Raw genomic sequence first — 57,671 nt, 5'->3', positions numbered from 1 at the left:
CATGAAGGCGCCGTAGGAGTCGCGGGAGACGCCGAAGCGGTTCTCGAGGGTCCGCGCCGCGACATCCATGCGGTCAGAGCAGTAGTCGTACTCGCGCTGCTCCTCAGCGCTCAGGTCGACGGCGACGAGAGCGATGTCGAAGGGCGCGATGATGCCCTCGGTCAAGGCGCGGTCGTACCAGAGCGTGAAGACGATCCCGCCGAAGTAGGGGCGGAGGTAGGCCTCGATGCCGTCGTCCTCGCGCTCGAAGGTGGCGGTCAGACCGAGGCGGTTCTCGAAACCCCCCTCCAGTGCCTGGGCGAAGCCAGGAGCGCCGTAGCGGTGGCACTCGTCGGCGATGAGCAGGTCATCCTCGCGCGGATGAAAGGTCCGTCGGGCGGCCGAGTTCACGATCGCGACGAGCACGTCGTGGGTGTCGAGGTCGTCCTGCCGGCCGCCGCCGAGGCGGCCGATGCGCACGCCGGGAAGCCGCTCGACCAGCCCTGCATGCCACTGGTCCTGCAACTCGGTGGTCGGCACCACGACGACGACGCGGCCACCGGCCACCAGCGCGTCCCGGGCGGCTGCGAGGCCCACGAACGTCTTACCGGCGCCGGTCACCGCCTCGACCACGCCGCGATGACCGGCGGCACGCCAAGCGTCGAGGGCCTCGCGCTGCCACGGGCGCAGCAGGTCTCCCAGGTCGGGAAGGTCCGGGTAGGTCCTCCGAGCCCGCGCCGGCCGCCGCAGGACCTCCGGCACGGCGACCGGAGGCGGCATGATCCCCGCCGCCTCGCGGTCCGTGTCGTCGCTGGGTCGAGGGTGCAGGACGGGGCCGGAGTCCTCGACCGTCACATCGGTGGTCGGCTCCGCCAGCAGCTGCAGTTCCAGATCGTCAACCCTCGCGAGCAGCTCGTCCCGCTCCCGCCGCAGCGCTCGGTTCTCCGCCATCAGCCGACGCAGCACCACCCAGGGATCGACGATGGCGTCATCGTGCGTGGACATGCATCCCCCGAGTACGAGCCGATCGCGACGCGCCGACGCTAGGACACCCGCCGGGCTGCCGGTCGAGCCGTCACCCGGGTGTGTGGCCCTCGGGACGTACGAGACGCATTCGTTGCGTTCGAGACCTGGTCAGTGTCGTAGGTCGCACCTAACGTGACCCTGCGAGCGCGATCCGCCTCATCGCGCAGCTCGTACTACGGGGAGAGAGCTTGTCCACGGCGCCTGCTGCCACGCGAGCAACGGATCCTGTCCTCAAGGACAAGGTCAACCGGTTGATCCAGTTCCTCAAGGATCTCGTCACGGCGCGCGCCGTCCCGGTGCGCCTGGTGACCGGCCACCTCGACCACCTCTGGCTCGACGACGTCCGGGAGCTGGCGGCCGTGGATCCAGAGGCCGCTGCGGGAGAGGCTGTGCTCCGGCTGCCCCGGGTCGTCCTCGAGTCCTCGCCAGCACCCCCGGCGGTGCTGCAGGGCTGGGTGCCGGTGTCAGAGCGGGACAACAGCGCCCTGGAGGCGCCGAAGATCAGGTCGGAGGGGCCGGGCCCTGACGGCGACCGCGTCGCCCTGGGTGAGCGGCCGGAGGTCGCCCTTGCGTACGACGCCTGGCTCCCGGAATGGCAACGGTGGGCGGCGCGCGACCGCCCGCAGCGCTTGCTGCACCAGACGTACGACCGGCTGCGCACGATGCGGCAGCAGACGCTCGAGAACCCGGAGAGCGTCGAGGTCGTCGTAGCCGGGGGGCTGCTGAACCTGCCCGCCCACGGTGTCAGCACCCACGTCCTCGCACACCGGGCGACGGTCGACATCGAGATCGAGACCGGCGACGTCATCGTCCGGCTCGACCCGTCCACGGCCACGTCACTGGAGGACTCCCGTGTGCTGTCCGGCCTCGACGTGTTCGACGACGGCGGGACCGCCGCCCTGCGCGCGCGCATCGTGGAGCTCGACGTCCGGCCGGCCAGCGACAACGCGCTGGTCTTCCTCAAGGAGTGGGCAGCGCGAGCGGTCCTCGCCCCGGTCGACATCACGGCAGCCTGGGCTGCGCCGGGGCGGAACACCTCCTCCCTCACGCCGTCACCGGCGATCGTCCTGAGGCGGCGAGGCGCATATGCGCTGCAGGAGTACTACAACGACATCGAGCGCACGCTGGCCGAGGCCGGCGAACCCGTGCCGCTTGGTCTCGCGCAGCTCGTCGAGTCGATCGAGGCCGAGGACCGGGTGACCTGGCTCGAGGCCACGGGCGCGACGGCGGCGGTCGACCTGGCCGACGACCCGCTGTTCCCGCTGCCTGCCAACGAGGAGCAGGGCCAGATCATCCACCGCCTGCGCGGCGACACCGGTGTGGTGGTCGAGGGCCCCCCGGGGACGGGCAAGACGCACACGATCGCCAACCTGATGTCGGCTCTGCTGGCGCGTGGCCAGCGAGTGCTGGTCACGAGTGAGAAAGCCCAGGCCCTCAAGGTCCTCCGCGACAAGTTGCCCACCGAGATGCAGGAGCTGTGCGTCTCGATCACCGACGCCAGCCGCGGCGGGTCGCTGGAACTGAGCAGGAGCGTGAGCCGGCTCGCCGCTGAGCACTCGTCGTACAACCCAGCGCGCAGCGGGCGGGTCATCGCCGACCTCGCCGGCAAGCTGGATCAGGCCCGGACGCGGCGCGCCGGCCTCCTCGAGGACATCCGCTCCCTCCGCGAAGCCGAGACCTATCAGCACCCCGAGGTCGCCCCCGGCTATGCGGGCACGCTGGCCCGTGTGGCCGAGCGGGTGGCCGCGGCGCAGGGCGAGCACGGCTGGATGCCCGTGCCGGCTCTGGGCGCGTTGTCGCTCACGACCGCAGAGTTCGACGAGCTCCGCCGAGAACTGCCCGGCGACACAGATCTCCGGCGCCGTCGACGCGAGCAGTCGATCCCTGCGGCCGACGCGATCCCCGACGTGCAGGTCGTGCGGCGGCTCGCGAAGGATGTCGCGCGCGGCGAGGCAGCGCGGGCCGGCCAGTCCGGCCCGCTGGCGGAGGTCCTCGGACAACTGGATGCGGGCACGCTCACCGAGCTCATCGCGGTGTGCGGTGAGATCCGGGACGGGATCAGCAGCCTGTCCGCCGGGGTCGACGCCTCTTGGGCGATGCCGGTCCTGGACAGCGTGCTGCGCCGGGACAACGAGCTGCTGTGGCAGCAGGTCGGCCAGGCGCGCCAGCTCGTCGACGACGCGATGACGATGAGTGCCGAGATCGGCTTCCGTGACGTCCAGGTCGCCACCGACGCCCAACCAGCACCAGTCGCCCAGGTCTTCGCCAACCTCGCCCGCTACCTGCAGGACGGCGGTGCGCTGAAGAAGCTCTTCAAGAGCGAGCAGCAGAAAGCCGCCGAGCCGTACCTCCCGGATGCGGTGGTCGAAGGGCAGTCGGTAACCACGGCTGAGCAGGCGCACCTGGTGGCGCTCCACCTCTTCACCTTGGCCCGGCTGCAGGCTTTCGCCTCGGCAACCGCCATGGTCCAGATCCCAGGCGGCGTGGCCGGTCCGCGAGCGCTCCAGGTGTCTCACGCGCACCGCGTCGTCCAGACGATCGAGGCCATCGAGTTTCTCCGCAGCGCGCGGGACCGGCTGACTTCCGCGCTCGGCCGCATCCCGGCGATGCCGCGCGCTGATCTGGCGACGACCCAGGGGGTCCGCACCTTCGTCGACGTCGCGACCGTGTTCGCTGACGTGGAGGTCGCTCGGCGTGCGTCCGACGAACTGGGGCGACTGGCTGCTGCGCTGGCGTCGACGATCGACCGCGCTCAGCGTCCTCCGGAGCTCGAGGCCGCGGTGGAGGCGCTCCGCCGAGCCGACGCCGAGACCTTCGAGGCGGCGCTCCACGACCTGGAAGTCGCAAGCAGGGAGCGTCGCGCGCAGCTGCGCTGCGACGAGCTGACGCAACGGCTCGGGACGACGGCTCCTGCTCTGCTGACCCTGCTCCGTGACACGGCGGAAGAGGAGGTCTGGGTCGAGCGGATCGCGCAGCTCGAGGAGGCCTGGAGTTGGGCTCGTGCCGCAACCTTCGTCCGGGAACGGACGGCACCAGGCCGCGAAGCAGTGCTCGACCGGGACCTCGCCGGAGTGGATCGGGACATCGCCAAGCTCACCGCCGAGCTGGCAGCGCAGCAGGCCTGGAAGGCCTGCCTCGAGCGGATGAACGCCACCCAGGTGACCGCGTTGCAGGCCTACCGGGACAGCATGTCCAACGTCGGGAAGGGCACCGGCAAGTACGCCCAGCGCTACCGTCTTGCCGCTCGCGAGGCGATGACCGCGGCCCAGCAAGCGGTACCGGCCTGGGTGATGCCGCTGCAGGAGGTGCTTGCCTCCATCCCGCCGCATCAGAACGCCTTCGACGTCGTGATCGTCGACGAGGCGAGCCAGGTCGGCATCGAGAACCTGTTCCTGCTCTGGCTCGCGCCCCGCGTGATCGTCGTGGGCGATGACAAGCAGTGCACCCCCGTCGGAGGTGAAGCACGGGGCGCTAGACAAGGTGTTCGAACGGCTGGACACCCTGCTTCCGGACATGCCGAACTATCTGCGATCCACCTTCACCCCGCGATCCAGCGTCTTCTCCATCCTCCGCACTCGGTTCGGTCAGGTCATCCGGCTGCGCGAGCACTTCCGGTGCATGCCGGAGATCATCACGTGGTCGTCGCAGATGTTCTACCGAGACGCCCCGCTCGTCCCGGTTCGGCAGCACGGTGCGGATCGCTTGCCCCCGCTCAAGACCTCGTTCGTGCCTGGGGCGTACATCGAGGGTGCGAACGCCCTGCTGCGCAACGAGGTCGAAGCGGAGGCGATCGTCGAAGCGCTGGTCGGCTGTCTGGCGGATCCGGACTACGACGGCAAGACGTTCGGCGTAATCGTCCTTCAAGGGCAGGCGCAGGTGGGACTCATCCGCGATGCCTTGCTCAACCGGGTCGAGCCGGAGGAGTGGGAGCGTCGCGATATCCGCGTCGGCACGCCTCCGGAGTTCCAGGGGGACGAGCGAGATGTCGTCCTGCTGAGCCTGGTCACAGCGCCGGACCACAAGCGGGCATCGCAGACCCGGTTGGACGCCCAGCGCTCGTACAACGTCGCGGCATCGCGTGCGCGTGACCAGTTGTGGCTGTTCCACTCCGTGATGGCCGACCAGCTGCGCCAGGATGATCTGCGGTCCCAACTGCTGTCGTACATGGCGTCGATGCCCGTTGCCGCCGCAGCGCCGATGCCGGGGGACGTGGGAGAGGACGAGCGGCACCCCCACTTCGACAGCCTGTTCGAGCAGCGTGTCTTCCGGCGGCTCCAGCAGCGCGGCTACCACGTGACCCCGCAGGTCGAGGTGAATGGTCGGCGGATCGACCTCGTCGTCACCGGGGCGCAGGGCAAGTTGGCCGTCGAGTGCGACGGGGACGCGTGGCACAGCTCGCCGGAGCAGGTGACCAGTGACTTTGCGCGCGAGCTGGAGTTGCGACGCTGCGGCTGGCAGTTCTGGCGGATTCGCGAGTCGAGGTACTACCTGGATCCGGAGGGCGCGCTCGCCGATCTCTGGGTCACGCTCGACAAGCGCGGCATCGGGCCTGCGTGCATCGCAACGGACGGCCAGCCCCCGGTGGACTGGACGCCGCAGGATCTGCCCGCCACGGAGGGCGAGGCCGACGCGGAGCTCGAGGAGGTCGACGAGGCGCCCCCCGGCGTGCCGCTGATGCGGGCAACCGCGGGGCCGACCACTTCGGTCTTGCCGACCACGAGAGCGCCGATCCAGGTAGAGGTGATCCCCCCTGCGGTACCGGCCCAGCCGCGGCCGGAAGCGATACCGCCGAGCAGCGAGCCGGATGCCCGGCCAGCCCCTGCTGTCGCCCACGCAGCCCGGTCGTACGGAGCAGTGGACGAGGAGACGCGCCTCCTCGTCCTCGAGTTGGCCACGGATGGTGCGCTGACCAACGAGGTCGTGCGCCAGTTCCTGAGCATCGGTTCCGAGGAAGCGCGACGGGTGTTGGGCGCCCTGACCGAGCAAGGGCTGCTGGAGAAGCGAGGCGCCACGAAGGGGACGCACTATGTCCTCACGGGAACCTCGGACCACGTGCCGAGGGTTCCTACCGCAAGCCCGACGCTGACCAGCACGCGACAGCCGGTGAGCCGTTCGAACGACGTGGCCTTCGGCGACAAGGCGCAGCTGGTGTTGGAGCTTGCGGCTCGAGGGCCCCTGACCAATGAGATGGTTCGACACCTGCTCGATGTGGACCGGGTCGATGCCAAACGTCTCCTCGCCCGGTTGGCCGATGAAGGCCTCCTGGAACTGCGCGGGGCCGGGCGCGGTGCGCACTACGTGCTGGCCGGCCAATCGGAGTCGCACGCCACGTCACGTCCTTCCGGCGAGTCCTCAGAGCTGGGCACGGCAATCCGGGATGGACACGAGTCGACATTCACTGCCGGCGTCGCCAAGGGCCCCGACGACCTCGATGAGCTCGAAGCGCTTCTTCAGAAGCAACTCGACGGCAACCTGCTCGAGATCAGTGACTACCTCAACGAGTGGTGGGGCCAGAAGCTGGTCGAATCAGGAGCGCTTCGGCTGGCCCGGTTCCTGCTCGGGCGAGAGAAGCCGCTGAGGTTGCTGCGGACCTTGGCTGCAGATGGACTCCTCAGGCACAGCGTCGAGGCGACTGTCCTCGACCCGCGCTTTGCGCCGTTGTTCACCGAAGCTGAGCTGGGCGTCGCCCGACGGCGACTGGCCGAGCTCGGGTACCGCCCCGATGACGGGCGCCAGTGATCAGGCAGTCTGCCCCACGACGGTCAGCGGTTCGAAGCGGTTAGGCGCAGTAGTCGCAGCGACCGCTGGCGGGAAGCACCATGTTGTGGGTAGAGCAGATCTTGGGAGGAGGGGGCGCAGGCTTCTGGCGGGGTGTCCGCTCGACGGTGTCGAGCGACGTCCGTTTGGCGATGAAGAGCGCCGTCATCTGTGGTGTTGCGTCGTCGGGGACATGGTCGCAGTACGCGCGGTAGCAGGTGAGGCGGTCGACGGCGGCGGCACGCTGCCGCTCGGCGAACGAGGCGAAGCCCCCGGGGTGCTCGTGGTTGACGTACCCGTCGCCCACGCCACCGGTCCCGGCCCTCACGACCAGAGCTGACAGAGGGGGCTTGCCCTCGGTGAGGGTGGCAGCCTGCACCGGTCCGAGCACCTGACCGATCCAGTGGCCCAGCATCATGCGCGTCCGGTAGCGGGTCTTCTCGAACAACTGGTGAGCGAGTTGCTCGTACGTGATCGAGCTGCCGTAGGTGGAGGCGACCCCCTCGAGAATGCCTTCGGTGGCCTGCACCCACGCAGTTACCGCCACATGCCAGTCGACCTTCCTTGTCGGGTCCGAGTCGTGCCAGGTGCCAGGTGACTCAACCATCAGCGCCTCCGAGATCCATCAATGGTCTTCATGTCGTTGTCGACGGCGCAGGGACGACGTGTGCCCTGGCTGGTGTCAGGAATGCGAGCCGCTGGTCCACGAAGGTCGCGCCGCCAGCGGCCATCAGCAAGCGCCCGTACGTCCGGATCTGCGGCGCGTAGTACTGCGCGCGGGCGGCGATGGCCTCGGCGGGGATGGCGTCGGTCTTGTAGTCGACAACCACCAGAGAGCCGTCGTCCTCCCGGTAGACGAGGTCGACGTAGCCCTCGAGCACGGTCCCATCGGCCTGCACCGTTCCGACGTACATCTCCCGCCAGTGCTCGCGGGCAGCCGCCCGCTGCACCACCTCCGACGACAACGCGGATCGAACCAGCGCGGTCACGACATCCGCATGGCTCTCCACGCCCTCGGAGACGCACTGCGCGGCCACCGCGTCGTCCAGGCCCGCGCCGGTGGCCAGGTCGATCGACTGCAGCACCCCGTGCACCGCCCGGCCGATCGCCGTGCCGTACCGGCCCTTCGACCACGCGGGCAGCTCGATGTTGAGCGGCCCCTTGGCACCACCGGGCTCGTCAGCACCGAAGACCGCCGACGGCTCCGTGCCCTCCAGCCCCGAAGCCGACATCGCCGAGACACGAGCGCTGGACTCCCGCACCTGAGTCATCTCGGCAAGCCACTCGTCGTACTCCCGCGGCGTGGTCGGCGCAGTCGGCTCCACGAGAGCCGGCAGATCAGCCGGAAGCTCCGCTGCCGACCACGCTTCCGCCCCCTCTGCTGCGAGCCCGTCGTCCGCCAGCAACCGTGCCGCCGTCTGCGTCGAGGAGGCCGCCGACCGGTGCAGAGAGACCACGAGGTGGTCCCGTGCCCGGGTGGCGGCCACGTACAGCAGCCGCCGGCGCTCGCGGTCGTCCATCTGCTCGTCGATCGGCGCGGCCACGTCGAAGTCGCCGGTCGTCACGCCCTTGCGAAGCGACACCTCGTAGCCGCCGGTCGCCGGCCACAGCACCCGCACTCCGGACTGGTTGCGCGGCCCCGCGGTCATGCCGCTCATGACGACGATGGGGAACTCCAGCCCCTTGGCCGCGTGAATCGTCATCACCCGCACCGCACTGGCGTCGGTCTCCGGCAGCGACGCCTCGACAACCCGCGACGTCTCCTCGCCCTGCTGCGCCGCCCACGCCAGGTAGGCGCGCAGCCCGCCGTGCTCGGACTCTGACCACGCCCGCGCCTGGTCGACGACGAAGCGCAGCCGTCGCCACTGGTCCCGGGCGCACGGGCCGGGCGCGGCCACCTCGAGCATGCGGCGCTCCGCGACGAGCGCCGCGAGCACCTCACTCGGCGCCATCCAGCGCGACCGGTAGTGCAGCCGGCGCAGGTGCTCCAGCGCTTGCGCGACCGGATGCCCGGCGCGGGCCCCGTCCACCGGCGCCAGCAGGTTGAGCACTCCGCCGTCGCGCTTCCAGGCCCACAGATCGTCGTCCCCGCAGCCGTACAGCGGCGACCGGAGCGCGGTGACCAGCGCCAGGCCGTCGCTCGGGTCCGCGATGGCGCGGGCGGCGGCCAGCAGGTCCCGCACCTCCTGCGCCTCGTACACCAGCGAGCTCGCCTCGGCCCGGTACGGGATGCCGGCCGCATCCAGGGCGTCTTCCAGGAAGGGCAGCGACGTGCGCGCCGGCACGAGGACGACGATGTCCGCCAGCCGCGCCGGTCGCCAGGTCTTGTCGTCCTCGTCGAAGATCTGCCAGCCCTCGGCGATCGCCCGCCGGATGACCCCGGCGACGTCCGCCGCCTCGAGCTCGCGGAGTTCCGCGGCCGAGAGCTTGTCCGGATGAGCGTCCGCGCCCAGCGCCACGACAGCCGGCGAGCCGGCGGCCGGCTCACGCCGTGGGACCAGCGGCGTGTAGGCCGGCTGAACATCCGGTTCGGCGACGATCAGCCGGCCGAAGACGTCGTTGACCCACGAGACGATGGGCTTGGTCGTCCGGAAGTTCGTCGTCAGGCGGACGTCGTCGCCGATCACCCGCTGCGAGCGCAGGTACATGCCGATGTCCGCGCGCCGGAACCGGTAGATCGACTGCTTGGGATCCCCGACGACGAACAGCGATCCGGGCGGGACGGCGACGTCCTCCCACCGCTCCTGCACCGCCTCCGCACCACCGGCGATCCGCACCGCGAGCTCGATCTGGATGGGGTCGGTGTCCTGGAACTCATCGAGCAGCAGCCGCGGATACCGCGCCTGTAGAGCGGCGCGGACGTCGGCCCGGCGCCGCAGCAGGTCCCGCGAGAGCACGAGCAGGTCGTGGAACTCCAGCCGGCCGGCCGCGCGGCGCTCCTCTGCCGCCTCGAGGACCCGCGCGGCGATCCACCGGCTGAGCAGCCGCAGCGTCGTCTCGAGGACCTCGTCCACCAGCTCGCCGGCGTCAGCGATGAGCTGCTTGCAGTCCGCCTTGAGCTCGTCGAGCGCCGGCTTGCCGCCCCAGTTCTTGGCCTGCCCGTACCGCGTCTTGAGGCCCGTGGCGTCGCGCAGCACCTCGAGCCGCTGCGCCGCATCCACGGCCGCGTCCAGGCGGAGGCCCCAGGCGCCGATGGACTGCAGGTCAGGGAGCAATTTGTCGCCGGCGTCGGTGCAGTCGTCGGCGCGCGCGGCGAGCTCGGCCGCCGTCCGGACCAACCGGTCGAGATCCCGCAGCTCCGGCACCCCGGGCTCGTCACCGACCAGGACGCGCTCGGCGACCAGGTCCCAGTCGGCGTTGAACAGCTTGCCCAGCGACCGCAGGTTGTCCAGGGTCACGCCGGCTGACATCGCCAGCAGGAGGGCCGGAGCGATCGCGTCGTCGTCCAGCAGCCGCTTGCGCTGCTCGGCCCAGCGCTCCTCGAACGTGACCGCGGAGCTGAGCTCATCGGCCACCTCGAGCAGAGGCGGGAGGCCGGCTTCGATCGGGTGCTCGCCGAGGATGCGCTGCGCGAAGGAGTGCAGGGTGCCGATCGCCGCGCCGTCGAGGTCGTCGAGCGCCTGGTCGGCGCGCTCGCCGCCGGCTCGCTCCAGCTCCGCGCGGAGCCGGTCGCGCAGCTCCGCGCCGGCCTTCTCGGTGAAGGTGACGGCGGCGATGGACCGCATCTCCACGCCGTCGATGAGCACCAGCCGGGTGATCCGGTCGACCAGGCTCTTGGTCTTGCCCGAGCCTGCGCCGGCCTCGACGAACAGCGTCTCACCGGTGTCCTCGCCGATGGTCCGGCGGGCATCGGCGTCTGAGAGTGGAGTGGTCACGCGTCGTCTCCGTCGGTGTCGGCGGCCGGCAGCGGCTCGATGAGGGCCACCAGCTCGGCCAGCCGCGGGTCCCGCTTGGTGCGCAGCCATCGCGACCTGGCCTGGCCGTGGCCGATGCCGTCGGGGTTGCAGTAGGCGCACTGCACGTAGGCGTAGTCGTCCTTCTCCGGCGGTCGCGCGGGGAAGAGGCCGCCGCGGATGCCCGCCACGATCGTCTGCAGCGTCTCCGCGTAGACCTGCTCCACCTCGGGAGTCAGGGGGACGGCGATGCGCCCCTTGTCCTTCCGGACGAACCAGTACGCGGCCTCGACCTCGTCGTCGGGCCGGTCGTAGGCCTGTCGGGCGGCGTGCGCGTAGACCGGCAGCTGCAGCTTCGAGCCGCCCAGGACGGGGTCGTCGGCGCTGAGGCCCTTGAACGACGTGGCGCTCCCGCTCTTGATGTCGGTGACGACCAGCCGGCCGTCCTCGGTCTCGTCGACCTTGTCCGCCGATCCGCGCATGAGCAGCGTGCCGCCGTCCGGCAGGAGAACGGCGACCGGATCGGCCCCGTGCATGCCGAACGCCAGCTCGCTGGCGAGCACGCGCGCGCGGTGCTCCGCCCGCCATTCGTCGTCCGCGACCAGCATGGCCTGCAGGTCGGCCTGGACGCGCACCAGCGTCTGCTGCCACAGCCGGGGGTGGCCGGTACGGCCGTCGTCGGCGAACCGGGCGGCCGTGACGTCGGCGATCTCGGCCAGGCGACGGCGGTGGTCATCCCGCCACGGCTCCCCGAATCCTGGGAGGTCGTCGGCGAACTCCGTGACCAGCGCGTCGAAGGACTCGTGCATCAGCGTGCCGATGTCGGCCGGGCTGATCGTGATCACGTCTTCGGGTTGCTCCACCGGCTGGACGCCGAGGATCCGCTCGATGAAGTACGCGTGCGGACAGCCGGCGTACTTCTCCAGGGCCGTGGGGGAGACGGCACGCTCTCCGGCCGCGTAGTCGGGCAGGCCCTCGGCCACTGCGGACAGGTCGCCGTCGAAGCGGGTGAACCTGCAGCTGTCCCGGCCGTCGGACAGTTCCTGCGCGGCGGCCACGACGGCGTCGTCCAGTCGCACGCCCGCATGCGAGGCCTGGATGCGCCACTCCTGCTCGCACGCCGGGTCCGGCGTCGTGGTGAGTGAGCCGGCAAAGGACGGCGAGGTGGTGAGCCCGTGGATCGGCGCCTTGTCCCACTGGGTAGCCGAGAGGCTCTGGTTGCCGGACAGCTCCCGCAGCGTCGGCAGCAGCCAGCGACTGGGCAGGTGCCGGCTTTTGGTGCGGAGGTCTCCGCGTGGGAAGGAGGCCACCACCTCGGGTGCTGCGGCGAACGCAGCCAGGAGGGCGCGGTGGGCGGTGTCGATCCGCTCGCGGTAGCTGAGCAGCTGGCCGGCGCTCGCGTCACGCGCCCGTTCGGGGAGCAGCGGGTCCTCGCGGAGGCGGCCGGGGTAGAGGGATTCGGCCAGGCCGAGGACGAAGACGATGTCCGCCTCGAGACCGACCGCTGCCGACACCGGCGCCACGAGGACGCCGTCGCCGAACCGGCCGACGCGGGGGAGGGCGCTCTCGAGCTGGCTGGCCAGCGTCTCGCGGAGGGCAGGCAGCGCGGCGGGCGCCCCGAGGCTGTCCAGGGTGCCGAGGGCACGCAGGGACTGCTCGAGCGCGGCCGCGGCGTCCTGCTCCTCCACGGGCAGCCTCGTGAGTTCCTCGGCCTCGCCGATCAGCGAGTGCACGAGGTCCAACGCCCAGTCGCTCAGCTCGCGCCAGCTGGTCAGCTGTGCGCCGCGGTGCAGTTCGCCTCGTAGACCCGTGGCAAAGGCGCGGAGCTGGTCTGCGTTGTGGACGTCCGATTCCAGCCGGGCCACGAGCCCGGTGCTGGCGCCGTCGAGCTTCGCCTGCTCCAGGTGTTCACGGTGGTCATCGGCATAGCGCCGCAGGCGGAGGTCCCAGTCGTCGCCCTGCACCACACCGGCCGTGCGGGACAGCCGCTCCCAGCGAGAGACGGGGATGCGGTCGCCGTCGGTAGTGCGCATGGGGGCGGCAGCCAGGACGCGGAAGAGGTCTGCCCGGGGCACCTCGTTGGTGGCGAGCTCCAGCAGCTCGAGGACGGCGCGGGCGACGGCGCGCTCGTGCACCGGGCGGGTGCCCGGGCCATTCACCGTGATGCCGGCCGCGGCCAGGTGCTCGTGCAGCAATCGCGCATACGGGTTGCGTGCGGCATAGAGGACGGCGACCCGGTGGGCTTTCCTCGTCTTGAGGGCCCTGACGACGTCGCGGACGATGCAGCGGACCTCGTCGTCGGCATCGGATGCGGTGAGCACCCGGCTGGCCATGGGGACCGCCGGCGCCTCGGGCGCTGCGACGTCGATGCGGTCCAGAGAACGGAGGACGGCGGCGTCGGCCTTCGCGTTGCCGGTGAGCCCGGCGACGACGCGCAGCTGGCCGGTGCCGCTCAGCGCCTGCACGAAGCCGGCCTCGGCCTGAGTCAGGGCCTGCGGCAGGTAGAGCACGACCGTGCCGATCTCGGCAACGCGCTGCGGCTCGGAGGTGGCGATGTCCGTCGCGGCTCGGAGGAGGTCGGTCTCGTCGTACCAGCTGGAGGTCAAGCCGTCGCGGACGTCGCGGTACAGGCGGATGAGGTCGGGGGAGAGGCTCGTGGCAGTAGCGACGGCGCTCAGGGCGACGTCGTCGAGATCGCGCAGCTCCCTGCCCGCTCGGACCAGCGCCTCGACGGTGGCCGGATGGTTCGCGACCTCGGCGAAGACGCCCGGCGACTTGCTCAGGGCCGCGCGCCAGGACGCGGCCACGACAGGGGTGGTGGCGGGCCGGCGGGGGTGCAGACGCGGTGCGGCCAGCTGCTCGGCGAGCCGAGCGATCGTCGTCGGGAAGAGCGCGGCCACGCCGGCGTGCCCGTCGCCGAGGCCCTGCACGAGGAAGCGGCGCGCGACGATGCCGGCGATGTTGTTCGGCACCAGGACGGTGACCGGCCGCAGCGGATCCCCGCCCTTGGCCTCCCGGATGGTGTCGCGGAGCTGCTCGAGCGCAGCGCGGCCGTACGCAGTCATGCATCCCCCGTGGTGTCGACCGCGGCGGACCGTAGCAGCGCTATGCCCCGTTGTGGGCGGATCCGGGACTCATCCGTCCCGTTCGTCACTCCTGGTGGGGAAGGACCCAAGCAGGTGCGAACTTCGCAGCGCGAGGCGATCAGCCTGGGGTCCAGACACGTGCACGAGATCGTTGCCCTCGCAGGTTAGGAGCAGCGCCACATGGGCTAGGAGCAGCGGCACATGGCGTGAATGCTCAGGCGCATCCCGCAGGACTGGCAGAGGGGTGTCTCGTGAACGGTCCGGCTCGCCTGCACCGCCGCGGTCACCTTCACCACCAGCGCCGGCCGTCTGGTCTTCTTGGGCGGCTGGCCGCCTGCCCGTTCCGGCTGTGCTCGCCGCAGGACCTCGGCCACCTGAGCCTTGGTGACATCCGTCCCGCGCGCTCGCAGGAGTGCGGCGAGTTTCTTGTAGCCAATCTGCCGATTGGCGTGTGCGGCGCGACGGATCTCCGATGCCGTCCCTCGTGGCATGCGGCTCCCGGCGGTCACGCGATCGATAGATCTGTCACTGGTAGCCGTCTGGCCAGCGGCTCCCCGGGATCGCGACGTCCAGGTTGACTTGCTGCTCGGCCCCGCGTCCTGTCGTCCAGTCCGCGTGGTGGCCAGGCCGGCTGGGTAACGACAGAAGCCGCTGACCAGGACCGCGAACCTGCTGGGCAGGGTCAGTTCCCGCCGTGTTCAAGATCATTATTGACAGGACTTCGCTCGATGAGGGGTGGCGGGAGCGGTGGGGCTATAGCGGTTGTGTCTGCCTCCTCGAACGGGGGTTCGGCCTTGGACATCCAGGAGGGGTGCGGCACAGGCTGTCGACGCCCATGGACGCTCGATGAGCGCTGGCACCACAGCGCGAGTCGCTCGACCTGATCGTCACCGTCGGCCACTACGTTCACCACGCAACGGAAGGAGCGCGGCTGTGGAAGCGCCGTACACCAGTACCGGACCCGGCCAGGCCGTGCGCCTCGTCTACCAGGTCATGGGTACCAACGGGCCAATCTCAAACCCGCGGAAGATCCGCTACATCCCGGTCGGATCCGCTGATGCGGCGGGCCTGGGGCTGCCCACACCGACGGGGCCCCTGCCGTCGGGACCGGACGCCTCCGTCGTGATAGGTGCGGTCCAACTCGCCAACCTCGGCGTCTCTGTCGTCAACCTTGCGATCTCCACGGCGATCCTGTTCGAGGTCAAGAAGCAGACGCGCATGCTGCGCGAGATGCAGGTTGGACTGCAGGAGGTCCGGGCCGGGATCAGTGATCTCCTGACGCGCACAGAACGCATCGACGTCAACGTCGCAGAACTCCATCTCCGCGACACCCTCAACCACGCGCTGAAGTCCGCGAGCAAGCGCGACGAGGTCGATCTGGTTCTGCTCGCGCAGTTGGTCGCCAAGGCTCTCGACCGGTTCTTCGCGTCGATGGACGGTCCCGTTCAGCCCGGCATGAATCGGAGTTACTCGCTGACATCGGACGTGCGCGAGATGGCAGAGGCCGCCCTGCACCTTCTCTGGGGTGCCCGCCTGACCGCCGTCCAGGCGCACAACCTTGCCTGCTCGGGTGACCCGCTCAAGGTGGTCGGCGATGACGGGCTCCGCCGCCACCTGGAACAAGCGGCGGACGCGACCACGCTCATGGCGGCCATGGGCACGATCATGGATGGCGCGAATGCCATGGCGGACAAGGTGGCCGACGGCCTGCGCGACACTCGGCTGTTCTGGGGTGACAGCGACATCAAGCGCAAGTTCATGCACCGTCAATTGGCGGGGCTTCAGAAGAAGAACCTCGACTGCCTGGCGCCAGTTGCGCCAGCCCGCCGCCTGCTGGCCGAATTGCAGGACCAAGAACCGTGGAAGGCCGCCTGCGACGAAGGCGGCGAGTCGATCAACGCCTTTCTGCGGGACTACTTGCTGGCCTGGAGTGCCCACACAGACGCAGGTCTGCTGTGGAGGCTCCGGTACGAAACAGACCTGCAGGCCGACGCGACATACTGGCAGACCCTTGACGGCTGGATGCAGCCGATGGCAACCGACGCGACTGAACCAACTCTGGGCGTCACTCGGCCGCACGAAGCAACCGTCGCCTGACGCGGGCGGCGTTGCACGGGCACTGAGCGTGGCCGTGAATAGCCCCGTGCGCAATCCGGAGCCGTATCCGGCGCGGCAGGCCCTGCCCCCGCCGACCGACACGTTCGCCCAGCGGGTCGGCGACCTGTCCCCCGAGGCGCAGATCCTCGCGCACGGATCCGACTTCCAGTCTGATTGGTGGGAGGCCCGGATCGGCAATCCGGCTGGACCACGTTCTTCCATGGTCTGCCGCCCGCAACGCTCGGGAAGAGATACCGGCGGATCACCCGCCGGGATCTGCTCACCGGGTGCGGTCGGTCCGGCGGCCGGGATGGTCCGGAATGGTTGGGGGCGCTGCCGGCCGGGTGCTACGCCTGGGGCGCCGGCGATCAGTCGGGGCCTGTGGCGCGCCGGCCGCTGGTCTACACACGGCCGGACCGGCCGCCGTACTTGCTCATCGAGGCCAGGCTCGCCGCCGCTTTCGATGCCAATGCGCCGTGGCACGCCGGAGGACGGCTATTGGCTGCTGCTGCGCACCCGCGACAATCTGGGCGAGCAGCGCGGGGCGGTGAGGTCCGAGGACGCCTAGGCGATCGAGGTCGAACGATCCGGAACGGCACTCAGGGCCTCCGATGACCCGCGACGGCCGCCGATCCGCCCACGAAGACGGCTGATCCGGCCCGAACAGCAGCGAAGCTGCCCCCAGTCCCCGACCTTCCGGTCGGATCCTCCGAGGACGGCTTCGCCGTCGATCTTGTCGCTACTTGACGAGACCTCCGTCAGTAGCCTCCGGTGGCCTCCAGGTCCCACGGAGCCTGCGGCTCGACGCACATGTCGTCCGGCGAGCCATCGGGCCCGACCTGTGAATGATTCGCGTACCAACTAGCGATAGACGTGGCCACCCTGACCTCCTCCTCGCGCTCTCGCGAAGACGATCACAGAGGTGTGAAAGGGACAACGTCTCGCAGGTATCGACCCGCCCGCGGTGACCCGGGTGGGAGAGTCTTCCCTGGTACCGGTGAGCCGCTACGGCATCGCCGCCGGCACCTCACCCCGCTCGACGTCGGCGGCGGCGAGAAGCTCGGTGACGGCGCGATGCAGCGCGTCGGCGATGGAGGTGGCGGGCAGCCGCTCTGCCAACGCACGCTCGACGCTCGTGTAGTACCCGAGCAGCTCGTCGCGGGTCGCGTTGAACGTCGACCAGAAGTCCCGCCCGTACCGGCGGACGTCGGCTGCGATGCAGAGCCCGTTGTGCGTCTTGTCGGCCGCCGTGACCAGTAGCGCGTCGAGCGGCTTGTCGGCGAGGCCGGCGACGTAGGGCCGCTTGCGCTCCGCCCACGTCCCGCTCCGGTTGCCGTCGGCGTCCAGGCCGTCCGAACACGCCCGGACGATGTCGGCGACCGCATCGCCGAAGCGTGACCGGATGTCGGCCAGCACGGCGCCGCCCTGGCCCGCCGGCGCGTCCTCCACCGCGTCGTGCAGCAGTGCGGCAATTGCCTGGTCCTCGGTGCCGCCGTGCTCGAGCACGAGGGAGCTGACGCTCATCAGGTGCGACATGTACGGCACCCGCGAGCCCTTCCTCGGCTGCTCCCGGTGGTGCCGGGACGCGAACACCAATGCTTCGTCGAAACGCTCGCTCAGCGGCCCAGCACCCATCTCGGCGCGTGTCTCGAGGGTCGTGGTCATGGGGTCTCCTTGCCCGTTAGGACGGCGGCGACGATCGAGTTGACGTCCGCCGTCACGGTGGTCGTCCGTGAGGCCGCGCGGATGGCAGCGGCATGGGTGTACGGATCGTCGCCCTTGGCGTTCCAGTCGGCGTCCAGCTCCCAATATCGGACCACTCTGGCGGTGTCCGACTCGGCCTTCCGGGTGATCTCCGCCCAGTTGTCGCGGCCCAGGCCCAGGCCCAGACGCAGCGTCTCGGCGTCCGCGGTTCGCCTCAGCTCGCTGTCCATGACGTCGGAGACGGCGCCGAGCACGGACAGCAGCAGCGCGTCGGAGCCGACCCTGTCGCCGCTCGCGCCGATCCAGCGCAGCCGGACGTGCGTGGTCCCGTCGCGCTCCTCCTGCGACAGCACCCGGTACTGCCCGCCGGTGATCAGCTCCTGCTCCTCGTCCTTGATGCCCGAGTGCACCCAGGCCGGGACGGCGGGGAACGCACCGACGAGCTCGAACAGGAACCGCGTCCCGAAGCCGGCCGCCACGTCGGGGGAGAGGGAGACGCCCCAGAGCGGCATCTCGATCCGCCCGGTCGCCAGACGCTTCTCGATCTGCGGGTCCTCGGCGGGCTTCGACGAGATGCCCCGACCGGCGAACCCGCCTGCAGGGAGCCCGACGCGGGCGGGCCAGCCGTCCGCGTCCTGTGGCTGTGCCGCGTTGACCGCCCGCAACAGGGCCACGCCGGCGGCCAGGACCTCAGGCGTCGTCCGGGCCTTCTCTTCATAGGCGGTGATGAAGTCCGCGTGGAAGTAGTGGCGGACCCCGCTGAGCACCCGCGCCGCCGCGCGCACCGGTGAGGACCCGACGTTCTGGCCGCCCTGCCAGAGCGTGCACGCCGCCGCCAGGTCGTCGGCCGTCACCTGCGGCTGGGTGGCAGGTCGGGCCCACTCGAGGTTCCTGGCCTGGAGCTCCCGCAGCACCCGGACGGCATCCGACACCGCCCCCGCGATGAGCGCAGCGGCCTCCTCCGTGCTGGTCGCCGTTCTTGCGCTGCTGCCCGTCGCAGTGACCGAGGTGAAGCCGTCGTCAGGCGCCGGCAGGTGGACGGTGCCGTCGGCGGCCAGGTCCACCCGCTGGGTGAAGTAGGTCGAGGGGTGCTTGCTGCTGATGGTCACGTGCACGGGGTGCCGTGCGGTCTCCTCCACGCGGAGGTGGACGTCCTCGTCGTCCCAGTCGGCGACGCTCTCGGTCACGCGGCGGCGCACCTCGTCGAACAGCATTCAGGCCTCCTGGAGGACGGCGGAGAGGTGGATGGTGCGGTCGTGCCAGCGGACGTCGTCCACGCGGAGATGGGTGCCGCCGGACAGCCGGCGGCCGAGACCGGCCGGGCTGACGGCAGTGTGCCGGGTGCCTTCGACACGTTCGGCGAACGAGCGTGCCGCCGCGCCCGGCGTGCGGAGGGGCGATCTGCCCAGGCCGTCGAGGGCTGCCGCGTGCAGGAGACCCGACCAGTGCTCGGCGAGCGTCCGCCCGCTGTCGAACACCTCCAGCCAAGCGGGGCGGCCGGCGATGCCGACGAGGAGCCCGCGCTGCCCGGCGAGGGGGCGGAGCCCGCGAGTCAGGTCACGGGCCGCGGGGGCGGTGCGGTCCAGCCGGTCGGCCAGTGACCCGGTGTGCGACGGCCCTGCGACGGCGTCGTACCGGCTGACGCGCTCCCAGACCGCCTGCTGGGCGTCGGGGCGGTCGAACCGGGCGCGCACGGCGAAGGGCACGCGCCGCGCCTTCCGCGCGTGGGCGAGGTCGCCGCCCCACCGGCCCTCCTCGACGCACACCACACGCTCGACGGACGGCGTGCCCGGCGCCAGCAGCGTCGTGGCGGTCAGCGCCCGCGTCTGCCAGCCGCCCTCGAGCAGCTCGCCGGCGAGCAGGAGAACCGGGCGCTCGCCACGGTTGGTGAGCACCAGTTGGTCCACGGCGGGCGTGCCGGCGCGCTCCGCGACGTCGACAGGTGCGGACGCCCCCGTCAGGTACCCGCGGGGCGTGGACGGCGCGTCCGTCCAGATCGGGAAGACGGTGAGCGGACCGCGGTGCGTGCCCTGCCCGACGTGCAGCCTGGTGGTGGAGGAGGTCATGGCGTCTCCCTACTTCGAAGCACTTTTGCTTGTAATCAGACTTTGACGCACACATGCCGGTAATGTCAACCGTGTGAGCAACGAGAGCGTGCGGCGTCACCACGACCGGTCGAACCGCGGACTGACCGACTACCCCCGGCCGTCCGTCGCGGTCGACACGGCCGTCCTTGTCGTCGACGTGCGCACGGGTTCCCTCGGTGTCGTGCAGCACCGAAGGCCCGACGGCGGCGCGCACGAGGGGGAGTGGGCGCTCCCCGGCACCTTCCTGCACGAGGGGGAGACGCTCGCCAACGCCGTGCTCCGCTCACTCGCGGAGAAGGCCGGCCTCCAGGGGACGCGTCCCATGCAGCTGCACGTGTTCGACCATCCCGACCGGGACGACCGCGGTTGGGTGCTCTCCGTCGCCCATGCCGTCCTCCTGCTCGCCGAGGACGTCGGTCCGGTGCTCGGTAACCGCCCCGACGTGCGGGTGGTGCCGGTCGAGGACGCCGCCGGGCAGCCCTTCGACCACGACGAGATCGTGCGCCTCGCCGTCGACCGCGTGCGGCAGGACTACGCGCTCCAGCCGGACCCGGCGCACCTGCTCGGTGAGCTGTTCACGCTCAAGGCCCTGCAGGCGCTGCACGACGCCGTCGCGCCGCGGCCGGGTGCGGGGGAGGCCCGCCCGTCGATCGACACGTTCCGGCGCTACATGGTCGGCAGGGGCCTCATCCAGCCCACGGGCCAGTCGGCCCGCAAGGAGCCTGGGGCCGGCGTGATGGGCAAGCCCGCTGAGCTCTACCGACGTTCCGCCGACAGTCGGGACGCGGTCGAGGTGCTCGGCGTCCGGCCGGTTCGCAAGGACCGCACCCGGACGGGTCGGGCCGAGAGCCCGACCGGTCCCGCACGGTCGTTCCAGGCGTTGCCGGGTGTCAAGGTGCATCCGCACATCCAGCGGCTGGTGGATGAGCTCGGCGAGCGGATCCCACTGACGCTGTCGGTCATGCCGCACTACGTGGCCGTGCGGCCGCTGGGGGAGGAGCGGGTCGCCGCCTATGCGCGTCCGCAGACGCTCTCCGTCGGCCTGGACCCCGAGGACGCCGTCGCCGTCAGCGCGGAGTTCCCGGGTTTCCGGCTCGAGCGGACCTCCTCGACCACCCACCATGTGCACGTGCCGCTGCTCGCGCTCACCGAACCGGTGGAGCGGCGGGCGGCGATAGCGGCGCTGGAGCGCGCACTGGCCCGCATCGTCGAGCCGCACTGACGCCAGCAGAGGGGTCCGCCGGCCCACTCGTGTGGGCGGTGGGGTGACTGTGGCGGATGCGGGGCCCGTCCGGATCGAAACTCGGGGAATTGTCGGTCGGGCTGTGGCAGCGTCCGGACGGCGCCACGGGGGCGCGAGAGTGCGCTCAGGAGGTTCGCCGTGACGGTGGCCGTGATCGACGTGGAGACCACGGGCCTGTCCCCGCGGACCGACCGGGTGCTGGAGGTCGGGATCGTCCTCCTCGACTCCCGCGGCGAGGTGGAGGCCGAGTTCGAGACGCTGCTGAACCCGGGCCGGGACGTCGGCCCGACGGCGATCCACGGCATCCGGGCAGCCGACGTCGTCGACGCCCCGCTCTTCGGCGACGTCGCGCCGCACCTCCGCTCGCTGCTCGCCGGTCGGGTCGTCGTCGCGCACAACGCGCTCTTCGACCTGCGCTTCCTGGCGCGTGAGTTCGGTCGCGCCGGGGTGTCGTTCACCCTCTCGCCGTCGCTGTGCACGATGCGGCTGGCCCCGTTGTTCTTCGGCGCCGGTACCCGGTCGCTGCAGGCGCTCTGCGGCTTCCTCGACATCCCGCTCGCCCAGGCCCACGCCGCGCTCCACGACGCCCGCGCCACGGCCGAGCTGATGCTGTCGATGCTGGCGTCCGACCTCGGTCAGGGCTCGCTCGCCGGTGCCGGCTTCCGCGTCGACTTCTCCGAGGACGGCAGCTACCTCGGCTTCGAGCCCATGGGCGGTGGCTGGGCGGACCTCGTGACGGCGGCTGCCGTGCACGCCGGCGACCCCTGCCCGCCGTGCCCGACGCTGCCCCGGACCGCCGCGACCGCGGCGGTCCGGCAGCGCGACGGTTATCTCGGCGGCCTGGTGGCGGCGTTGCCCGCGCTCGACGACGCGCCGCCGAGCATGGCGCCGTACCTCGCCGTCCTCGACCAGGTGCTGGAGGACCGGCTGGTCAGCGTCACGGAGGCAGATCAGCTCCTGGCTCTCGCCGGCGAGCTCGGCTGCGGTGCCGACCACGTCGTCGCGGCGCACCGGATCTACCTGGAGGCGCTCGCCACGACGGCGTACGCCGACGGCGTCGTCACCACGGAGGAGCGGGCCGATCTCGAGCGGGTCGCGGTCCTGCTCGGGCTGACCGGCCGGGACGTCGACCTGGCCCTGGCCGTCGTCCGCAGCGGCGCGCAGGTCTCCCTGCCGCGACGGCCGGGGGTCTTCGCGACCGGGGACAAGGTCGTGTTCACCGGTGCCATGAGCCGCGCCCGCGCGGACCTGGAGCAGTCGGCGCGGGACGCCGGACTGGTGCCCGCGACCTCGGTCTCGAAGCAGACCGCCGTGCTCGTCTGCGCAGACCCGCACTCGCAGTCGGGAAAGGCGGCCAAGGCGCGGGCGCTCGGCGTCCGGGTCATCAGCGAGGCGGTCTACTGGGAGTCCCTCTCGGCGGTCGGAGCCCCCGCGTGACGGCGCGCATCCTCCCGGCGGACGCGGACTTCGGCTCGCCCGCCGAGCGGCTGTTCGCCGAGGCGCTGAGCGAGCAGCTGCCCGATGACGCCGTCCTCGTCTGCGGGCAGCGGTTCACCGACCGCAAGGAGGACCGCGAGGCCGACGTCATCGTCGCCTGGCCCGGGTTCGGCATCGCCGTCATCGAGGTGAAGGGCGGCAGCGTCTCTCTCCGGGACGGGGAGTGGCGCCAGCACGGCGGCGGCATCGACAAGCGGATCCGCCCGGTCGACCAGGCCAAGGTGTGCAAGTACCTGCTGCGCGACTACCTCCGCAAGGACCGGCGCTGGAGCGCCGGCGACCCGCGGATGGTCCACCTCGTCGCGCTGCCCACGACGACACTGCCGGAGGACTTCGCGGCCCCTGACGCTCCGCGCTGGCTGGTGCTCGACCGGACCGACCTGCCGGGGGCCGCCGGCCGCATCGCGTCGGCCCTCCGGCAGCTCGAGCAGGACGTGCCGGCACCGACGGCCGAGGAGGTCGATCGGCTCGTCGAGTGCCTGCAGGGCGTCGGCATCCCGCAGCAGGACCTGGTCGCCGGCCTGCACGAGCGCGAGGCCGAGTGCGATCTGCTCACCCGCGACCAGGCGCGCGTCCTCGACATGCTCGAGGGCAACTCCCGCGTCGAGATCCGCGGTGGCGCGGGTTCGGGCAAGACGTGGCTCGCGCTCGAGAAGGCGCGGCGGCTCACCGCGGAGGGTCAGCGGGTCGCCGTCATGTGCTACTCGCGCGGCCTCGCCGAGTTCCTCAAGCGCCGGGTCGCCACGTGGCCGGCCAAGCAGCAGCCCGCCTACGTCGGCACCTTCCACTACCTCGGAATCGCGTGGGGCGTGCCCGCCGGATCGGACGACGACAGCCCGTACTGGGAGGAGCTCCTGCCCCAGGAGATGGTGGCCCTGGCCGGGCAGCTGCCCGAAGCGGAGCGCTTCGACGCCATCGTGATCGACGAGGCGCAGGACTTCGCCGAGAGCTGGTGGCCTGCGGTGGTTGCCGCGCTCCGATCCCCGGACGACGGCTGCCTGTACGTCTTCGCCGACGAGGGGCAGCGGGTCTTCGCCCGGCAGGGGCGTCCGACGGTGGCCCTGACGCCGATCAACCTCACCGAGAACCTGCGCAACACCAAGCAGATCGCCGGCACCTTCGGCAGCCTGACGACGTCGCAGATGAAGAACCGCGGCGGTAACGGCGTGCCGGTGCGCTTCGTCCAGTGCGCGACCGACGACGCCCTCGATGCTGCCGACGACGCCATCGAGGGGCTGCTCGACGACGGCTACCCGTACGACGCCGTCGCGCTGCTGACGACCTACCGGCGGCACCCCGAGCAGGCGGCCCGTCAGCAGGCCGGCCAGGACTCGTACTGGTCGTCCTTCTGGGACGGCGAGGACGTGTTCTACGGGCACGTCCTCGGGTTCAAGGGGCTCGAGCGGCCGGCCGTCGTCCTGGCGGTGAACGGTTTCCGGGACGAGTCCCGCGCCCGGGAGATGCTCTACGTCGGACTGTCCCGCGCCCGCGACCTGCTGGTCGTCTGCGGCGACCTGGAGCTCATCCGCCGCGTCGGCGGCGAGGCCGTCGTCCGGCGACTCACCCACTCGTCGCCGGGCTGAGTCGGCTGATCGGAGCCACCGTCCGACGGCGGCCGGCCCGAACTGTCACACCGTTGATCGACACTGCTCGCGACCAACAGGACGGAGTCACTGCGTGAGCGCGTCGGACGTGCCCCTCTTCCGCACCGGAACTGGCGGGCGGCGACACATTCGAGGCTGTTCGCACCTCGTCGGCAAGCCGGTCATCCAGGCCGCCGACACCGACGGCGAGATCTGCACGCTGTGCGAGCGTGAACTGCGCGGTGAGGGACGGCGGTACTTCGCGTCGCTGGCCGAGGCGTTGCCGGAGTTCGGTGCCGCCCGGAGCAACTGGCCGCTGATCGAGAGCCACCTCTCCGGCGTCGAGCACGACCAGGTCTGGATCGTCCACAGCGGCTCGTACATCGCCCTCGGCCGGGGTGGGCGGGCCGTGGCATGGGCGGGGAAGACGTACGTCAACCCGTCTGCCGAGACGTTGATCGAGTTGCCCGACTACCGCCCCGGCGGGGGAGGCGGCACCCGCCGGTGTCGAGGTCGTGCGAGGCGACATCTGCGAGAAGCACAACATGGAGAAGTCCCGGAACGGCACGTGCGGGATGTGCGACTTCTGACTCGCCCAGGCCACATCCGGTGGGCGACGCGTGGGGATGTCGACCCGTCGACTTCTCGGTCGCCCCAGACGCCGCGCCGGTCCCGCCCGCCCCGGAGATGCCGTGTCAGTTCCGGATGTGACGTCAGGCGTTCCGTAGCTTGGTGCGACGACCACGAAAGGGACCAGCTGTGGCCAAGCACCTCCTCGACCAGACCGCCGAGTTCGCTCTTCCGCGAGCCGGCCGGCATGCCGCCCCCGACACCGGCGAGATCGCCGTCACCCAGCGCTTCGACGCGGGCTTCCGCGAGCAGCCGCCGGTGCCGTCGCCTGCGCAGCTCCGGGACAACGTGGCTCGCTGACCCCACCGCGGGGCAGCGGTCCGCGCCGCCGAGCACCGTCGCTCGACCGAACCGCTGCACCGAAGGGAACCGCGTGACCCCGCCGCCCTACCTCCCGGCTCCTCCGCCGCGGGGGCCGTCCACGTCCGGCGAGCGGTTCCGGGCCGGCGGCTGGTACCTCGTGCTGGCCATCGCATCGGCCGGGATCTTCGCCGCCGTGCCGTTCTGGCACGCGGCGACCCGGCTCGGCCGACGCGATGTCCGCACCTTGGCGCTGACCTACACCGCCGCCGGCATCTACCTCGTCGTCCTGTTCTCGCTGATGCCCCCGCAGCAGCCGGACGGGACGTCGGGCAACCCGACGCTCAGCACCATCGGCGGGCTCAGCGCGCTGTTCGTGATCGTCATGGCCTGCATCCAGCTGCGCCCCCTCCGCCGCGCCGTCTACGGCGGGGGCGGCGTCGTGCCCGTGCACGCCGACCCGCTCGTCGCCCGTGCGCTCGCCGCGCGGGCCCGCCGCGAGGAGACGCGACGGCTCATCGAGGCCAACCCGGGCCTGCAGCGTGAGCTCGGGATCGGCCGTCCCGACCTCGGTCGCGGCTACGACGACGGCGGCCTGATCGACGTCAACACCGCCCCGGCCGAGGTGATCGCGCGCGTCACCGGCATCGACGCCGTTGCGGCGGAAGCCATCGTCCAGCGACGGGCGATCGGCCCCTGGTACGACATGGCCGAGCTGGTGGTGAGGGTGCCGCTGACGGCGTCGGCCCTCGAGAGCCTGCAGGAACGCGCGGTCTTCTGATGGCGCACCCGACGGGAGCCGGCCCGCAGTCCTCCGCGCTGCCGTGGTGGGTCGTCGTCGGCGGCCTGGCCGTGATCGGCATCGGCGGTGCGGTGGTGGGCGGCCTCAGCGGCGAGGCCGGCACGTCCGCAGCCGCGACCACGTCGTCGTCCTCGGCGTCCGCCTCGGCCGCGCCGCGCGCCGCAGCGACGACCACCCCGACGACGACCGCGCCGTCCTCGACCGTCCCACCGGCACCGACTCCGCAGGCGACGAGCAGCGCCCCGAGCGCGAGCACCGTCGACTTCGTCATGCCCGACCTCGTCGGCTCGGACCTGCAGTCGGCGCAGGACGCGGTGCAGGAGCTCGGCGTCTTCTACAGCGTCTCCCACGACCTGCTGGGCAGCCGGAACCAGGTCCTCGACTCGAACTGGATCGTCTGCGATCAGAACGTGCCGCCCGGGCAGCGGGTCACCGGCGACGTCGAGGGGCAGCTCGACTTCGGTGTGGTGAAGCGCGAGGAGACCTGTCCCTGACGAGTGAGTCGGGCCGGTTCCGGATCACGGCGTAGGAGCGCTGCTACCGCCTGCGACGCCGCGCGCACCGGGGCAGAAGTCGGGACCAAAGTCGCGTCCGCGACGCCGCATGTCCCTGGCAGGTTCCTGCGCGTCCTCGGGGAACCCCTGCTCAAGGGAGACAGATCCATGCGGCACTACAGGACGGCCGCGGGCGCGGCCACCGCCGTGGCACTCGTGCTCGCGGCACCGGCGACGGCCAGCGCCCACAGCGACCAGCACGGCATCCCACCGATCACCACCTTCGCCACCGGCCTCGACGGCCCCCGCCAGCTGAGCACGCTCAGCCACGGGGTGCTCCTCGTCGCCGAGTCCGACAGCGGCGAGGTCTCCTCGGTGGACCTCTACACCGGGAAGGTGCGCACGCTGCTCAGCGGCCTCGGCAATCCGCAGGGCGTCGACGCGGCGAACGGGCTGATCTACGTCGCCGTCGGCGAGGCCGGCCCGCCGCCGGAGGAGGGCGCCCCGCCACCCCCGCCCCGGCCGGCCGGTGAACCGCAGAACGTCGTCCTCGAGGCGACGCCGGACGGGAAGGTCCTGCGCTCGTTCGACCTTCTCGCCTACGAGAAGGCCAACAACCCCGACGGCCAGGTGCAGCTCGTCAACGGCCAGCCCGTCGACGCGCTGTCCAACCCGTTCTCGGTGCTCGCCCAGAAGGACCGGCTGCTGGTGGCCGACGCCGGTGCGAACGACGTCCTCTCCATCGACCTGGCCACCGGGGCGATCAGCACCTTCTTCGTCCCACCCGTGATCACCGGCACCCCGGAGTGCGCGACGGCGGAGAACAACCCCGGCACCGTCGGCTGCGACCCCGTCCCGACCGAGATCACCCAGGGACCGGACGGGCTCATCTACGTCGGCACCCTCGGCGCGGAGGCCCCGGGAGCGGCCCGGGTCTACGTCCTCGACCAGCACGGCAAGGTGCTGCGCCACATCGACGGCCTGACGTCGGTCACCGGGGTCGCCGTCGGCGACGACCGCACCGTCTACGTCTCGAACGTCATCGCGGGCGCTCCCGAGGGTGACGGCCCGCCACCGGCCGGCTTCGACCCCGCGACGGTCGGCAACCTGACGCGCATCTCGCCCGACGGCTCCCGGGCCGTCGCCGAGGTCACCATGCCCGCCGGGTTGGAGATGGCCAGCGGCACGCTGTACTCCACCGCGTGGGCCGTGGCCAGCTTCGCCAACCTGCCGAACGGGCTGGGTGAGGTCCAGCGGATCGGTGAGGGGGCGTTCGCCCGGACACCCTGATCCCACGATGCCCTGACCCGACGCCCCTCCCGGGGCGGGCGCTCCGCCCGCCCGGGGACGGGACGGCGGCGGGCCGTGCCACGCTCGGAGCCGTGGTGGACGGGGCCGGGTCGAGCAGGGCAACGCTGCACCCGGTCCTGGCCGGCTACCTGGCGGACCGCGCGTGGTCGGCCGGGCGGGCGCGGCGCGTGGTCGACGGGCTCCGCCTGCTGCAGGAGCTCGCGCGGACCGGCGACCGACCCGTGACCTACAGGGAGTTCGCCGAGCAGGTCCAGCCGGGCCTGGCCGCGCTCGCCGCGTCCCGGGTGCTCGCCGACATCGGCGAGTTCTGCGCCGCCACCGGGTGGCCGAACGTCACCTGCTTCGTCGTCTCCGCGAGCACCGGCGAGGTCTCCCCGGGGTGTCGCTGGATCGGCGCCGGGGGGCCGGTGGTGGCCCGCGAACGCGCCCGGCTGAGCTACGGCGTCCGGAACGACGGCCCACTGGTGGACGCCACCGGCGTCAGCGGGCGAGCCGGTCCAGGGCCTGGGTGAAGCTGGCGTTCCACAACCCGAGGTGCGGCCAGCGCGCGGCGACGTGCGCCGTCGCCTCCTCCGCCGTCATCCCCTCGGTACGCATCAGCCAGGCGCGCAGCACCAGCCCGGTCCGCGAGGCGCCGCCGTGGCAGTGCACCAGCAACCGGTGTCCCTCGGCGCGCAGCGCCGCCATGTCCTCCAGCACGTCGGCGAGCACGACGTCCAGGTCGCTGTTGTGCTCGTTGTCGGCGACGTACGCCATCCGCTGCAGCTCGTGCTCGAACGGCTCGCCCAGCCGGCACAGCGAGATGACGGCGAAGTCCTGCTCGCTGTACCGCGCGCCGTCGAGGTTCGCCGCCCAGATGCCCGGCAGCACCTCCTCGGGGCCGATCCGCGGGATCACGCCCGGGTCGTAGCTCTGCTGCACCCCGCCGTCCAGCGCGGCCGCCAGCTGCTGCAGGTCCGCCAGCCGCCACAGCTTCTCCGCGAACCCGGGCACCCGGCCGTGCACCACCGACGCCCACCGGCTCGGGATCCCACCCATCCCGTGCACGGCCCCGGCGAGCCCGCCGGCCACGCACGCGACCGTGTCGGTGTCCCCGCCCAGGTCGATCACCAGGCGCAGCACCTCGGCGAAGTCCGACCCGTGCCGCAGCGCCCACACCGCCTGACCGAGCGTCGGCCACACCGCGCCGTTCGACTCGGTCGCCTGATCGGGCGTCCAGTCGGGGGCGAGCACCGTCGCCCACCGCTCGCGGTGCTCGGGTGCCACCAGCTCCAGCGCCGCGGGGATCGCGGCCAGCGGGTCGCCGCCGTCCAGGGCCACCCGCATCAGCTCGGCGTGCACCGCGCAGCCCTCGCCGGCGGACGGGTCGCCGTGGGTCAGCGCCGAGAGCTGCCGGGCGGCGTCCGTGGTGGCCGCGGTCCCGAACCGGGCGAACCAGATCGCCGACGGCGTCGCGCGCATCAGCGAGCCGTTGCCCGCCGCGTGGCCCGACCGCGCGAAGTGCTCGGACGCGGCCGACGACCACGGCCGGCCCGAGCCCAGCACCGCCCGCGTCTGGTTGCCGATGTCCGGCGGGTCGGCCGCCGCCCACTGCGCGAACCGGTCGAAGACGTCGGCCGGGTCCAGCCGGCCGGCGTCGACCAGGGACGACGCGACGAGCAGCGCCATCTGCGTGTCGTCGGTGAACTCGCCCGGCGCCCAGCCCAGCGACCCGCCGCCGCACATCTCGGTCTTCGCGCCGCGGGCCGGCGCCGGGAAGCGGGCGGAGAAGGCCCCGGCCGGGCCGAACTCGAAGGGCGCGCCGAGCGCGTCACCCACGGCGGAGCCGACGAGTGCTCCGGCCACCCGGTGCGAGCGGTGCATGGACGAGCTCATCGAACCTCCGGGGACGGCGCGGACCTCCCGGCACGGTAGCCGGGTGCTGCGCGGTCGCCGACGGCTGGCCCGCCACGGCGGCGACGAGTTCTCCCTGCTCCTACCCGGCCGGACGGGGGAGGAGGCGCTCGCCCTCGTCCGCCGGGTCTGCGCGCTGCACGACGGGGTGTCGCTGTCCTGCGGCGTCGCCCAGTACCGCCCGGGCGACAGCGCCTCCGCCCGGCCCTGGAGCTGCCGACACCCAGGAGGTGAGCCGGTCCGTAACGCCCGAGGTGGCGACGACGCGCATCATGGCGCGCACGCTCGCCACCTTCTACGGGTTCGGTGGCGCGGCGGGCCTGCTCGTGACCCTCGCCGACGATCTGGATGACGCCGTCCATCGCCACGGTCTGCCGGGCGATCTCCAGCGTCGGGGCGGCGCCGACGAAGTCGAACACCGCCTGCGCGCCCACCCCGCCGGTCAGCTCGCGGATCGCCGCGACCGCCGACTCGTCGGAGTGCAGCGCGCGGTGCGCGCCGACCTCGCGGGCGAGCTTGAGCTTGTCGTCGCTGAGGTCCAGGGCGACGACGGTCGCCCCGGTGATCGCCCGCAGGATCTGGATGCCCACGTGCCCGAGCCCGCCGACGCCGATCACCACGGCGGTGCTCCCGGCCGGCAGCGCGCCGAGCGAGGAGACGATCGCGTGGTACGGCGTCAGCCCGGCATCGGTGAGCGAGACCGCGGACACCGGGTCGAGGTCGCCGAGCGGGACCAGGTGCCGGGCGTCGTCCACAATCAGGTACTCGGCCAGAGCGCCGGGCGCGCCCAGCCCGGGCGGGTAGATGCCGAGCCCGCCCGCATGCGGGCAGTAGTTCTCCGCACCCCGGGCGCAGGCGTGGCACCGCCCGCAGCCCCACGCGCCGTAGACGGCGACCGGCTGGCCCAGCTCGACGCCGCTCACGCCGTCGCCGAGCGCGTCGACGACGCCGGCGCCCTCGTGGCCCAGCGTCAGCGGCAGCTGATAGACGCCCTCGGGCAGGCTCATCACGAACGCATCCGAGTGGCACAGCCCGGCCGCGGTCACCTTCAACCGCACCTGGCCCGGCCCCGGTTCGGGCGTCGGGATCTCCACGACCTCGGGTTCGCTGCCGACGGTCCGGTACTGCACTGCGCGCATGTCAGCTCCTCGCGGGACGACGATGCCCCGACCCTAGGGCCCCGCGCCGACGAGCAGACCGTCGCAACCCGCCGCTAGGGTCGCGCCGTCCCCGCCGCTCTGACCAGGAGATCCCGTGCGCCGGCCCGATCCTCCCTCGCCCCGGCCGCTCCCGCGCCCGGCCCGCCTCGCTGCCGCCGCGCTGGGCCGCCGGTGGAAGCTGCCCGCCCCACTCGCGCCGGTCCAGGTGCTGGGCGACGTCGACGTCCCGATGCGCGACGGCGCCGCGCTGCGGGCCGACGTCTACCTGCCCGCCACCGCCGGCCCGCACCCCGTGGTGCTGCTGCGCTCCCCGTACGGGCGTGGAGCCGGGTTCGCCGTGTCCACGGCGGTGCCGTACGCCGAGCGCGGTTACGCCGTGGTCCTGCAGAGCGTGCGCGGCACCTTCGGCTCCGGTGGCGACTTCACGCCCGTGGTCAACGAGGAGCACGACGGCCAGGACACCGGCGCGTGGCTGCGCGAGCAGCCCTGGTTCGACGGCCGGCTGGCCACCCTCGGGCCCAGCTACCTCGGCTACACGCAGTGGGCGCTGGCGCTCGACCCGCCGCCCGAGCTCACGGCCATGGTCCTGCACATCGGCCCGCACGACCTCGCCCAGGCCGGGCTGATCGACGGCGCCTTCCAGCTCACCAACCTGGCGATCTGGACCGACCTGGTCGCCCACCAGGAGCAGGTCGGCTTCCTGCGCGGCCTGGTCCGGCTGGCGACGGCGGAGCGGCGGCTGGCCCCCTTCCTCGGCGAGCTGCCGCTGCAGGGCCTGGCCGAGCGGTTCGGCGGCACCCCGGCGCCCTGGTTCGACGAGTGGATGGACCACCCCGACCTCGCCGACCCCTACTGGGACCGGTACCGCGCGACGCCGGCCGTGCACTCCTCGACCGTGCCCACGATGCTCATCGGCGGCTGGCAGGACTGGTTCCTCGAGCAGACGCTGTACCAGTACGGCGTCCTGCGGCAGCGCGGCGTCGACGTCGCCCTGACCCTCGGCCCCTGGGCGCACCTGGGCATCGACCCCGCGGTCACGACGCCGGAGAGCCTGGCCTGGCTCGCCATCCACCTGCCCGTGGACGGCGCTCCGCCGGCACCCGAGCGGCCCGAGCCGGTGCGGGTGCACGTCAGCGGCGCCCGCACCTGGCGGACGCTGCCCGACTGGCCCCCGGTGGCCACCGAGCGCACCTTCCACCTCGCCGGCGGCGGCCGACTGGTCGACGACGCCCCCGTCGAGGCCGCGGTCACCCGGTTCACCTACGACCCGACCGATCCGACGCCCTCGATCGGCGGGCGGGTGCTCGCGAACAGCGCCGGGCAGCGGGACAACCGGGCGCTCGAGGCCCGCGCCGACGTCCGCACCTTCACCACCGAGCCGTTGCGCCGACCGGTGGAGGTCCAGGGCGGGGTGCGGGTGCGGCTGGTCGTCGAGTCGGACAACCCGTACGCCGACGTGTTCGTGCGGCTCTGCGACGTCCAGCCGAACGGCGCCTCGATCAACGTGACCGACCGGCTGGTCCGGCTCGATCCGGCGCCGGGGGAGGTGCCGCGCGCGGGGCTGCGGACGATCGAGACCACCCTGACCGACACCGCGCACCGCTTCCGCGCCGGCCACCGGATCCGCCTGCAGGTCTCCGGTGGGGCGCACCCGCGCTACGCCCGCAACCTCGGCACCGGCGAGCCGCTCGGGAAGGCCACGCGCAGCCGACCGGTCACCCACCGGATCCGCTCCGGCGGGCCGACGCCGTCGTCGATCACCCTCCCGACGGTCTGATCGGTGCGTGGCCGTTCGGGGACGCGGGCGGGAGCAGCAGCCCGAGAAGCGGAGCGGCGCCCTCCGCGCTGAAGTCGGTGACCGGGACGACCGCGCCACCCTCCGGGCGCGCCCAGCAGGGCAGGTCCTCGGCCCGCCCGCCGGGGAGGACCACCGGGACCAGGGCGGGGCAGTGGCCGGGCGGGACGTCGACCTCCCGACTCGGCAGGGCCGTCGACGCGACGACCAGCACCCAGGAGACGGTGGTGTCCTCCAGCAGCCGCTGCAGGTCCGGGGGCTCGTTGGACGTCAGCGACTCCAGCCACGCCTCGACGCCGGCGGTGGCGAGGAACGCGCAGAAGGCGCGCGTTTGGTCGGCCTCCGCGGGGCCGGCCGGCGCGGCCAGCACCAGCACACGGCCTCCCGTCGGCCGGGTTCGGTTCGCTTCGGTTCCGGTATCCACGGTTACCCCCTGCGGTCCACCGCGCAGAGTGGCACCGCGACGGGCGGGCGGACAGGTCTTGCGGCGCGGCCGGGCGGCGGGCGTCAGCCGCCGTCGGCCAGCCAGCGCTCGACCCGGTCCAGCTCGGCGTGCGTGAGCCCGGTGGAGTAGGCGGGCGCCACCACCAGCACCTGGCCGTGGCCGCTGATCCACGCGCTCGCGTCGTCGGCCTGGTCGGCGAGGTCGTCGTCGATCCAGACGATGCGGCGGCCCGGCTCCGCCGCTGCGACGGCCTGCGCGGCGGTCAGCTTCCACCAGCCGGCGACGCCGCCGAGCGTGCCGCCGAAGCCGGTGGGCAGCGCGTCGCGGCCGTGCGTGCGCAGCCCGCGGGGCAGCCCCAGCGGCCCGGCCAGCAGCTCGTCGGCGAGCTCGGTCCACGTGGTCAGCCACTGCAGCTCCACCCGGCCGGACTCGTGCAACGCCCGCAGCCGGGCCACGACCGACGGATCCCAGGACAGGACGTAGCCGTTGAAGCGGCCGCGCCGCCAACCCACGGGCAGGTCGTGCCGGACGGCGTTGAGCACGCCGTCGACGTCGAGCAGCAGCACCGGGGGAGGAGGCGTCACCTCGTCGTCCCTACCCGGCGCGGGCTCCTGCCGCTCAGGCGGTGATGGCGTCGCGACGGGCCACGCGCAGCCGCCGGCGCTCGCGCTCGGAGAGCCCGCCCCAGATGCCGAAGCGCTCGTCGTTGCGCAGCGCGAACTCCAGGCACTCGGCCCGCACGTCGCAGCCGGTGCAGACGCGCTTGGCGTCGCGGGTCGAGCCGCCCTTCTCCGGGAAGAACGCCTCCGGGTCGGTCTCACCGCACAGCGCCGACAGCCGCCACGACTCGTCGTCGGGGGCGACGGGCTCGGTCCACGGGGTGCTCCACGACGGCTGGTCGTGGGTGTCGACCGTCTCGTCGGGGACCAGGGACAGGAAGGGGCGGTAGGACGAAGGCACAGCGCTGCTCCAGGGGAAGTGGGGCGGGGGGTGACGGACCGGTACGGGCCGTCGGCTGGCACTGACGTTATCTGCGCGTGATCTGACGCGCTCCGGCGGATCAACCCGAAACCGGACCGTCCGGTTGGCGCATTGTGTGGACACGTCGACGGGTCGCCATGTCGCCGTGTCGACACCGGGCCGGTGATGGCCCGGCCCGGTGCCGACAGCTGCGGAGATCAGGCGACGCGGCGGGTGCTGTGGTAGCCGGGCACCGAGTCGACCCGCACGATCGAGACCGGCTTCCCGTAGGTCGACGAGTGCACCATCATCCCGTTGCCGATGGCCATCCCCACGTGCCCGACCGGGTCGTAGAACGTGATCAGGTCACCCGGCTGCATGGCGTACCAGGGGACCTCGACGCCGGCGGTCGCCTGTGCGCGCGACGTGCGCGGCAGCTGCACGCCGGCCGCCTTGTAGGCCGCGAAGGTCAGACCCGAGCAGTCGAAGCCGCCGGGGCCCGTGCCGCCGTACACGTACGGCTTGCCCTGCTGCGCCAGGGCGTGGTTGACGGCCGCCTGCGTGGTCGGCGTCGGTGCCGGGGCTGCGGAGAACATCACGGGCGCAGCGGCGGCGGGCGGGGCGACGGCGACCGAGGCGGCCAGGGGGGTGAGGGCGAGACCGGCGCCGGTGAGGAGGGCGAGGGTCGCCCCGCGGACGCGGCTGGACGAGGACGTGCGGGTAGTCGTCATGGACGACGCGTTCTCCTGTTCTCCATCAACCGCCTACCGAGTTAGCTGACGGGTTCGGGCGGGGAGATCGCCCGGCGGGACCGGTCGAGCCGGTCGCGCTTCACCCCAGGGACTGCGCGTGGGTCCCCGGCCCGGCGCCGAGACGTTCGGCGCCGGTTCGGCGGTGTCCGGCCGGGTGTCGCCGGAGGCGACGTCGAAGGCCTCGGCCGGACCGCGACGACGCTAGGTGGATCGACCGGCCCCTGCCGGACCGCGCCGCGGCGTCGTCCGGGTGATGGGCCGGCCGCCACGCCCGGGTGCCCGTTGGGCGACTCGCGGCCCCAGCACGCCGGTCGCCGTCCGGCCCCGCCGGCACCTCTCGCCCACATAGCGGAACGTGATCGGGCGCTTACTTCTCTGTGCGAGGCGTGGCGTCACCGACGGCAGCGGCCCACTCACGCGGCTCGGCGCCGATCGCGTCCTCCGGCCGGTGGACCGGGATCCCGACGGGGGTTGGCGGCCGCCGTCACGGGGCAGGGACGGGGTCAGTCCACAGCTGAGGAGGCGAACATGGCCGGAATGCTCCGGAAGCTCATCGCGTCCGGGGTCGCCGCACGGGTGATCCAGGAAGCGCGCAAGCCGCAGAACCAGGCGAAGCTCAAGAAGATGCTCGCCGACTTCCAGAACAAGAACGCCGGCGGCAAGCGCCCCCGCTGACCCACCGGCGCCCGACGACGGCCCCCGACCGCATCCGCCGGTCGGGGGCCGTCGCACGTCCGGCGCCGGGCCCCTGGCGACGGCGGTGTAGTAGACCGGGGGCGTGATCCGCATCGCCGTCCTCGACGACTACCAGTCCGTCGCCGCCGACTTCTGCGACTGGTCCCGCGTGCCGGGGCCGGTCCAGGTGGTCGGGTTCCACGACTCGGTCTCCGACGTCGAGGCGCTCGCCGCGCGGCTGGAGCCCTTCGACGTCGTCGTCGCCATGCGGGAGCGCACCGAGTTCCAGCGGGACCTGCTCGAGCGGCTGCCGAACCTGCGGCTGCTGGTGACCACGGGCATGCGCAACCGCGCGATCGACGTCGCCGCGGCCGCCGAGCGGGGCATCACCGTCTGCGGGACCGGTGCGGGGGCGGCAGCCACCGCCGAGCTCACCTGGGGGCTGGTCCTGGCCACGCTGCGGCACATCCCGCGCGAGGACGCCTCCGTCCGGGCCGGGGGCTGGCAGCAGACCCTCGGCGGCGACCTGGACGGCGCCCGGCTCGGCGTCGTCGGGCTGGGGCGGCTCGGCAGCCGGGTCGCCCGCGTCGGCCAGGCGTTCGGCATGGACGTCGTGGCGTGGAGCCAGAACCTCACCGACGAGCGGGCCGCGGAGGTCGGCGTCCGCCGGGTGGAGCGCGACGAGCTCTTCGCCACCGCCGACGTCGTCACGGTCCACCTGCTGCTGTCCCGGCGGACCCGCGGCCTCATCGGCGCCGACGACCTCGGCCGGATGAAGCCGACCGCCGTCCTGGTCAACACCAGCCGCGGGCCGATCGTCGACCAGCAGGCGCTCCTCGACGCGCTGCACGGCGGCCGGATCGCCGGCGCCGGGCTCGACGTCTTCGACACCGAGCCGCTGCCCCGGGACCACCCGCTGCGCTCGGCCCCGCGCACCGTGCTCACCCCGCACCTGGGCTACGTCACCCGTGGCACCTACGAGGTGTTCTACGGCGAAGCGGTGGAGGACGTCGCCGCGTGGGTGGCCGGCGAGCCCGTGCGGGTGCTCGAGCCGTAGGACCGCGGACGCCGCCCACCCGGGCCAGGGGGTCCGCCCGGGGGGCGGTCCGTCGGTCCTAGTGCTCTGAGTCGCCACAGACTCAGAGCACTAGATCCGGCAGGACGACCTGCCGGGGAGCGGGTCAGACCAGGAAGCGGTAGGCCGTCGACCCGGGCAGCAGGTGCTCGATGCGCAGCGGGCTGGCCTCGACCCGCTCGAGCAGCTCGGCCAGGCCCTCGACCCGGCCCAGCTCGATGCCGGTCAGCGCGGCGCCGGTCTCCCGGTTGTCGCGCTTGACGTACTCGAACCGCACGATGTCGTCGTCCGGGCCGAGCACCTCGTCGAGGAAGCGGCGCAGCGCGCCGGGTTCCTGCGGGAACTCGACGAGGAAGTAGTGCTTGAGCCCGCGGTGCACCAGCGAGCGCTCGACCACCTCGGCGTACCGGCTGACGTCGTTGTTGCCGCCGGAGAGCACGCAGACCACCGTGGAGCCCGGCGCCAGGTCGATCAGCCCGCCGCTGAGCGCCGCCGTCGCCAGTGCGCCCGCGGGCTCGGCGATGATCCCGTCGGTCTGGTACAGGTCGAGCATCTCGGTGCAGATCTGCCCCTCGGGGACGGCCAGGAGCTCCGCGCCCGCGTCGCGCACCATCGGGAAGGTGACCGCGCCGGCCCGGCGGACCGCGGCGCCGTCGACGAAGGTGTCCATCTCCGGCAGGTCGACCGGCTGACCGGCGGCCAGCGCCCGCGGCCATGTTCGCCGCCCCCGCCGGCTCCACGCCGATGAGCCGGGTGGTGGGGGAGTGGGCGCGCAGCCAGGTGCCGGCACCCGCGAGCAGCCCGCCACCGCCGACCGGCAGGACGACGACGTCCGGCGGTTCGGGCAGCTGCTCGAGCACCTCCACGGCGACGGTCGCCTGCCCGGCCACCGTCGCCGGCGAGTCGAAGGCCGGCACCAGCGTGGCCCCCGACGTCGCCGCGAACACCGCCGCGGCGGCCGCCGCCTCGTCGTACGAGTCGCCGGTCACGACCAGCTCGACCATGTCGCCACCGAGGGCGGCGATCCGCTCGCGCTTCTGCCGCGGCGTCGTCCCGGGCACGAACACCCGGCCGCGCACCTGCAGCGCGCGGCAGGCGTAGGCCAGGCCCTGCCCGTGGTTGCCCGCGCTGGCGCAGACGACGCCGGCGGAGCGCTGCTCGGGACCGAGCGCCGAGATCATCGTGTACGCGCCGCGGATCTTGTACGAGCGCCCGACCTGCAGGTCCTCGCGCTTCAGCCAGACGTCGGCGCCGGTCAGCGCGGAGAGCCGGGCGTTGCGCTGCAGCGGCGTCCGCTCGGCCACGCCGTCGAGCCGGCGGACGGCGTCGCGCACCTGCGCCTCGAACCCCTCGGGGGACTGGTGGACAGCGTTCACGCCGTCATCGTCGTCCACCGGTGCGCAGGGGTCGGGATCAGGGCTGGAGCAGTCGCAGGGTGGGCTCGGTGCGCAGCCGCTTGATCAGCTCCACGCGGTGCCGACCGTCGTCGGACCGGACGAACTCGAGCTTGTCGACCAGCGCCTGCATGAGGACCAGACCGCGGCCGGTGTCCAGCGGCGACCCCTCGGCCGCCGTCGCCTGCTCGAAGTCGAAGCCCTGGCCGTCGTCGAGCACGCTGACCCGGCACGTGTCGTCGGTGATGGCGACGTCGACCTGGTACTCCTCGTGCTCCCCGGCGTGCTGCACGACGTTCGCGCACGCCTCGGTGAGGGCGAGCACGACCTCCTCGATCGTCGACCTCGCGACGTCCAGGTGCTCGAGCGCCTGGCGCAGCAGCCCGCGCATCAGGGGCAGGCTGCGCGCATCGCGCGGCAGCCGGACGCTGAACGAGATGTCCATGGCAGGTCTGTCCCCTCGGCACCGATGTCCTACGCTCGACGGAACGACGAGATGAGAGGGGGCGGTGCAGTGCTGTTCGACGTGGAACCGGCGACCGTGGCCGGCCGTCCCGCCCTCACCGTACGTGGTGAGCTCGACCTGTCGACCGCCCCGCGCCTGGAGGCCGCCGCGGACGAGTCGATGGTCCGCTCGCCCGAGTTCGTCATCGACCTCACCCACACCACGTTCCTGGACTCCTCCGGTGCCCGCACGCTGCTCGGCATCGCCCGCAAGGCCGGCACGGCCGGCGTCCGGCTGCACGTGGTGGCCCCCCGGTCGAACGGGCCCGTGCGGCTCACCATCGACCTGCTCGACCTCGGCGCCTACGTGCCGCTGGTCAGCTCGCCCGGCGAGATCCGCGCGACCATCGCCGACCGCGACGCCGGAGCGTGACCGCCGGTCGGGTCGACGACGAGGCGCTCGCGCGCTGTGCAGACGAGCCGATCGCCGTCCCCGGCGCGGTCCAGCCGCACGGGGTGCTGCTCGGCGTCCGTGAGCCCGACCTCGGCGTCGTCGTCGCCTCGGCGAACGCCGCGGAGCTGTTCGGTCGGACGCCGGCCGGCCTCGCCGACGTGCTGGACGACGAGGCGCTCGCGACCCTGCGGACGGGGCTGGCCGGTGACCTCGCCGAGGTGAACCCGCTGCGCATGACCGTCGCCGGTACGGAGGTCGACCTCGTCCTGCACCGGGCGGACGGGCTGCTGATCACCGAGTGGGAGCCCGTGGCCGGCGCAGAGCAGGCCGGTGCCGCCTGGCACCGGCGGCTGCCCGGTGTGCTCCAGCGGCTGGCGGCGTCGACCACGCTCGAGCAGCTCAGCGCGACGCTGGCGCGCGACGTCCGCACGGTCACCGGGTTCGACCGGGTGATGGTCTACCGCTTCGACCCGGAGTGGAACGGCGAGGTGATCGCCGAGGCCCGCCGGGACGACCTCGAGCCGTTCCTCGGGCTGCGCTTCCCGGCCAGCGACATCCCTGCCCAGGCCCGGGAGCTCTACACGACCAACTGGATGCGGCTGATCCCCGACGCCGGCTACGCGCGGGTGCCGCTGGAGCCGGCCGTCGTCCCCGGCACCGGGCGCCCGCTGGACCTGTCGGGCGCCATGCTGCGCAGCGTCTCGCCGGTGCACCTGGAGTACCTGGCCAACATGGGCGTGGTCTCGTCGATGTCGGTCTCGCTCATCGACCGCGGCCGGCTGTGGGGGCTCATCTCCTGCCACCACTACGCCGGCCCGCACCGCCCGTCCTACGCCGACCGCACCGCCGCGGAGTTCCTCGGCCGCACCGCCTCGCTGCTGCTGCGCACCGTGGTCGCCGAGAGCGAGCTGGACGGCATCGTCGACGTCGCCGAGCGCGCCGCCGAGCTCTCCGCCGCCGTCGGCCGGACGCCGCGCGCGCTCGGGGCTGCGCTCACCGAGCAGGACGTGACCGTCCTGGACCTGCTGCCCGCCGCCGGTGCCGCGGTGCGACTGGGCGGTCAGCTCCGGCTCCTGGGGACGACGCCGCCCGCCGAGCGGGTGCCCGGGATCGTGGCGGCGCTGCTGGCCGCCGGCGCGACCGCCACCGACGCGGCCTCGTCACTGGTGCCGGACGCCGCCGACCTCGTCGACACCGCCAGCGGGGTGCTCGCCGTCCCGGTCGGGCCGGGCGACTTCCTGGCCTGGTTCCGGCCGGAGACGCTGCGCGAGGTGACCTGGGGCGGCAACCCCTACGAGTCCAAGGTCGCGCAGACCGACGACGGCCCGCGGCTGAGCCCGCGCCGCTCGTTCGACGCGTGGAGCGAGATCGTCCGCGGCACGTCGCGGCCGTGGCGCGAGCACGAGGTGGCCGCCGCCCGAGCCCTGGCCGGGCACCTCGCCGCCGCCACGCTGAACCGGTCCGAGGAGGACAACCGGCTGGCCGGGGCGCTGCAGCGCACGCTCCTGCTCGAGGAGCTGCCGAAGGTGCCCGGGGTGGCGATGGCCGCCCGGTACGTGCCCAGCGCGGAGGACGTCGTCGGCGGCGACTGGTACGACCTGGTGCCGCTGCCCGGCGGGACGCTCGCCGTCGTCCTCGGGGACGTCGCGGGGCACGGCCTGGCCGCCGCGTCGGTGACCGCGCAGCTGCGGCACGCGCTGCGGGCGCACCTGCTGCGCGCGGCCGGTCCGGCAGCGGCCCTGGCGATGATCAACGAGGTGACGAGCGCGCTGCTGCCCGGCGAGATGGCGACCGTGGTGGTCGCCCAGCTCGATCCGGGGACCGGCGAGGTCGTGGTCGCCAGCGCCGGGCACCTGCCGGTGCTGCACGCGCACGAGGGCGGCGCCGAGTACGTGATGGGCGGTCGCGGGCCGGCGCTCGGGGTGCTGGACGCGCCGACCTACGCCGAGGCCCGGCTGAGGCTGGTCGGCGACGACCGGCTGGTGCTGTTCAGCGACGGCCTGGTCGAGCGGGGCCGCGGTGGGCTGCAGAGCGGGCTCGATGCGCTGCGCCAGGCGGTGGCCGGCGGTCCGGCGGCGCCGGAGCAGCTGCTCGAGTCGGTGCTCGGCGCGCTGGCCCCGCCGGGGACCGACGACGTCACGGTGCTGGCCCTCTCCCGCACCTGAGCCTCAGCCGTCACATGCGGTGTGGCGTCACGCTCGGTCATGGTCTCTGCGCCCTATCGTGACGCGGAGCCCGTTCGGCGGGCGGTCCGCACCGCACGCAGGAGCTCGCCCTCATGTCCCACCGGACGCCTTCCCGCCGCTCCCTCGGCCGCACGGCCGGAGCCCTCGCGCTGATCGGTGCGCTCGCACTGCCGCTGGCCGGCTGCGGCTCCGACGGGCTGTCGCCGGTCGGCTCGACCAGCTCCGCGGTCCCCGACGCGCCACCCGCACCCGTTCTGGTGCCGTGGCCGCTGACCGGGGTGATGGCCGAGGCGCCGCCGCAGCGCCCGGCGCTCGCGGTGAAGATCGAGAACTCGCCCGCCGCGCGGCCGCAGACCGGTCTGGGCAGCGCCGACGTGGTGTGGGAGGAGGTCGTCGAGGGCGGCATCACCCGCTTCGTCGCCGTCTACCACTCGCACGTGCCGCCGGAGATCGGGCCGATCCGCTCGGTGCGCCCGATGGACGCCGCGATCGCCGGCCCGCTGCGCGGCCTGTTCGCCTTCTCCGGTGGTGGCCCGGACTTCGTGCGGGCGATCGGCGACACCGGGTCGCAGTTGCTCAGCCAGGACGCCGGCGCCGACGGCTTCTTCCGGGTGACCACCCGGTCCGCGCCGCACAACGTGCACGCCGACCCGGCGCGGTTCCTGGCCCAGGCCGACGCCGCCCACCTGGCGCCGCCGTCGCCCGAGTTCTCCTTCGCGCCGGACGGCCAGCCGTCCACCGCGGCCGCGCTGGGGACGCCGACCACGCGGGTGCAGCTCAAGCTCGGCAGCGGACGCCCGAGCTGGGCGTGGAGCGTGCCGGACGAGGGCTGGATGCGGGCCGAGGGCGACACACCCGCGACCGGGTCGGACGGCGCGCAGCTCGCCGCCAAGAACGTCGTGGTGCTGCGCGTCGACGTCGTCAACACCGCGTTCCGCGACCCGGCCGGCAACCCGGTCCCCGAGACCCGCATGGTCGGCGGCGGCGAGGCGCTCATCGCCAGCGGCGGCAGCACCATCGCCGCGAGCTGGTCGAAGGCGTCGGAGACCGCGCCGGTCGTCCTGACCGGCCCCGGCGGCGCGCCCGTGCTGCTCGCGCCCGGGAACACCTGGGTCGAGCTCGTGCCTGCCGGGACGGGCAGGGTCACCCTGGGTTGAGCCGCGGTCTGCGCATCACCCGCATACGTCAGAGGGTGGTCATCCCCGCGGGGATGACCACCCTCGTGCGTCCGAGCGCGGTCTGCGCATGGTGCCGGCCCGGTGCTCAGTCGCCCTTCACGTTCACGATCTGGCGCAGCGTGTGCCGCACCTCCACCAGGTCGGCGGCGTCGGCCATGACCTGGTCGATCGGCTTGTACGCGTCCGGGTGCTCGTCGAGGAACGCGTCCGAGCGCCCCCAGGCGATGCCCGCCATCCGTGCGTCCAGGTCCGCCCGCGTGAACCGCTTCCGCGCCGCCGAGCGGGAGAAGTTCCGGCCCGCGCCGTGCGGTGAGGACATCAGCGACGGGACGTTCCCCTTGCCCACGACCACGTAGGACGCCGCGCCCATCGACCCGGGGATCAGGCCGAGCTGACCCTCCCGCGCCGAGATCGCGCCCTTCCGCGACAGCCACACCTCGCGCCCGTAGTGCGTCTCGCGCTCGGTGTAGTTGTGGTGGCAGTTGACCGTCTCGTACCGCTCGACCTCGGTGCCCAGGAACCGGCCCAGCTGGTCGACGCAGCGGTCCATCATCTCCTCGCGGTTGAGGTAGGCGAACCGCTGCGCCCAGCGCAGCGCCTCGATGTACCGGTCGAACTCCGGCTCGCCCTCCACCAGGTACGCGAGGTCGCGGTCGGGCAGCTGGATGTGCCGCTTCGCGCACTGCTCCCGGGCGACCTTGATGTGCTTCTGCGCCAGCCGGTTGCCGACACCCCGCGAGCCCGAGTGCAGGAACAGCCACACCCGGTCCTGCTCGTCGAGGGACAGTTCGATGAAGTGGTTGCCGCTGCCCAGCGTGCCGAGCTGCTGCGGCCACTGCCGCGCCTCGGCGTCGGCCTGCCCGGCACCGGGGGTGTCCCGCAGCTCGGCGATCCGCGGCTCGGCGCTGGCCCGGATCTTCGCGTTCCGGCCACCCGCCGACAGCGGGACCGAGCGCGAGATCTGCTGGTGCAGCACGTCCAGCGGTCGGCCGGCGACGTCGTCCGCGGTGAACTGGGTGCGGACGGCGATCATCCCGCAGCCGATGTCCACGCCGACCGCCGCCGGGATGATCGCGCCGTCGGTCGGGATGACCGAGCCGACGGTCGCGCCCATGCCCAGGTGGGCGTCGGGCATGAGGGCCAGGTGCGGGTGGATGAACGGCATCTGCGCGGTGCGCTCCGCCTGCTCGCGGGTGGTGTCCTCCAGGATCGACGCCCAGTTGAGCAGGCGTGCGTTGATCTTCTCCATCGTCCTTTCGATTCGCTCCGTGTGCGGTCAGGGGTGCTGCGCAGCCGGTGCAGTCAACACGTGCACGCGGAGCGGCGCAGCCCTATTACCCGGGAGCGACCGGACCCTGCGCTTCCGCCGAGAAGCAGCCTGCTCGTCCGCTGAAGAGCGGAAAAGAGTCAGTGGGTGAGCAGGCCGTTGGGCTGCTCGGTGATCCGGCCGCGGTCGAGGGCGGTGGCGAGCGCCCCCTCGAGCACCGCGGTGACCGCGGCCGAGCGGCGCTTGTGCCCGAAGACGGCGGCGGTCTGGGTGAACAGCTCGTCCCGCCGCATGCCGGCGGCGGCGCGGCAGAGCGCGCGCATCGCGTTGGCGATCTCCTCCGACGCCACCTGGTCGATGGGCCGGTCGGTGCTGGAGACCTGGCGGCGGAAGCCCTCGTAGCTCTCCGGCGTGACGCCCTCGGGCCACAGGTGCTCGCCCTGCACCGCCGACGGGGGCAGCAGCGAGAGCAGCGCCGACTTGCGCGACTCGGTCGCCCGGGTGAGCCCGAACGCCCCGACGGTGAGCTTCGCCAGCCGGTCGACGTGGATCGGGCCCTCGGCCTTGATACCGGCGGTCAGCACCCGGCGCACCGCCCGCGCCGCCTTGGACGCGGGTAGCTCGTCGAGCACGGTCTTCTCGCCGGCGACCTTCGGGATCCACGGCACGAACGGGGTCTCGCCGTCCATCGGCACCGGCCCGGCGGGCTTGCGGACCGCGGCCGGCTTGGCGGCGGGCTTCGCCGGCGCGGTCGTCGCGGGCAGCGCCACCGACGCGGTCACCGACGAGCGCAGCGCGGCCACGCCCTTGAACGACTCGAGCGCCGCCGTCGGCAGGGGGATGGGGGCGGGCAGCACCGGGGCCGACGGCACGGCGTCGACGGCCTCGACCAGCCGGTCGACCACCACGGAGGGGTCGCGCAGCCAGGACGGCAGCCACACCCGCTCCACCACGGGCCAGCGCAGCAGCTCGCCGAGCACCTCGATCGGCAGCCCGTCGCGGTCACCGACCGTGCCGCGGCGCGCCCACGACGGGCCGTCCAGCAGCACCGCGGCCACCGGGGTCTCCGGGTCGACAGGTCGGGAGATCGACAGGTCGACACGGAACTCCGAGAGCCCGACGTCGGTGCGCACCACCAGCCCGCGCCCGCGCAGCGCGTCGGCGATCTCCTCCCGGTGCCGGTCGATTACGGCGACCGACCGGGGCGAGCGTGGCAGCACGTCGGTGCCCCGCTCGGCCATGTCCAGGTACGCGCGCAGGTGCTTGATGCCGACCGAGCTGGTCTCCTCGGCCCGCAGCTGCTCCGGGTCGAAGGACAAGAAGACGACGACCTGCCGGCGGGCGCGGGTGATGGCCACGTTGAGCCGCCGCTCGCCGCCGCTGCGGTTGAGCGGGCCGAAGTTCAGCGGCAGCGTGCCGTCGGCGGTGGGGGAGAAGCCGGTGGAGAAGAAGACGACGTCGCGCTCGTCGCCCTGCACGTTCTCCAGGTTCTTGACGAACAGGCCCTCGCCGTCGGTGCGGTCCAGCGCCGCGGCCAGCCGCTCGTCGTCGGCGTCGCGCAGCAGCGACTCGATGTAGGAGCGCTGCTGGGCGTTGAAGGTGACGACGCCGATCGAGGGCACCGCGTCGACGCCCTCCCACTTGGGCACCGCGTCGAACCGGCGGCGGATCTCGGCGACGATCGCCTTGGCCTCGATCGGGTTGGTGCGCAGCAGCCGGCCGGCGCCCGAGCGGTGGAAGGTGCCCGGCACCCGCACCAGCGAGACGCCGCGGCCGTCCGGCTCGGCCGACGCCCGGCCGTGGGTGGGCGCCGGGAACGACGACAGCCGGTTCTCGTAGTACTGCGCGTTGGAGAACGCGATCAGCGACTCGTCCTGGCTGCGGTAGTGCCACGACAGCCAGTGCCGCGGCACCCGCGCCTGCACGCACTCGCTGAGGATCGACTCCTCGTCCTCGACCGCGGTCTCCACCTCGACGACGTCGTCGGCGACCGAGGCGGTCGGCTCGAGGAAGAACGTCGGCGGCATCTGCTTGGAGTCACCGACGACGACGGCGGCCTTCGCCCGCCCCAGGGCCCCGACGGCGTCGGCCACCCGGATCTGCGAGGCCTCGTCGAAGACCACCAGGTCGAACTGCGCCGCGGCGGCCGGGAAGAAACGGGCCACCGAGTCCGGCGAGACCAGCACGCACGGCATGACCGCGGTGATCAGGTCGCCGTACTGGGCGAGCAGCTGCCGCACGCCCAGCCCGCGGCGCTGCTTGGCCAGCTCGCGCTGGAGCGCACCGACCTGGCCGGCGCCCGCCGCGGCGTCGAAGGGGCGGGTGGCCAGCACCGAGGCCGGCAGCGCGGAGGTGAGGTGCTCGCGCACAGCCCGCGAGGCGGCGGTGAAGCGGTCGATCGCCTTCTCGTGCACGCCCTCGTCGAACAGGTCCAGCCCGGTCGCGTCCAGCCGCTCGGTCACCGAGGCCGCGGCCAGCCCCCGGTCCAGCGCGCGGACGGCGTCGTCGGCCGTGATCGCGCCCGTGACCAGCAGCCGCCGCGCGTCGAACAGGCCGGCGTAGCGCAGCGGCTCGAGGGTGTCGAGGAAGGTGACCCATCGGCGCAGCGACATGAGCACCGAGCCGGCGCCGCCGGGCCCCGACGGAGCGGCGGAGCCGCGCTCGGGCCGGGTCATCGACCAGCGCAGCGTGAACCCGTCGTCGCCGGCCCAGGCGGCGAGTTGGTCGGCGCTCGCACCGCCGACGTGCAGCAGCGCGGTCACCGCGTCGTGCAGGCGGTGCACCGCCGACGCCGTCTCGGCGCCGACCGGGGTGCCGGCCACGATCAGCTTGCGCAGCTGCACGTGGAAGGTGGACGAGCCGTCGACGGCCTGCCCGGCGCGGCGCAGCCAGGCCACCTGGCGCTCGACCAGCTGCGGGTCGACGAACGGGTTCCAGCCCTCGGGCAGCGTCATCCCCGGCAGCGCGGCGACCCGGCCGGCGATCTGCTGCACGGCGGTCTGCACCCGCCACAGGTTCTCGACCAGCGCCGGGACGTCCTTCGGCTTGACCTTGGCGTCGGGCCGCAGGTGCGGGGCGAGCCGGTCGCGCACCGCGATCAGCCGCCGCCGGCGTCCCCACCAGGACGACGCCGCCGCCGTCTGCGCGGCCACGTAGATGTCGGCCAGCGGCAGGCCGAGCACCTCGGGCTCGACCAGCTCCATGCCCGGGTGCCGGAAGGCGAGGAACGCCGCGACCTCGCCCAGCACCGCGCCGGTCGCCGTCGTCCAGCGGTGGGAGAAGGTCTCGTCGAGGACGTCCAGGCCGACGGCCGGGCCGCCGAGCAGGTGGGCGAGCGCGGCGAAGTCCTCCGGCGTGCGGGCGTGCCGCAGCACCTGGGTCAGCGCGGGCAGCCCGGCGACGCCGCGCACCGCCTCGTCGACCTCGGCGGCCGCGGCCTGGGCGGCCGGGAGGTCGATGGACGGCGAGTCGACGAACGCCCACGGGTGGCGCGGCGAGGGCCGGGTGAGGTCGGCGATCTCGGGCAGCAGAGCCAGCGCGCGCCGCACCTGGGTGAGCACCTCGGCCGGCGCGTTCGCGACGAACGGCAGCGGGATCGGCAGCGGCTGCACGTCGGTGCCGGCGGTGAGCTCCGCGGTGCGTGCCGTGTACAGCGACAGCCCGGCGGCGTTCTCGGTGTGCAGCCGGTCGGCGTAGCGGGCCAGCAGCCGGCGGGCCGAGCGCAGGTTCTCCGAGTCGGCGGCCAGCCCCTGCTCGTCGACGGAGACTGCGTGCTCCAGGGCCAGCCGGATCTGCGCCCGCACCATCGAGGCGCGGCTGCCCTTGTCGTGCAGGTCGAGGGCGAACATGCCCATGCCGACGGCGTCCAGCCGGCGGGCGACCACGTCGAGCGCGGCCCGCTTCTCGGCGACGAACAGCACCCGCTTGCCCTGGGCGACGGCGCGGGTCAGCAGGTTGGTGATGGTCTGCGACTTCCCGGTGCCGGGCGGGCCCTCGAGCACGAAGGTGCGGCCGGCGTCGGCCTCCGCGATGGCGCGCAGCTGCGAGGAGTCGGCGGCGACCGGCAGCCCTGCGGCGAGGTCGTCCAGGTCGGTGTACGCGCCGCTCTCCAGCGCCGGGTCGGTGAACGGCTCGGTCGGCTCGTGCACGAGGTGGGCGACCAGTGGGTTCTCCGCGAAGTCGGCCCAGTGCTCGTCGAGGTCCTTCCAGAGCCGGTACTTCGCGAACTGGAGGACGGCGAGGTCCGCCGTCGCCTCCACCCGGTAGGGCAGCCCGTGACCGACCAGCGCGACCCGCAAGGCCTCGAGCGCGGCCTCGACGTCCATGGTGCCGTCGGCGGTCTCGGTCAGCGTCGGGACGGTGAGCCCGTGCAGCTGGCGCAGCTTCTCCAGCAGGCAGTAGTTGGGGGCGGTGCTGCCGGTCTCGTCGAGCGCCAGCCGGTAGGAGCCGGTGCGGCTGAGCGGCGTGAGCGTCACCGGGATGAGGACCAGCGGGGAACGCAGCGGCCGGCCGTCGAGCTCCCAGGCCAGCGAGCCCAGCGCCAGGTACAGGTTGTTGGCGCCGGTCTCCTCCTGCACCGTCTTCGCGCGGTAGGCCAGGTTGCGCAGCCGCGGCAGGTAGCCGCCGGTGGTGACGTCGGCGTGCACCTCGCGGCGCTCGACCAGGAGGTCGGCCAGCTGCGCGGTCGGCAGGTCGCCGGCGTCGGCCAGGCCGCGCTCGGTCTGCACGGCGGCCAGCTTGTCGCCGGGGAGCAGGGTGATCGGGGTGCCGTCGTGGACGAACCGCTCGAGCACCGGCAGCGCGGACGGGGGGACGGTGAGCGCCAGCCCGGTCCGCTCGGTGTAGTTGATCAGCCGGTTGCGCAGGCTGAGGTCGAGCAGGGCGTTCTTCCACTGCTGCACGCGCGCGGGCGCGTCCGGCTTCGGTGCGGACGCCGTCGCCGTCGTCCCCTCGGGCGGCGCGGGAGCGCTGTGCACCGCGGCCCGGTACTCGACGATCTGCAGCACGCCGGCCTCGTCACGGGCGCGGGCCGGCAGCGGGACGATGCCGTCGCGGCGGGCGCGGTGCACGTCGGTCACGCCGACGATGCGGTCGAGCTCGCCGGTCAGCCAGCCGTCGTAGGCCGGGTGGTGCAGGTCGGTGCCGACCTCGCCCATGCTCGTGAGCAGCGTGGTCTCGACCAGGCCGATCAGCCCGAGGTCGACCAGGTTGACCAGGCCCGCGGGGTCGGTGGTGGCGGCGGACTCCGCACTCCGCTCCTCGCGCCAGTAGCCGAGGAAGGCGTGTGCTCCCCCCTCCCTCCCGCCGATCCCCTCGGCCAGCCAGAGCAGCGGCCGGATGCCGGCCTGCTCCAGGGCGGCGGCGAGGAGGACGACGGTGTCGAGCGGGGTGCCGACCTTCCAGGTCAGGACGTCGCCCGGGGTGCGGACCTGCTGACCGACGTCGGACCAGGTGGCCGGCGGCTCGCTGTAGCGCAGGCCGCGGGCCCGGAGCGTCTCGGCGATGGCGGTGACCACCTCGTCGACCCGCTCGGCGGTGGCGGCGTAGCCGACGAGAGCCCCGCTGCCGGTGGTGCTCTCCAGCCGGTCGACGGCCTCGGCGACGAGCGCGGTCACCGCCGGGTGGTTGGGCGTGACGTGCGCGGCGAGCATCTCCAGCGCGAGCGGCAGGGGAGAGGCCAGCCACTGGTTGGCGGCGAGCACTTGGACGGAGCGGGACGCCTCGCCGGCGAGGACCGGCCCGCCCTCGGCGACGTCGTCGACCCACACCTCGACGTCGATGACGCCCGGGCGCTGCTCCTCGACCTGCAGCATCGCGGCCGGGTCCATGACGAGGCCGACGTCGGTGAGGACGGTGGAGCGCCCCGCGTCGAGGTCGGCCAGCAACTCGACCGGGCGGGCGATCGGGCCTTCGGCGTCGCGGACCGACAGCCGGACGGTCGCGCCGCGGACGGTGCTCTCCGACGTGAGCGCGAGCCGGGGGACGACCGGGATGCCGTTGTGCGCGAGCGCGTAGCTCAGCACCGGCGTGGAGGTGATCTCGATGGAGACGGCCGTCGTCCGCGGCGCCACGGCGTCGCGGAGGTCGGACTCGGCAGTGCTCTCCATGTCACCTGTCTACCGGGTAGGACGGAATGGTCCCTTCATGCTCCCCGACGGGTGGGGCAGGTGTGACACCTGCGTCGAGAAGCCGGTGGGGATCACAGGACGGGCGGGTCCGGCGGGCCGCGTCGTTCCGCCGGGGAGGGCCCCGGTGCGACGATGCTCGGACGTTCCGCAACCGGAGGTGCCATGACCCACGCACCCGATGTGCGGGCGGGGGACGCCGACCGGCAGGCGGCGGCCGACCGCCTGCGCGCCGCCCACGACGAGGGCCGGTTGGACCTGGACGAGTACGACCGCCGGCTCGCCGCGGCCTACGCAGCGGTGACCTACGGGGACCTCGCCCGGCTGTTCACCGACCTCCCGGCGCGGACCGCGTCGCCCGCGCCGGTGACCTCGGTGGCGGCCGCGGCCGGGATGGCACGGGCCGCCGGGGCCTCGGTGGTGCGCCGCCCGGCCGGGTTCCCGCTGGCGCTGAAGATCCTCTGGACCATCTGGGCGTCGGTGGTGGCCCTGAACGTGACCGTCTGGCTGCTGGTCAGCCTCGGCACCGGGCTGACGTACTTCTGGCCGATGTGGCTGGCGGTGCCGGGTGTGGCGCTCGGCGTCGGCACGGTGCTCACGATGCGGGTGCGCGGCTCGCGCTGAGGACCGTGGTCACCGCCGGGGGAGCGCCCGGCCGTCAGGGAGCGTGCGGCCGCTGAGCAGCGCGACGAGTGCGCCGCTCTCCGCCCGGACCGGCTCGCCGTCGCCCCAGCTGCGGCCGGTGTCGGTCGCCTCGAGGCGGACACCGGCGAGGTCGATGCCGAAGACCGCGCCCTCGGCGGCGGCGAGGTGGTCCAGCACGGCGGAGACGGCCTCGGCCGGTGCCACGGGCGGCCGCCCGCGCGGGATCGTCACGTCGAGCGAGTGGATGACGGCGTGGCTCAGGGCGCCGATCGCGCCACCGCCCGGCGGCTCCCAGGTGTGCAGCGCCGGGGAGCGGAGGGCGTCCTCCAGCTCGCCCGGTGGCAGCGAGGCGTCGCGGGCGGCGACGGTGTCGGAGAGCCGGTCGAAGCTCCCGCCGGCGGCCGTCATCTCGGCGCCGAACTGCTCGGCCGTGAGCCGTGCCGGCATCGTCACGTGGGCGACGACGTGCCGGGCCTGCCAGCCCGCGCAGAGGGTGGCCGCGTCCCACGCGTCATCGGGACCGGCGGCGAGCAGGTCCGCGAGGCCGGTGCAGGTCGCTGCCGTCCAGCGCTGCAGCTGCTGCTCGTCCACGTCGTTCCGGATGTCGGTCATGCACATGCCTCTCGTCCCGGGCCGATGTCGTCGGCCTCGTCCACACCCAGACGTCCGCGGCCAGGCGAAGTCATCGCCTCGTACCGGGTGCTTGCTGTCGGCGGGCGGTGAACACGTCTTCGACGTAGACGTTCATCACCACCTCGCAGTCGCAGAATCCGCCGTACTCCTCGAGCCCCTCGCGCAGGCGTTCGACGTCGATCCGGTGTGCGTGCGCCCAGGCCTCGGTGGCCCGCAGCCCGTGGTCGCAGCCCGCCGCCAGCACGGCGGCGTCGACGTGCTCGAGCAGCTGCTGGAGCTGCTCGGCGTCGAGCGGCATGCGGGAGGCGCTGGCCGCCTGCTGAGCCCGGAGGTACTCGTCCTTCAGCTGCTTCTGGTGGGCCTTCTGGTCCTTGCTCGCCATGGGGTTCTCCTGTTCGGTTGCATCGATCCGACCCGTCCGCGGGGTGCGCGTCAACCGGTGGACGATGGGCTGTGGACAACGAGCTGACCTGGGGATTCACCTGGGCTCGTGCGCCTGGCGTCGGTACTATTCGTACATGTGTTCGACCGCGTGCGGAACGCCGATGGAGTGCCTGACCGGTGCTCTCGCGGCGCTGGCCGGTGAGGAACTGAAGTCGTCGTTCGGGCCGGCGGTGCTGGAGCGCGCCACCGTGCTGGTGGGTGCGCGGAACGTGATCGATGCGGAGCTGGCCCGGACGGTGCGGGAGGGTGAGCTGACCCGGGCCTCGGAGCACGACGGCAAGGCGACGATGGCCTCCTGGCTGCGGGGGCACCACCGGTTGCCGCAGGGCGCGGCGAGCCAGCTGGTGCGCAACGGGCGGGCGTCGGAGCGGCTGCCGGTGCTCGCCGCGGCGGCCGCGGCGGGTCTCGTGCCGGCGGAGGCGGTGTCGGTGATGTCGCGCCGGTGGTGGCCGACGTGAACCTGGCCCGCGCCGAGGCCCAAGGCGTGGACGTGGCCGAGATCGACCGGCTGCTCACCGATGTGGCCACCAGCGCTTCGCATGCCGACCTGCGGCAGGCCGTGGGGCACTACCTGGCGCGGCTGGACCCCGACGGCACTGAGCCGGATCCGACCGAGCAGCGGTCGCTGTCGTTCGCCAAGCACACCGACGGCACGCTGTCGTTCTCCGGCACGCTCGATGCGGTGGGTGGGGAGAAGTTCCAGGCCGCGGTCGAGGCGATCCTGCAGGCCTCCCGCCCCGCCGGGGACACCCGCACCCGCGCCCAGCAGGCCGGTGATGCGCTGGTGCAGCTGTGCGACAACGCGCTGGCCTCCGGAGCGCTGCCGGTGCTGCGCGGCCACAAGCCGCACATCGGGGTGCTGATCGACCACGAGGACCTGATGGACACCAGCTCCGCCGCGGGGACCGGTGCCGGCGCGGGCCGGACCGGGTTCGGCAGCATCATTTCCGCGGCGAAGGCCCGATGGCTGGCCTGCGACGGCACCGTCACCCGCATCGTCATCGGCCCCGAAGGCCAACCGCTGGATCTGGGCCGCAGTCAACGGCTGGTTCCGCCGCACCTGCGCAGGGCGGTGGAGGTGCGCGACCAGCACTGCGTCTTCGCCGGCTGCGATGCGCCCACTTACTGGTGCGACGTGCACCATGTCGTGCACTGGGTCGACGGAGGGGACACCTCGCTGCACAACTCAGGGCTGCTCTGCGAGAGGCACCACACCAAGGTCCACCACGGGTTCCGCATCGAGCGACAACCGGACGGGCGATGGCGCACCTACCGTCCCGACGGCACCGAGATCCTCATCGGCGAACCGTTCCTCATCTCCGCCTGACCCGTCGTCCCTGCCCGACCCGGGCGCTCGGCTGCTGCCGAACGCCCGTGGTGGAACCTGCTGCGCTGGCGGTCGGGCTTACGAGCCCAGGCGTCGATCCGCGGGGTGCGGGGAGACCCGGGCTGCTCGCGCGCCCTGCCGGGGAGGGCCCGGTGCGCTGCGCAGGACGCCGACCGGTACGAATGGCGCGTGAGCGAATCGAAGCGGTACGAGTCGGGCCTGGTCGTCGAGAACCGCGGGCACGTCCGCGTGCTCACCCTCGACCGGCCGGAGCGGCGCAACGCGCTCTCCACCGACGTGCAGGCCGACCTCGTCGAGGAGCTCCTCGACGCCGCGGAGGGCGGCACGGTGCGCGCTCTCGTGCTCACGGGCAACGGCCCCGCCTTCTGCGCGGGCTTCGACCTCAAGGAGATCCGCGCCCAGGACGAGCGCGGTGAGCGGTTCCGGCCGCCGATGGGCCGGCCCGGGCGGTCGATCTTCGAGGTCGTCACCGAGACGCCCATCCCCGTCGTCGCCGCGCTGCAGGGCCACGCCGTCGCCGGCGGCTTCGAGCTCGCCCTCGCCTGCGACCTCCGCGTGGCCGCGCCCGGCATCAAGCTCGGCCTCCCCGAAGCCACCATCGGCATGGGCGCCAACTTCGGCTCCGTCGTCCTGCCCAAGCGCATCCCGATGGGCATCGCGCTGGAGATGCTGCTGGTCGGCGAGTACGTCAGCAGCGAGGACGCCGAGCGCTGGGGCCTGGTCAACCGGATCGTCGACACCGACGACGTCCTGCCGACCGCCCTCGCCCTCGCCGAGAAGATCGCCGGGAACGCCCCGATCAGCGTCCGCCGCATGAAGGAGACCGCCGTCAAGGGCGTCGAGCTCCCGCTGTGGCAGGCCCTGCGCCTCGACGTCGGCCCCAACCCCTACCTCAGCGAGGACCGCCGCGAGGGCATCGCCGCCTACCTGGAGAAGCGCCGCCCGGAGTGGCGCGGCCGCTAGGACGGCGCGCACCGGTGCGCCCCACACCGCTCCGGGTGGGTCCACACTGCGGACCTGCCCGTCGGTGAGGAGGTGCCGGATGTCCACGCCCGAGCACGAGCCGTCGTCGTCGCCCGGCCAGCCGGGCCCCGATCAGCAGGGCTACGGCCAGCAGCCCTACGGCCAGCAGCCCTACGGCCAGCAGCCCTACGGCCAGCAGCCCTACGAGCAGCAGCCCCACGGCCAGCAGCCCTACGAGCAGCAGCCCTACGGGCAGGGAGACGGGACGTACCCGGCGCAGCCGATGCCCGGCCCGCCGCCGTGGGGGCAGTACAGCCAGCCCACGGGCGCGCTGGGCACCATGCGCCCGACCGGGATGATCATCCTGCTCTTCTTCGTCACCCTGGGGGTCTGGGGCTTCGTCTACTACTTCCAGACCCACGAGGAGATGAAGCGGCACACCGGCGAGGGGCTCGGCGGCATCATCGCCCTGATCATCGCGGTGATCTTCGGGATCGTCTCGCCGTTCCTGCTCAGCAACGAGGTCGGCCGGCTCTACGAGCGCCGCGGGCAGGCCCCTCCGGTCACCGCCCTCACCGCGCTGTGGTTCTTCCCCGGCATCTTCATCCTGGTCGGCCCGTTCATCTGGTTCGTGCGCACCAACAACGCGCTCAACGAGTACTGGCGCAGCCAGGGCGTCACCCGGACCAGCCTGGTCTGACGCGGACCGGCAGGATCGCACCGTGCCGAAGACCAGCGCCGGGATCCTGCTGCACCGGCTCGGCCCCACCGGCCGGGAGGTGCTGCTCGGTCACATGGGCGGCCCGTTCTGGGCGCGCAAGGACGACGGTGCCTGGTCCCTCCCCAAGGGCGAGCACGGCCCCGACGAGGACCCGCTGGCGGTCGCGCACCGCGAGTTCGCCGAAGAACTCGGCTCGCCGGTCCCGGCCACCGACCTCGTGCCGCTGGGGCAGCACCGCGCCTCCGGGAAGGTCCTCACGATCTGGGCGGCCGAGGGCGACCTCGACGCCGCTGCCTGCACCAGCAACACCTTCGAGCTGGAGTGGCCGCCACGGTCGGGCCGGGTCCAGGAGTTCCCAGAGATCGACCGGGCCGCCTGGTTCGGCCTCGACGAGGCGCGCGCGAAGCTGGTGAAGGGTCAGTTGCCCTTCCTCGACCGCCTCCACGCGCTCCTGGAGCAGGCCCATCCCACTGGCTGAGCGGCCGTCCCGCTCCGTGGATGACGGTTGGATGACGTGTCGTCCCACCCCGCCCCGGCCGACCCAGATCGACGCCCGGGCCTGCGAGGGTTCTGCTGTTCCGTTTCCAGGACCACCGGTCCACGCCCTCGGGGAGGCATCCATGACGTGCACTCAGTGCGACGCCGTCGCGCAGCGCGGGCGGTTCTGCGTCGGCTGCGGCAAGCGCCTGCCGCCGTCCCCGCTGCCCGTGCGCCGGCCGCGCCTGGCCCCGCAGCACCTGAACGACGACGACACCCAGCCGGTGCTGCGCTTCGGCGTCACGCCGCGGACCCCGGTCGAGCTCCAGCGGGACGCGCTCGTCTGAGCCCGCGGGGTTGCGGACGCCGGGGGTGGGATGCCACTCGCGGCGTCCGCACCCGCGGAGCGGCGGCAGTGAGCGGCCTCACTGCTAGCAATCCGCTTGCTGGAGTTAGCACTCCGCGGATCCGGGGCATGGACCAGACCGTCAGGTCATCCCCGATCTACGGAGTTGTTTCTCGTCATGACCGACGCCACCAGGATCCAGAACCAGCTGCGCGCCCTCGTCCTGCTCACGCAGACCGAGGAGCAGATCGCCCGGACCCGGATCTCGCAGGCCCGGACCGACGCCGTCCGCCGCGAACTCGTCCAGAACGCCGACAACGCCGCGGCCCGCACCGTCGAGATCACCGAGGCGCTGCGCGCGGCCGGCGGCGTCCCGGACGTCGTCACCCCCGCGATCGGCCGGCTCTCCGCCGTCCTCAAGGCCACCGTCGAGCAGGCCGCCCCGCTCGAGGAGGCGCTGCTCACCGACCTGCAGCTCGAGCACCAGCTGGTCGACCGCGCCACCTACCTCAAGGTGCTGGCCGAGAAGGCCGGCGCGACCGAGGTCCGGCGGCTGGCCGAGAAGCTGGTCGACGCGCACACGGCCACCGTCGAGTGGCTGACCGTCGTCCTCGCGGAGGAGGCGCTGGGCGGCCCCGCCGCGCTGGTCGCCACCCCGCTGCAGAAGGTCGCGGGCACCGTCGCCCGGGCCGCCGGTGCGCCGGTCCGGTTCGTGCACAACACGGTCAACACCGCGCTGGACTCGGTGCAGCAGGCAGGCGAGGAGACCACCGAGCGCCTCGGCGCCGTGGCCGACCGCGCCGCCGCGCTCACCGGCGCCGTCGGCGAGACCCTCACCGTCAGCCGCGCCGCCGGCCTGCGCCGGGCCGAGCGCATCGCCCGGCGCGAGGGCGAGCCGGAGGCGGCCGCCGCGGCCCGGGCCGCCCGCGAGGAGCTCGGCGACCTGACCGCCGACGAGCTGCCGATCCCCGGCTACGACTCGATGGCGGTCGCTGACGCCGTGAAGGCGATCAAGAAGCTCACGACGCCGCACGACGTGAACGTGGTGATCCGCTACGAGGAGACCCACAAGAAGCGGTCGAACGTGGCGAGTGCCGCGCAGACCCGCCTGGCCGACCTGGCCAAGGAGGCCGTCGGCGTCTCCAGCTGATCCGCGCCGGCCGAGGGCCCGCATCCCGTCCGGGGTGCGGGCCCTCCCGCATGCCGGTACGGAGGCGCGCGGCGGGTGCCGTGCGGGTGACATGCGTCCCCAGCCGTTTGCCACACCGCGGGGACGGGGGACACCTCCCGGTATGAGCATCACCCCCGAGGCCCTGGCAGCGGAGTTCTCGCTGACCACGGCCGCGACCCGACTCGATTTCCTCAGCCGCCGCGACAACGGCGACACCACGCTCAACACCGTCCGGGACGACGACGATTCCTGGGCGTCGCTCAAGGACACCGACACCCAGCTCGACGTGCACGAGTCCCTGGAGCTGCTCGCCCTCGGCGAGGTCGTGGCGCGCAAGGCGCACGACAGCCGGCTGGTCGGCATCCGCGCGGCCCTGCGCGGCGGCGCCTCGTGGGAGCAGATCGCCACCGCGCTGGGCGTCACCCCGGAGCAGGCGTGGGACACCTTCCTGGCATCGGTCGAGCAGCTCGAGGACGACGCCGCGGCAGCCGCCCGCGAGCTGGCCGGGGCCCGCCCCGGCCGCTGAGGCCCAGCGGGCCCCGCCTCACCAGCGCAGCGGCTGGATGGAGCGCGAGTCGGCGGTGTGGCAGGGGCGGCAGTGGCCCCAGGTCACGATCTGGAGGGGCGTGGCCGGGCCGCCGCACTCGGGGCACTCGACCTGCTCGCCCGCCTTGGATCGCGCCTCGGCGATCTCCGCGGCGCGGTCCTGGTGGATCCGCGCGTCCCCCCGGCAGGGGCAACCGAGGTGGGCGTCGGCGCATCGTCCGTGCTGAGCGGGAACGGGGTGCCTCCTGGACGGGGCCGCAGCGGTGGCAACCGTGCGGGTTCTCCCAGGTTAGCGGTCCGCGGCGTTCTCGGGATCCCTCCGCCGGGGGCTTTTGCAGGCAGGGCCCCGGTGGGTGCCCCGGGGCCGGGTCAGCGGCTCTCCAGCGCCGGGGCGCCCGGTGGGGCGCGGGGCCGCTGGGGCGCGCGGTTCATCCGGAACGCTTCGTTATCGGACCGAGTCCGGCGTGACGACGGGGAAGCCCCAGGTCAGCGCGCCGTCGTGCAGTCTCTCCGCGACCTGCACCACCGTCCGGAGCACCCAGGAGCACCCATGACCGTCCCCGGCCCCGACGCCCCCACCCCCGGCGGGCCCGCCGGCCAGGACCCGGCGCCGCAGCAGCCCGCCGGCCAGAACCCGGCTCCGCAGCACCCGGCGCCGCAGCAGCCCGTCGGCCAGTACCCGGCTCCCCAGTACCCGGCAGCGCAGCAGCCGGCCGCGCAGGGGCCGTCCTCGAAGAAGAAGTGGCTCGGCATCGCCGGTGGCGTCGCCGTCGCCGGTGTGGTCGGCGCCGGCGTGCTGGGCGTCTTCGGTGCCGGCACCTCGGACGTCGGTGACTGCATCAGGACGACCAGCGACACCGTACTACGAGACGGTCGACTGCGACTCGAAGGAGGCCGAGTTCAAGATCATCGGCATCGACGAGCAGGAGATGACCTACAAGGACTTCGAGGAGGCTCCCGTCGAGGACCTCTGCGTCGACTTCGTCGACACGACCGAGTACGTGCTCTGGGAGGGCGACATGCTCACCGAGCCCGGCACCATCTACTGCGCCGGCCCGGTCTGATCGGTCCGGGTCGCCCGCCGG

General features: G+C 73.0%; 45 protein-coding genes, 2 pseudogenes and 1 riboswitch (1 of these 48 running past the window's edge). Of the genes and pseudogenes, 27 read left to right on the top strand and 20 right to left on the bottom strand.

Translation table 11 applies throughout. The features are described from left to right. A protein-coding gene (locus tag JKP75_RS12630; RefSeq protein WP_200493131.1) for a DUF3427 domain-containing protein crosses the window boundary here: on the bottom strand, positions 1-984 show its start. 2,880 nt of this gene lie to the left of the window's left edge; 984 of the gene's 3,864 nt are visible here — the first part of the coding sequence; the start codon lies at positions 982-984; its stop codon lies off the left edge, out of view. Between the two features lie 683 nt (positions 985-1,667). Here JKP75_RS12630 and JKP75_RS21395 point away from each other — a divergent pair. Then, positions 1,668-2,474 (top strand): annotated as a pseudogene (locus tag JKP75_RS21395) (AAA family ATPase); the annotation flags it as partial. Positions 2,475-4,434: 1,960 nt separating this feature from the next. Continuing rightward, a complete protein-coding gene (locus tag JKP75_RS12625; RefSeq protein WP_309229799.1) occupies positions 4,435-6,744 on the top strand; it encodes an AAA domain-containing protein in 2,310 nt (769 codons plus the stop codon). Positions 6,745-6,784: 40 nt separating this feature from the next. Here JKP75_RS12625 and JKP75_RS12620 read toward each other — a convergent pair whose 3' ends face one another. The 3 genes from JKP75_RS12620 to JKP75_RS12610 form a co-directional block, all read right to left on the bottom strand. After that, entirely contained in the window at positions 6,785-7,291 is a 507-nt protein-coding gene (locus JKP75_RS12620) for a hypothetical protein (protein ID WP_200490900.1), read from the bottom strand. A gap of 106 nt (positions 7,292-7,397) precedes the next feature. Then, on the bottom strand, positions 7,398-10,637 hold the full coding sequence (locus tag JKP75_RS12615) for a UvrD-helicase domain-containing protein (RefSeq protein WP_200490901.1): 3,240 nt from the start codon (positions 10,635-10,637) through the stop codon (positions 7,398-7,400). Beyond that, complete coding sequence (locus JKP75_RS12610) at positions 10,634-13,720, bottom strand: PD-(D/E)XK nuclease family protein (protein ID WP_200490902.1); 3,087 nt, start codon at positions 13,718-13,720, stop codon at positions 10,634-10,636. The genes JKP75_RS12615 and JKP75_RS12610 overlap by 4 nt, the downstream gene beginning before the upstream one ends. A gap of 954 nt (positions 13,721-14,674) precedes the next feature. Between JKP75_RS12610 and JKP75_RS12605 the strand changes: the two genes are divergently transcribed. Continuing rightward, positions 14,675-15,838 carry a hypothetical protein gene (locus JKP75_RS12605; protein ID WP_200490903.1) on the top strand — a complete coding sequence of 388 codons (1,164 nt, stop codon included), beginning with the start codon at positions 14,675-14,677 and terminating at the stop codon, positions 15,836-15,838. Positions 15,839-16,843: 1,005 nt separating this feature from the next. On the opposite strand, the gene JKP75_RS12600 is transcribed toward JKP75_RS12605, so the two are convergent. Genes JKP75_RS12600 through JKP75_RS12590 form a run of 3 tightly spaced genes read right to left on the bottom strand, consistent with a single transcriptional unit; the run spans position 16,844 to position 19,608 of the window. Beyond that, positions 16,844-17,503, bottom strand: coding sequence for an HD domain-containing protein (locus JKP75_RS12600; RefSeq protein ID WP_200490904.1), 660 nt, complete (start codon positions 17,501-17,503; stop codon positions 16,844-16,846). Next, positions 17,500-18,756 carry a hypothetical protein gene (locus JKP75_RS12595; RefSeq protein ID WP_200490905.1) on the bottom strand — a complete coding sequence of 419 codons (1,257 nt, stop codon included), beginning with the start codon at positions 18,754-18,756 and terminating at the stop codon, positions 17,500-17,502. Before JKP75_RS12595 ends, JKP75_RS12600 begins: the two co-directional genes overlap by 4 nt. Further along, on the bottom strand, positions 18,757-19,608 hold the full coding sequence (locus tag JKP75_RS12590; RefSeq protein WP_200490906.1) for an ARPP-1 family domain-containing protein: 852 nt from the start codon (positions 19,606-19,608) through the stop codon (positions 18,757-18,759). A gap of 73 nt (positions 19,609-19,681) precedes the next feature. Here JKP75_RS12590 and JKP75_RS12585 point away from each other — a divergent pair, with 73 nt between their 5' ends. The 8 genes from JKP75_RS12585 (at position 19,682) to JKP75_RS12550 (ending at position 28,001) form a co-directional block, all read left to right on the top strand. Then, entirely contained in the window at positions 19,682-20,851 is a 1,170-nt protein-coding gene (locus JKP75_RS12585; protein ID WP_309229798.1) for an NUDIX domain-containing protein, read from the top strand. A 159-nt stretch (positions 20,852-21,010) separates the two neighbouring features. Beyond that, positions 21,011-22,309 carry a 3'-5' exonuclease gene (locus tag JKP75_RS12580; protein ID WP_200490907.1) on the top strand — a complete coding sequence of 433 codons (1,299 nt, stop codon included), beginning with the start codon at positions 21,011-21,013 and terminating at the stop codon, positions 22,307-22,309. After that, positions 22,306-23,952: an NERD domain-containing protein gene (locus tag JKP75_RS12575; RefSeq protein ID WP_200490908.1), complete on the top strand. Its 1,647-nt coding sequence runs from the start codon at positions 22,306-22,308 to the stop codon at positions 23,950-23,952. The genes JKP75_RS12580 and JKP75_RS12575 overlap by 4 nt, the downstream gene beginning before the upstream one ends. A 759-nt stretch (positions 23,953-24,711) precedes the next feature. Beyond that, positions 24,712-24,882, top strand: coding sequence for a hypothetical protein (locus tag JKP75_RS12570; protein ID WP_200490910.1), 171 nt, complete (start codon positions 24,712-24,714; stop codon positions 24,880-24,882). A 73-nt stretch (positions 24,883-24,955) separates the two neighbouring features. Beyond that, on the top strand, positions 24,956-25,663 hold the full coding sequence (locus JKP75_RS12565; RefSeq protein WP_200490911.1) for a helix-hairpin-helix domain-containing protein: 708 nt from the start codon (positions 24,956-24,958) through the stop codon (positions 25,661-25,663). Then, entirely contained in the window at positions 25,663-26,178 is a 516-nt protein-coding gene (locus tag JKP75_RS12560) for a PASTA domain-containing protein (protein WP_200490912.1), read from the top strand. The genes JKP75_RS12565 and JKP75_RS12560 overlap by 1 nt, the downstream gene beginning before the upstream one ends. Positions 26,179-26,346: 168 nt before the next feature. Further along, complete coding sequence (locus tag JKP75_RS12555; protein ID WP_200490913.1) at positions 26,347-27,468, top strand: ScyD/ScyE family protein; 1,122 nt, start codon at positions 26,347-26,349, stop codon at positions 27,466-27,468. Positions 27,469-27,560: 92 nt separating this feature from the next. After that, positions 27,561-28,001 carry a hypothetical protein gene (locus JKP75_RS12550; protein ID WP_200490914.1) on the top strand — a complete coding sequence of 147 codons (441 nt, stop codon included), beginning with the start codon at positions 27,561-27,563 and terminating at the stop codon, positions 27,999-28,001. Here JKP75_RS12550 and JKP75_RS12545 read toward each other — a convergent pair. Then, positions 27,970-29,364 carry an ADP-ribosylglycohydrolase family protein gene (locus JKP75_RS12545; RefSeq protein WP_200490915.1) on the bottom strand — a complete coding sequence of 465 codons (1,395 nt, stop codon included), beginning with the start codon at positions 29,362-29,364 and terminating at the stop codon, positions 27,970-27,972. The genes JKP75_RS12550 and JKP75_RS12545 overlap by 32 nt on opposite strands. Then, positions 29,361-30,521, bottom strand: a complete 1,161-nt coding sequence (locus JKP75_RS12540; protein ID WP_242473313.1) for an alcohol dehydrogenase catalytic domain-containing protein — start codon at positions 30,519-30,521, stop codon at positions 29,361-29,363. Before JKP75_RS12540 ends, JKP75_RS12545 begins: the two co-directional genes overlap by 4 nt. Before the next feature lie 115 nt (positions 30,522-30,636). On the opposite strand from JKP75_RS12540, the gene JKP75_RS12535 reads away from it, so the two are divergent. After that, positions 30,637-32,319 carry a CocE/NonD family hydrolase gene (locus JKP75_RS12535; RefSeq protein ID WP_200493129.1) on the top strand — a complete coding sequence of 561 codons (1,683 nt, stop codon included), beginning with the start codon at positions 30,637-30,639 and terminating at the stop codon, positions 32,317-32,319. On the opposite strand, the gene JKP75_RS12530 is transcribed toward JKP75_RS12535, so the two are convergent. The 4 genes from JKP75_RS12530 to JKP75_RS12515 form a co-directional block, all read right to left on the bottom strand. Continuing rightward, a complete protein-coding gene (locus JKP75_RS12530) occupies positions 32,300-32,713 on the bottom strand; it encodes a hypothetical protein (protein WP_200493128.1) in 414 nt (137 codons plus the stop codon). The two genes, JKP75_RS12535 and JKP75_RS12530, sit on opposite strands and share 20 nt — an antisense overlap. Before the next feature lie 131 nt (positions 32,714-32,844). After that, complete coding sequence (locus JKP75_RS12525; RefSeq protein ID WP_200490919.1) at positions 32,845-33,366, bottom strand: HAD domain-containing protein; 522 nt, start codon at positions 33,364-33,366, stop codon at positions 32,845-32,847. A gap of 34 nt (positions 33,367-33,400) precedes the next feature. Further along, positions 33,401-33,742 (bottom strand): WhiB family transcriptional regulator, encoded by a 342-nt coding sequence (locus JKP75_RS24010; protein WP_309229797.1) that lies wholly within the window; start codon positions 33,740-33,742, stop codon positions 33,401-33,403. Positions 33,743-33,960: 218 nt separating this feature from the next. Beyond that, complete coding sequence (locus JKP75_RS12515; protein WP_200490920.1) at positions 33,961-34,473, bottom strand: C40 family peptidase; 513 nt, start codon at positions 34,471-34,473, stop codon at positions 33,961-33,963. 15 nt (positions 34,474-34,488) lie between these two features. Beyond that, positions 34,489-34,635, bottom strand: a riboswitch (cyclic di-AMP (ydaO/yuaA leader). Between the two features lie 387 nt (positions 34,636-35,022). On the opposite strand from JKP75_RS12515, the gene JKP75_RS12510 reads away from it, so the two are divergent. After that, the gene (locus JKP75_RS12510) at positions 35,023-35,169 is read left to right on the top strand and encodes a hypothetical protein (RefSeq protein ID WP_200490921.1); all 147 of its coding nucleotides are present in this window, start codon (positions 35,023-35,025) and stop codon (positions 35,167-35,169) included. Positions 35,170-35,272: 103 nt separating this feature from the next. Then, positions 35,273-36,226 carry a D-2-hydroxyacid dehydrogenase family protein gene (locus JKP75_RS12505; RefSeq protein WP_200490922.1) on the top strand — a complete coding sequence of 318 codons (954 nt, stop codon included), beginning with the start codon at positions 35,273-35,275 and terminating at the stop codon, positions 36,224-36,226. Between the two features lie 124 nt (positions 36,227-36,350). On the opposite strand, the gene JKP75_RS22900 is transcribed toward JKP75_RS12505, so the two are convergent. The 3 genes and pseudogenes from JKP75_RS22900 to JKP75_RS12495 form a co-directional block, all read right to left on the bottom strand. Beyond that, a complete protein-coding gene (locus JKP75_RS22900; protein WP_255523316.1) occupies positions 36,351-36,914 on the bottom strand; it encodes a pyridoxal-phosphate dependent enzyme in 564 nt (187 codons plus the stop codon). Positions 36,915-37,026: 112 nt separating this feature from the next. After that, positions 37,027-37,548, bottom strand: a pseudogene (locus tag JKP75_RS22895) (pyridoxal-phosphate dependent enzyme); the annotation flags it as partial. 109 nt (positions 37,549-37,657) lie between these two features. Beyond that, a complete protein-coding gene (locus JKP75_RS12495; RefSeq protein ID WP_200490924.1) occupies positions 37,658-38,083 on the bottom strand; it encodes an ATP-binding protein in 426 nt (141 codons plus the stop codon). 69 nt (positions 38,084-38,152) lie between these two features. On the opposite strand from JKP75_RS12495, the gene JKP75_RS12490 reads away from it, so the two are divergent. The 3 genes from JKP75_RS12490 to JKP75_RS12480 all read left to right on the top strand — a co-directional run bounded on the left by JKP75_RS12490 (position 38,153) and on the right by JKP75_RS12480 (position 41,879). Further along, positions 38,153-38,515, top strand: coding sequence for an STAS domain-containing protein (locus JKP75_RS12490; RefSeq protein ID WP_200490925.1), 363 nt, complete (start codon positions 38,153-38,155; stop codon positions 38,513-38,515). After that, positions 38,512-40,701 (top strand): SpoIIE family protein phosphatase, encoded by a 2,190-nt coding sequence (locus tag JKP75_RS24005; protein WP_200493127.1) that lies wholly within the window; start codon positions 38,512-38,514, stop codon positions 40,699-40,701. The genes JKP75_RS12490 and JKP75_RS24005 overlap by 4 nt, the downstream gene beginning before the upstream one ends. 113 nt (positions 40,702-40,814) lie before the next feature. Further along, positions 40,815-41,879 (top strand): DUF3048 domain-containing protein, encoded by a 1,065-nt coding sequence (locus tag JKP75_RS12480; RefSeq protein ID WP_242471269.1) that lies wholly within the window; start codon positions 40,815-40,817, stop codon positions 41,877-41,879. 106 nt (positions 41,880-41,985) lie between these two features. Here JKP75_RS12480 and JKP75_RS12475 read toward each other — a convergent pair whose 3' ends face one another. Both JKP75_RS12475 and JKP75_RS12470 read right to left on the bottom strand, forming a co-directional pair. Then, on the bottom strand, positions 41,986-43,149 hold the full coding sequence (locus tag JKP75_RS12475; protein WP_200490928.1) for an RtcB family protein: 1,164 nt from the start codon (positions 43,147-43,149) through the stop codon (positions 41,986-41,988). A gap of 158 nt (positions 43,150-43,307) precedes the next feature. Then, positions 43,308-49,274, bottom strand: coding sequence for a DUF4011 domain-containing protein (locus tag JKP75_RS12470; protein WP_200493126.1), 5,967 nt, complete (start codon positions 49,272-49,274; stop codon positions 43,308-43,310). Positions 49,275-49,457: 183 nt separating this feature from the next. On the opposite strand from JKP75_RS12470, the gene JKP75_RS12465 reads away from it, so the two are divergent. Continuing rightward, positions 49,458-49,916, top strand: coding sequence for a DUF1707 domain-containing protein (locus JKP75_RS12465; protein ID WP_200490929.1), 459 nt, complete (start codon positions 49,458-49,460; stop codon positions 49,914-49,916). A 9-nt stretch (positions 49,917-49,925) separates the two neighbouring features. Here JKP75_RS12465 and JKP75_RS12460 read toward each other — a convergent pair whose 3' ends face one another. Both JKP75_RS12460 and JKP75_RS12455 read right to left on the bottom strand, forming a co-directional pair. Next, positions 49,926-50,549 (bottom strand): maleylpyruvate isomerase family mycothiol-dependent enzyme, encoded by a 624-nt coding sequence (locus JKP75_RS12460; protein ID WP_200490930.1) that lies wholly within the window; start codon positions 50,547-50,549, stop codon positions 49,926-49,928. Positions 50,550-50,619: 70 nt separating this feature from the next. Then, positions 50,620-50,952 carry a DUF2695 domain-containing protein gene (locus JKP75_RS12455; protein ID WP_200490931.1) on the bottom strand — a complete coding sequence of 111 codons (333 nt, stop codon included), beginning with the start codon at positions 50,950-50,952 and terminating at the stop codon, positions 50,620-50,622. Positions 50,953-51,088: 136 nt separating this feature from the next. On the opposite strand from JKP75_RS12455, the gene JKP75_RS21385 reads away from it, so the two are divergent. From JKP75_RS21385 to JKP75_RS12415, 9 genes are all read left to right on the top strand, one after another. Next, positions 51,089-51,472 (top strand): hypothetical protein, encoded by a 384-nt coding sequence (locus JKP75_RS21385; protein ID WP_242473311.1) that lies wholly within the window; start codon positions 51,089-51,091, stop codon positions 51,470-51,472. Further along, positions 51,460-52,341 (top strand): DUF222 domain-containing protein, encoded by an 882-nt coding sequence (locus JKP75_RS12450; protein ID WP_309229795.1) that lies wholly within the window; start codon positions 51,460-51,462, stop codon positions 52,339-52,341. The genes JKP75_RS21385 and JKP75_RS12450 overlap by 13 nt, the downstream gene beginning before the upstream one ends. 189 nt (positions 52,342-52,530) lie before the next feature. Then, positions 52,531-53,325 (top strand): enoyl-CoA hydratase/isomerase family protein, encoded by a 795-nt coding sequence (locus JKP75_RS12445; RefSeq protein ID WP_200493125.1) that lies wholly within the window; start codon positions 52,531-52,533, stop codon positions 53,323-53,325. A 79-nt stretch (positions 53,326-53,404) separates the two neighbouring features. Further along, positions 53,405-54,025 carry a DUF4234 domain-containing protein gene (locus JKP75_RS12440; RefSeq protein ID WP_242471272.1) on the top strand — a complete coding sequence of 207 codons (621 nt, stop codon included), beginning with the start codon at positions 53,405-53,407 and terminating at the stop codon, positions 54,023-54,025. A gap of 22 nt (positions 54,026-54,047) precedes the next feature. Continuing rightward, entirely contained in the window at positions 54,048-54,524 is a 477-nt protein-coding gene (locus tag JKP75_RS12435; protein WP_200490932.1) for an NUDIX domain-containing protein, read from the top strand. Between the two features lie 142 nt (positions 54,525-54,666). Continuing rightward, positions 54,667-54,870: a hypothetical protein gene (locus tag JKP75_RS12430; RefSeq protein ID WP_200490933.1), complete on the top strand. Its 204-nt coding sequence runs from the start codon at positions 54,667-54,669 to the stop codon at positions 54,868-54,870. 177 nt (positions 54,871-55,047) lie between these two features. Beyond that, complete coding sequence (locus tag JKP75_RS12425; RefSeq protein ID WP_200490934.1) at positions 55,048-56,019, top strand: ferritin-like domain-containing protein; 972 nt, start codon at positions 55,048-55,050, stop codon at positions 56,017-56,019. Positions 56,020-56,161: 142 nt separating this feature from the next. After that, positions 56,162-56,566: a hypothetical protein gene (locus JKP75_RS12420; RefSeq protein WP_200490935.1), complete on the top strand. Its 405-nt coding sequence runs from the start codon at positions 56,162-56,164 to the stop codon at positions 56,564-56,566. A gap of 850 nt (positions 56,567-57,416) precedes the next feature. Then, positions 57,417-57,650: a hypothetical protein gene (locus JKP75_RS12415; protein WP_200493124.1), complete on the top strand. Its 234-nt coding sequence runs from the start codon at positions 57,417-57,419 to the stop codon at positions 57,648-57,650. Positions 57,651-57,671 lie beyond the last annotated feature (21 nt).

This window comes from Blastococcus sp. TML/M2B, from assembly GCF_016612865.1.
Taxonomy (GTDB): Bacteria; Actinomycetota; Actinomycetes; order Mycobacteriales; family Geodermatophilaceae; genus Blastococcus.
The sequence above is the reverse complement of the archived record's forward strand: the minus strand, read 5'-3'. Positions and strand labels throughout refer to the sequence as shown.

Bases quoted from the DNA above. Each gene is read 5' to 3' on its own strand.
- JKP75_RS12625 (WP_309229799.1), top strand. From the start codon at position 4,435: ATGACAAGCAGTGCACCCCCGTCGGAGGTGAAGCACGGGGCGCTAGAC.
- JKP75_RS12610 (WP_200490902.1), bottom strand. From the start codon at position 13,720: ATGACTGCGTACGGCCGCGCTGCGCTCGAGCAGCTCCGCGACACCATC.
- JKP75_RS12600 (WP_200490904.1), bottom strand. From the start codon at position 17,503: ATGACCACGACCCTCGAGACACGCGCCGAGATGGGTGCTGGGCCGCTG.
- JKP75_RS12595 (WP_200490905.1), bottom strand. From the start codon at position 18,756: ATGCTGTTCGACGAGGTGCGCCGCCGCGTGACCGAGAGCGTCGCCGAC.
- JKP75_RS12590 (WP_200490906.1), bottom strand. From the start codon at position 19,608: ATGACCTCCTCCACCACCAGGCTGCACGTCGGGCAGGGCACGCACCGC.
- JKP75_RS12560 (WP_200490912.1), top strand. From the start codon at position 25,663: ATGGCGCACCCGACGGGAGCCGGCCCGCAGTCCTCCGCGCTGCCGTGG.
- JKP75_RS12555 (WP_200490913.1), top strand. From the start codon at position 26,347: ATGCGGCACTACAGGACGGCCGCGGGCGCGGCCACCGCCGTGGCACTC.
- JKP75_RS12545 (WP_200490915.1), bottom strand. From the start codon at position 29,364: ATGAGCTCGTCCATGCACCGCTCGCACCGGGTGGCCGGAGCACTCGTC.
- JKP75_RS12540 (WP_242473313.1), bottom strand. From the start codon at position 30,521: ATGCGCGCAGTGCAGTACCGGACCGTCGGCAGCGAACCCGAGGTCGTG.
- JKP75_RS12515 (WP_200490920.1), bottom strand. From the start codon at position 34,473: ATGACGACTACCCGCACGTCCTCGTCCAGCCGCGTCCGCGGGGCGACC.
- JKP75_RS12510 (WP_200490921.1), top strand. From the start codon at position 35,023: ATGGCCGGAATGCTCCGGAAGCTCATCGCGTCCGGGGTCGCCGCACGG.
- JKP75_RS22900 (WP_255523316.1), bottom strand. From the start codon at position 36,914: ATGGACACCTTCGTCGACGGCGCCGCGGTCCGCCGGGCCGGCGCGGTC.
- JKP75_RS12495 (WP_200490924.1), bottom strand. From the start codon at position 38,083: ATGGACATCTCGTTCAGCGTCCGGCTGCCGCGCGATGCGCGCAGCCTG.
- JKP75_RS12480 (WP_242471269.1), top strand. From the start codon at position 40,815: ATGTCCCACCGGACGCCTTCCCGCCGCTCCCTCGGCCGCACGGCCGGA.
- JKP75_RS12475 (WP_200490928.1), bottom strand. From the start codon at position 43,149: ATGGAGAAGATCAACGCACGCCTGCTCAACTGGGCGTCGATCCTGGAG.
- JKP75_RS12470 (WP_200493126.1), bottom strand. From the start codon at position 49,274: ATGGAGAGCACTGCCGAGTCCGACCTCCGCGACGCCGTGGCGCCGCGG.
- JKP75_RS12465 (WP_200490929.1), top strand. From the start codon at position 49,458: ATGACCCACGCACCCGATGTGCGGGCGGGGGACGCCGACCGGCAGGCG.
- JKP75_RS12460 (WP_200490930.1), bottom strand. From the start codon at position 50,549: ATGACCGACATCCGGAACGACGTGGACGAGCAGCAGCTGCAGCGCTGG.
- JKP75_RS12455 (WP_200490931.1), bottom strand. From the start codon at position 50,952: ATGGCGAGCAAGGACCAGAAGGCCCACCAGAAGCAGCTGAAGGACGAG.
- JKP75_RS21385 (WP_242473311.1), top strand. From the start codon at position 51,089: ATGTGTTCGACCGCGTGCGGAACGCCGATGGAGTGCCTGACCGGTGCT.
- JKP75_RS12440 (WP_242471272.1), top strand. From the start codon at position 53,405: ATGTCCACGCCCGAGCACGAGCCGTCGTCGTCGCCCGGCCAGCCGGGC.
- JKP75_RS12430 (WP_200490933.1), top strand. From the start codon at position 54,667: ATGACGTGCACTCAGTGCGACGCCGTCGCGCAGCGCGGGCGGTTCTGC.
- JKP75_RS12425 (WP_200490934.1), top strand. From the start codon at position 55,048: ATGACCGACGCCACCAGGATCCAGAACCAGCTGCGCGCCCTCGTCCTG.
- JKP75_RS12420 (WP_200490935.1), top strand. From the start codon at position 56,162: ATGAGCATCACCCCCGAGGCCCTGGCAGCGGAGTTCTCGCTGACCACG.